Here is a 57,671-nt window from a genome sequence, read left to right on the forward strand (position 1 = left end):
GACGCATCGGACTTCACCGGTGGCGAGCCGGGCTTCAAACTGCGTCAGACCCTGCAGTTCGGCTCGAATGGCGGACAGTTTGCCAGCTCCAGCATTCTGGCGTGGCAGCCGACCGAAGATCTGGAACTGCTGGGGAACTACACCTACCGCAGCCAAGAGGCGCAGAAGGATGGGAACGGCGACAATGTTAGCGACGACGGCTACGAATTGCCTTCTTGGGCGGTCAAAGCGCGCTATCGCTTTGGTCAGGATCGCGCCCACGCCCTGATGTTCTCGATGGCGGAAACCACGTCCGAAGAGACAGACGTGCCCTACAACAGCTTTGCCAGTGCAACAGACAACTTCGGCAATGTGGACCGCAGCGTGTTTTCGGAAACCCGCACCCTGCGCTACACCTATGATGCGCCGGGCAACGACTGGCTAAACCTGACGGTTGAGCATTCGCGGGCCGAACAGCAGATTGAGTCCAGCTACGTGTCGGGCAGTTCAGTGCTCGAGGCGAACCCCTTCGTGTGGCCGAACTTGCAGCCGCTGGTGAATGCAGACCAGCACTACGTCACCGCCAAAACTACGGTGAAGAACCAGTCGCTGTTCCAGACTGGCGTGCTGAGCCACGATCTGCGCTACGGCTACGAGCACATCCAGAAAGACCGTCTGGATGCCTCTTCTGCGCCGGGGGGTAAGGATCTGCGCGATGCGTTCTTTGTGGTCGATGACATACAGTGGGGCGGCCTGACCCTGACGCCCGCGATCCGCTATGAAAAACAGGCGATCCGCAGCGATTACGGCGACTACGCAAACGAGGCGCTGATGGGCGGGCTGTCTGCGCGGTATGCCTTTGACAATGGGATGTCGGTGTTTGGCAGCGCGGCCTATTCCGAGAACCTGCCGATCCTTGATGATCTGACCAATGCCGATTACATGGGGCGCAGCGAAAAGGCGCACACCTTTGAACTCGGTGCGGCTTATGAGCGGAGCAGCCTGTTTTCTGGTGGGGATAGTGCGGCGATCAAGCTGACCCACTATCGGACCGAGGTGTGGGATCTGACCAGCTACTCGGGCGTCACCAACATCGCTCTGCAGGGCTACGAGTTGGAGGGCTCTTACAGCACGGACAGTGGGTTCTACACTGACGTGAACAGCACGTGGAGCTTTGGCCGTGACACCACTGACGGTGCCGAGAATGATTGGCAATACACGCCCGCAAACACGCTCAGCGTCGCTGTTGGCAAGCGTTGGGGGCAGGAGTTCGACCTAAGCTGGGAAGTGGTCGCAAACGCTGAGCGCGAATTTAACGACGTGACCACCGACCAAAGCGTCGTTCACAATCTGCGCGCTACCTACCGCCCGCAAAGCGGCGTAATGGAGGGCTTCGAAGTGCGTGTCGGGCTCGAAAATGCGGGGGATCTGGACTACACGCCTTACCTCGCGACGCGGTCTGCCCCCGGTCGCAATCTGAAGCTGACGCTGACCAAGACGTTCTAAGGTTGGCCCCATATCTGACCACGAAAGCCAGCATTACACATGCTGGCTTTTTGTTTCTGTATGAAACAAAGACAGTGTCTGAAAGGCAATAAATACGGGCAGATGACGCCATCTTTCGTTGACGGATGATCGCCCGCAGACCAATCTCATAGCCAAAGGATGCAAAGGGTTTCAACGAGGAGGGGCCCCTTGTAGCCAATTTTGGGATTGGAGGATTTTTAATGAATATTCAAGCCACGATCGGAAAAGACCAAGAGTCTGTGGCCGGAGTTATTTCTTACCTGACACGCATCGAATTCGGCGAGGGCGCTCTTGCGAAACTGCCCTCGCTCTTGAACGAGCTGGGGGTGACCAAGCCGCTCATCTGCACGGACAAGGGGCTGGTGGCCACCGGCTTGATCGCGCGCGCCACTGCAGAGCTGAAGCACCACGCGGTCTATGATGGTACGCCCGCCAACCCAACCGAAGAGGCCGTGTTGGATGCTTGGGACGTGTACCGAACCAATGGATGTGACGGGATCGTTGGAATTGGCGGCGGGTCCTCTTTGGACTTGGCCAAGGGCGTTCGTATCCTGACAGGCCATCCGCCGCCTTTGGGGCAATACGCAGCGATCAATGGTGGCGTCACCCGTATTCACGGTAAAATCCGACCGCTGATCGCCGTGCCCACAACCGCGGGCACAGGCTCCGAAGTGGGGCGAGGAGCTGTGATTATTACTGCAGATGGCCGGAAATTGGGGATTTTGTCGCCGTACAATCTGCCTTCCATCGCGCTGTGCGATCCAGAGCTGACCTACGGGCTGCCGCCGATGTTGACGGCCGCGACGGGCATGGACGCGATTTCGCACTGCCTCGAGACGTATATGGCACCTGCCTTCAACCCTCCGGCCGAGGCGATTGCCCTGCATGGTCTGGACTGCGGTTTGCGCTCGATCGAGGCGGCGACCACCAACGGGCTGGACCGTGAGGCGCGCCGTGACATGATGGTTTGTGCGCTGGAGGGGGCAATGGCCTTTCAAAAGGGGCTCGGGGCGGTGCATGCTCTGACCCACCCGCTCGGCGCCATCCGCGAACTGAACCTGCACCACGGCACGCTAAACGCAGTTCTGATGCCAGAAGTCTTGCGCTTTAATCGCCCCGCCATCGGGGACAAGTGGTACGAACTGACAAAACGGATGGGCGGCGATCCCGCTGAACAGTGCGCAGCGCTGAACCAGCGGCTCGGCATGCCGTCGGGACTATCTGAAATGGGCGTGACTCCGGCGATGATGGAAAAAGTCTCTCAGGATGCGCTCAAGGATCACTGTCACGCCACGAACCCGCGCAATGCAACCCAGCGCGATTATCTAGATATCCTAGAACGCTCTGCCTAAGCGCTAGGGGGACGCGTTACAGCGCCCCCGATTGACCTTGGTCGCCGTTCCGTCAAAGATGAAGAGACCCCTGCGCCAGTGATTTTGGCGCGACTGACATGACGGCGGAACAGGCGAATGGATGCTGGCAAGGTTGTTGTTTGGGTATTTGGTGCGACGATTGCTGGCCTAACGGCCTATAATTTCCGGTACGAGATCGGGGATCTTCTACATTTTGAACGGCGCGAGATTTCTGCAGAGATCACGTTAGACAATCGCTGTGAATTCCGCGACTCCGTGATGATCGTGCGCGACCAGGACACTGATGCCTTTGCCAAGTTCTACGGGGGTGTCGCGATCCTGAAGACCAAAGAACGCAATCGCGTGCGGCTTGAGTTCGACCCCAAATACGACGATGTCGAGTTCTTTGGAACAGAGTTTCCGGCTCAAGAAAAGATGACCTTGATTGCGGACTGCAAGAATGCCCGCAAATACATCTTCTTCTGACCGTTTAGCTAAAGAAGCGGCCTCTGGCGTCGATCACACATTTGATCAGGATGACGACATAGGCCGTATCCACTGCGATCAGCAGCAAGAAGGGTCGGGTGAACAATACACCAATCCCGACCACGACCGCGAACATGAACAGAACGATCAACGGCCGCGGGACGCGGAGCCCCTTGGGTGACAGGGTCTTGAGTGTCGAGATCATCAGCAGCGCCGAAAACGCTGTCCAAAGCGCCACAAGGATAGGCACCGCGTTGGTGTCGACGACTTCGCCAAGCCAGAGGAAGAGGGGCAGCAGAGCCAAGTACGCACCGCCGGGTGCGGGGACCCCGATGAAGTGGGTGCTGGTCTTTTCGTCGTCCAGCGCCTGCCCCTTCATCACATTAAAACGGGCCAATCGCAGGCAGGTCGCGGCTGCAAAGATCAGAACGAAAACCCAGCCTATCGTGCCAAGCTGGTTCAAGATGGATTGATACAGCAGGACACCGGGCGCAACGCCAAAACACAGGAAGTCAGAGAGAGAATCCAACTCGGCGCCCATCTTGGACGTCGCATTCAAGCGCCGCGCCAGCAGGCCATCCAGCCCGTCCATCAAGGACGCGAGCAAGATCAGGCCCACAGCCCCGATGTAGTTTTCGTCCATAGAAAACCGGATCGAGGTCAAGCCAAAGGCCATCCCTGCCAGCGTGACCATGTTCGGCAGCAGCAGCAGGAAGGGGACTTTTTCGGACTGAACCGGGGGGCGTGGGCTGTGATCTGTCATGGGATCAGGACTTTGCGTTCAAATCCGCGAGAACGGTCTCACCGGCGATCATAGTCTGGCCGATTTGCACCTTGGGCTCGACGCCGTCGGGCAGGTAGATGTCCAGACGCGATCCAAAGCGGATCAGGCCAAAACGCTCGCCGGTCGCCAGCGTCTGCCCCTCTTTGGACCAGCACAGGATGCGGCGCGCCACGAGGCCCGCGATCTGCACGACACCGTAGCGGCGACCGTCTTCGAGTGCGACTGTCAGGCCGTTCCGTTCGTTGTCCTCGGACGCTTTGTCGAGCGAAGCGTTCAGAAACTTGCCGGGACGGTACGCGACCTTTTCCAAGGTTCCTGCTGCGGGCAGACGGTTCACGTGGCAGTTGAACACCGACATAAAGACCGAAATGCGGGTCATCGGCTGGTCGCCCAAACCCAATTCAGCGGGCGGCACAGCGGGTTCTAGCAGCGAAATGATCCCGTCCGCGGGCGAAATCATCAGGCCAGGCTGCGATGGGGTGACGCGCACCGGATCGCGGAAAAAGTAGTAGACCCAAACGGTCAGACCGACGCCGATCCAGCCAAGCGGCTCCCAGATCAGAAAAAGGATCACCGTGATCGCGACGGCAATCGCCACGAATTTGCGCCCCTCGGGGTGCATCGGTTTGACAAAGGTCGAGAGCATGGAAACAGACATCGGGGCCTCTGGTGCTGCGGGTTTGCGGCGTCCTAGCCTAAATTCTAGCGGGATGTTAGTGGGTTTGAACAGAATGCGGCAGAACGAACGCTGGCGCAATCAGTTGCAAGGGGCGTTAATGCACAGAATCCCCGAACCCGCGGGATCGTGAACTGTGTTCATGGACCAAGCTTGGGGGAAATGGCACGAGATTCGGCCAACCCAAGTACGGATTGGCCGGAAATCGAGTTCTTTAGCCGCGACCGGCGAGCGTTTTCATCGCATAGTAAAACTTGTCGCCTGCCATGCGGCGCGCCTGAAGTTTGACTTTGGCCAGAAGCGCTGCCGATCCTTTGGAGCCGTTTGCGCTGCGCATCCGGATCGGGCTGCCGTCGTGGATCATGCTTTGCGTTGCCACGCACAAGACAGGACGCTGGGAGATTTTCTGAATCTCGGCTGCGTCGTACGCCTCGCTTTCGATGAAGAGGTCAGCGCCGGTTTCGACGTAGATTCGTGCCTTGAACGCAGGCGAGTTCGCTTTCTCTTCGTCGGTCTGGGTCATGATCAGCTTGCCGTAACGCACACCGTTGTCACGCATCCACGCCTCGGTTTCTGCGCGGTATTTTTCGTGGCGGCTTGTCACCAGCCACGCAATCTCGCCGGAGGTAGCATGTAGCTTCTCAGCGGTCTGCAAGAACTTGCGATAGGCTTTACCATCATCGTCCTCGTGCGCCTCGGGGTTGCAGCAGAGCACGCCGTCAATGTCGACGCAGGCGTTCTGAAGCACGGCGTGGTGCATCATGTTCCACTGGCACACCGGAGACAGTGAATTGGTTTCCAAAACCACATCCACATCGGGGTGTTTAGCGACCTGCGAGTAGACCGAGCAGAAGACGATATTGCCAGAGACCCCTTCTAGCGCGACCCGCGCCTTTTTGAAAGCGCGGCCCGAGCCAACAGTATCGTCAATCACCAGCACCGTCCGCTGCTCTGACATGGCTTTGTCCACGTCTGGCGCGTCTTTGGTCGCGCCATAGCCAAAAACTTTGCCTGACACGAGTCCGTCCAGATCGGTAAGGGGCAGGTTCAGCTGTGTCGCGAGCATTGTCGCAGGCAACATGCCTGAGCGGGGAATCCCGACAACCAGATCAATTTTGTCAGGCAGTTTGCGTCGGTTTGCTAAAATCGCAGCCGACATGTCCTGAACACTAATAAATTTCATAAAATCGCTCCTGAAAAACGCGAAGCAGACAAGAATAAGCCAGTCAACCTTAGGTGGTGCGTCGATCTATTGCAATTTCAAACTCGGGGACAAGGTGTTCAGTACAGCGTTTTACTCGCTTTGATGAGATCACATCGGAGCTGTAGCGCGAGGCCAGACGCGATGGCTCGTAAGGTATAACGCGTCTGGATCAAGATTAAGGCGCTGTGATATATACAGTTTCTTTTGGGAGATGTCAGCGTGCGCTCGCCACGAGCGTTGCTGCGATGTCCATTTCGGATTTGCCTGCTGCTGCTGCAATTGCGCTCAAAGTTTCATCTTCGGAGTTTACGGAGTATCCTGCGCTTTCCAATGCGGCGGTCAGATCTGCCGAGTCTTGGTGCAGAACAGATGCAACTTCAGCGACAGAGCCCTTCATCACCATTGCAGACAGGGTAAACGCGGCGGGGCGCCCGCCTCCGCCTTCGCCGCCGACGGGAACCATAAAGATTGCTGCTGCCACAATTGAGACGCCCATCGCGATGCCAAAGGCCGCGCGCTTGAAATAGGCGGTCATGGGGCGCCAGTTTTTCCACATGTGCAGCACAAAGGGTATGATCAAAACCATGCTCAGCCATTCATGCATCCCGTGAAAGCCGGACGGCCCGATGTGAAAGAACAGAGCAACCCCTGAAATCAGGGAAACAAGGAAGAGGCCGGTAATAAACGGCGTGGCATAGCGCATCAGTGTCGATTTCATAAAAACGATCCTTTTTGGGTGCGGGAATGGCTGGCTACCGCCAAAAATCAGGTTGTTTTGATGAAACGCGCAAAGCTGGACTTTCCGTCGCGTATCGCGCGGAAATGTCTGGCTTAACCTGCAGATAGCATTCAGGTTTATGGGCTTTCGGTGATTTGGAAGGACGTGCTGGCGCTGCGCCCTTTGGCGTCGATCACAGTCAGCCTGCTGAAGCCCGCACCAATTTGAGGCACTGTAATTTGCCGTGCACGCGGATTCACGTCTACCGGCGCGCCATTAGCGAGCCACGTAAACGGCGGAGCTCCGTCCTGAAGTTTGGCAAAGAGCCCTTCGGGAAGAGCGGTGAGCTTTGCGCCTTCGGGTGGGAAGACAAGCTTTGGGGCGTCGAAATCCGGCAGAACACTGCCGTTGCGCGGAACAAATTCGCGCAGGTTCGGGGGCAGTGCTGCACCCGACAGTCGCAGCGTGTCCGGCGGTGCAGGGGGCAAAGGCGTGGGCCGGTTCGTTGCGCGTTGGTAGGCCGAAAACAGCAATGGTGCCGCGAGATCACCGCCAAAAGCGCCGGGCACGGGGGTACCGTCTGGTCGTCCCATCCAAACTCCGACCACGAGTGCCCCGTCAAAGCCGATGGCCCACGCATCCCTGTGTCCGTAGCTCGTCCCTGTTTTATAAGCGAGCGTTCTGCGCGGCGCTCCGGCGGGCGGGGGCAAATCCGCCAGAATATCTGCCACCTGCCATGCCGCACGCGGTGCCATCAGCCTGTGAGCCGACGCCGGAACATCGGCTTGCCGCCAATGGAGGGGCATGGGCCGCCCCAACCGTGCGAGCCCGCCATACAAGGTTACCAGATCCTCGAGCGTCAGGCCGATGCCGCCGAGGGCGATCGCCAGTCCAGCCTGCCCTGACGGAAGTTTCGGATCGGTCCCCGCAGTGCGCAATGCAGACATCAGGCGGGCGGGGCCAATCGACTCGGTCAGGGCAACCGCAGGGATGTTCAGTGAGAGCTGCAGAGCCTTGCGGAGTGGCAGAGGCCCACGGAAAGCCCCGTCGAAATTCTGAGGGGCATACTGGCCGAAGCGCATGGGCCGATCGTCAAACATCGTTTCGGGATGGGCGATGCCTTGGTCGAAGGACAGCCCGAAAATCAAGGGCTTCAACGTCGATCCGGGGGATCGAACCGCCCGCGTCATATCCAGATAAGCTGCGCCGCCGATTGCCTCTTGGTATCCCGCAGAGCCAACAGAGCCCAAGACTGCGCCTGTGCGGTGATCGGCGACCATGATTGCCAAGGACACACCAGAATGTTGGTTTTTGACAGCCTCTTTGGCGAGTTGTTGGAGTTGCGCCTGCAGGTCAGCACGCAGCGTAGTACGGTGGATCGCAGCGTCCGGTCGTTCCAAGACGGCGCGGTCCGCGAGATGGGGCGCCAGCATAGGCATCGCCGCCCGCCGCTGCGGCAAAGGTGCCGCACGGGCGGAGGCGACCTGTTCGGGCCGCAGCCTTCCTTCAGCGAGCATCCGGTCGAGGACGCGGGATCGAGCCGCGAAGGCCGCATCGTAGTTCCGGTCGGGGCGCCGCGTCTCTGGTGACTGAGGCAGAGCAACGAGCAACGCCGCTTCGGATGGAGTCAGGCGTTTGGGCGGTTTCCCGAAATAAAGGCGCGTTGCGGCGGCGATCCCTTCGATGTTCCCTCCGTAAGGCGCGCGGGTCAGATACAGGTTTAGGATGTCATCCTTCGTCATCCTGCGTTCCAAGGCCCACGCCACACGCATTTGCCGGAGTTTGCCCTGCAAATGGCCTGTCCCGCTGTTCTCAATGAGCCTCGCGACCTGCATCGTTAGGGTAGAGCCACCAGAGACCACGTCGCGATGCCAGATGGCTTGGCCGAGTGCGCGCGCCATGGCCCACAGGTCGACCCCCTTGTGCTGATAGAAACGGCCATCCTCGTAAGCAACCAGCATCTTTAGAAAATCTGGGTCGACCCTGGCCACGCTGGCCTCAAGACGCCAACGCCCGTCATCCACGGTATAGGCGCGCAGCAATTGCCCGCTGTGATCCAGTACCTCTACAGAGGTTTGCTGCGCCAAGGGGGGCAAAACTGTGTCTGCAATCCATTGGTCAAAGCGGTCGCGCACCCCTGCGAGCAGGGTTAGCACGACGGCTAATCCCAGCAGCGCATATCTCATGGTGTGACAGTGATCCGGCCGGTTTCAGAGACTGCGCGATAGCGTGGACGGTACATGTCCTGCACGCTCGCAGCCGGGGCGTGATAGCCCCCTGGCGTGACGGCGCGCACGATATATGCCAGCCTAAATCGTTCGGGGCGTGTCCAGTCAACTGCCGCGACAAAGCGATCGCTGCGGAACTGTGTCATGCGTGTGTCAATTGGCTCGATCCAAGACAGGCTACTGACATCGCCGCTGCGGATCAGGCTGGGATTGTCGATCTCGAATCCAGCGGGCAACGGATCATCGACAATCAGGCGGGCCTCGTGGGGCTCGGTTGGTGTGACCTCTAACACGACTGCGTAACGATTACCGGATACAAAGCTGCCCGTTGTGACCTCGTTCCCGTCCAGATCAAAGATGTGCCGTGTGATTTGGTAGCCATAGCCCCCAGCAGGGAAGGGAACTTCTGGCACCCCGAAGGTGGTCAGCGTCAGGGGCGTGTCCGCGCCTGTGTTCGTGATCTCGACTGGATCGGTTTCTTCGTCGCCCTCTAATAATTGCACGAGGGGGCCACTGACGGGCGCACCATCAATCTGAAGCGCATTTGTTTCGGGGTCATCGACCAAAGCGTGGGCCGCGAGCAAGGTCCAAGCCGCCTCTTGGGTCGAGCGTGGGTCCGAGGCGCGGGTGACAGCCATGGTCAGCGCCTCTTTGTCGATGACGGTGCTGCCCGCCTCGGTCGCGAGCGCGAGGAGGGAAGCTGTATCCCGCAATGTGGTGCCATAGTCGCTACGCATGGCGGTGGTGACTGCGGCGGTGCCAATCATCTGGGCCGACTGCCGGAACATCTGGTCTGCGCGGGTTTGATCGCCGTAGGCGGCCAAAGCGGCACCCAGCTGCGCTGCCGCCAGCGGGGTGGCGAAATCCTCGGCCTTCACGTCCGCATAATAGCGCAAATCACCCATATTCGCGGCCCCTGCGCGGGCCAACACCATGAGGGCGTAGGCAATATCCTGACCGCCCTCGTCAAAGTCGGTAGCGTAGTTCACCTGATTACGTAGGTTATCCAAGGCGGAGCGCAGAGCGCGTTGTGGCACGTCGTGGCCCGCCATATCCGCGCGAGTCAGGAAGTCGGTCACGTAGGCATCCAGCCAGAAATCCCCGCTATCGGCATACCACAAGCCAAAGCCACCATTGCTGGACTGGCGCGTCAGAATCTCGGTGATCGCGTGGTTCACTTTGGCAGATAAATCCTCGGCCTCGGTCATCCCGAGGGCGTTCGCCACTTGATCGAAATAAAGCAGTGGCAGCGCGGCAGAGGTGATTTGTTCAGTGCACCCATAGGGATAGCGGTCGAGGGTGGCGAGCAGGCCTGGCGCGTCAAAGGTCGCCAGAGGACCAGCCGAAAGCACTGCGCGGCCCGTGCCCTTGCGAAGCCCTGCAAAGACGTCATCGCTAAAGGTGAAGGTGTCCCCAGCGGCCAGTTCAAACCGGCGCGTGGTCGCAACCTCTGGATCGTTCGCACGCACGGGCATCCGAAGCACACGTTCCAGCCGCACTCCATCCGGCGTGGTCAATGCAACCTTGACGTCGGGATCGCCGACGGCAGAGGCGCTCAGCGTGATGCTGATCGACTTACTGTCTCCTTCGTCCAGCAGGATGGTCGTAGGGTAATCCCCCAGCATAATACCTTCGGGGGCGGTGACCTCTAGTGCCATCTCGCCTGATGTGCCCTCGGTATGGGTCAACTCCAGCAGCATGGTGCTGGTGTCGTTCGGGGCCAAGAAGCGCGGCAGGCTCGCACTGACGACCACGGGATCGCTCAGCGTGACATCGGCTTGGGCGCTGCCCACGCCTTGGGCCCCCCACGCAATCGCCATGAAGCGCAGTTGTCCGTCAAATGCAGGGATGTCGAAGGTCACCTGCGCTTTGCCCGTCTCGTCCAATTCGACAATTCCTGTGAAAAAAGTCACAAGATCTTCGGTCGGGGGTGGGCTTTGCATCGACATCGCGCCAGCGGCGTCGCCGCCGCTACGGACCGTTCCGCTTGCGCCGTTCAGACTGTCGATCAAGCGGCCGTAGATATCACGGATTCCAACTCCAAGGCGGCGCTGGCCAAAGTAATGCGCTTCTGGTTTTGGCGCGTCGTATCGGGTCAGGTTCAGAATACCCACATCAACCGCAGCGATTGTCGCATAAAGCGGCTTGTCGCCCGCATTCTCGACTTGCAAATCAACGGTCAGAGGGGCTCTGGGGCGGGCGGTGGCGGGCACGCTCAGGGACACTTCGAGATCGCGATCTTCTGGATCGACTCCTGCATGGGCCAGCCCTAGCGCGCGAGTGGGCATCAAGCTTTGCTCTGAGTCCATCGGGCGGACGACGCTGGCGGTCACATAGGCCCCCGCCCCCCAGCCAGATGTCACGGGCAACGAAACAATATTTTCGCCCTTTTTTACTTTGACCGCCTTCATGTCGATCAGCCCTTCGCCAAGGACGGTAATCAATGCGGTGCCTGCGTAACGTGGCACGAGCCGTAGCTTCGCCGTATCGCCTGCGGCGTAGCGCTCTGCGTCCAAGGACAATTCGAGCGTGTCGGGCGTGCTGGCGGCATCAGCTGCGGCGTACCATCCGGCGTCGAAGGCAACCGAGGTCTCGAGATAGCCCGCGCCATCATTTCGAGAGACCACCAATTCGTATTCGCCCCATGTGACGGGGTTTGTAATCTCGACCGGCTCTAGCCCCAGTTCGACTGTCCCTGCGGCGATGCGGGTGCGTGTGGTGATCGGCTCCCAGTTCCAGTCACCATAGAGCTGGTACCACTGATACGTCGTCTCGATCCGGTTCAGGGTCCACGTGACCGGCATGGGCATAGGCTGCCCGCTGGGATTGAGCGCGATCACGTCAAAAGCCGCTTCGCTGCCCTCGGACAGGGTGCCTTCAAAGAGGGGCTTCACGCCGATCAAAGGCGTGGCAGGCGCCAGATCGCGTACGATCTCGCGCTCGACCGGTCGGCCTGACCCTTCGGTCATTTGCGCGGTGACCGTCAGTTTCAACGGGCGATCTGCGGCCTCAACCGACGGGAGCGTTATTGGCAAAGAGGCCATTCCCTCGGTGTCGGTGCTCGTTCCGTTTGGCAGGGCGGCATAGGCGGGTGGCAGGGGTTCGTCATGGCGGCCAAAGAAATAACCCGGATAGTCCTTCAGACCGTCGCGGGCAGTCACACGAAGCGTTCCGCTGATTGGCAAGCCGCTCGCTGGCGCGCCGAAGAGATACATTGCATCGACATCCAGATTGGCCATCTCACCCGCCCGCAAGAGCGGCGGCAGGCTAAGGCCGAAGTCGAAGCGTTCGGGTAGAAAATCCTCGACCAGAACCTTGGTGCTGGCCAAGGCTGGAGCATCTGGATCGCCAAAAATTTGCAGTTCCCATGTTCCGCGCGGTGCAGTTTGACTTATTGGCAGGTCAAAAACATGCCCGCCCGCTGCACCTACCCCTGACAGAGTCCGGCTGTATTCGACCCCGTCAGGACGGCGCAGAAGCGCGGTCAGCGGCAGGTTCCAGATCACTTTGGCTTCTTCGTCACGGGCTAGGGCGGTCGCGCGAATTCGGTCGCCCGCACGATAAGCACCACGATCGGTCGCTAGGAAAAGGTCAACTGGGCCCGCAGGTGGCCGCCCCGCGACCCCCCTGTCTGAAAGGTCGAACTCTGGATCGAGCAAAGACAAGAAAGCGATATCGCTATTGCTGCGCGCCATGACAAGCGCAGGTTCGGCGCCTGACGTGCCTCGGAGCAGACCACTGGCGAACCGCGCGTAGCCGTCCTCGTCCGTTTGAGCGGTGCCAAGAATGGCGTTTGACCGCGAGATGAGCGTTAACCTGACCCCGCGCCGCGCCGTGCCATCGGTCAGGCTACGGGTAAAGACATGCAGGCCGTCGACACCGCTCAGTGTTGTCAGTCCCATGTCGGACAGGACAAACCACTGGGTTGCGGCAGCTTCGGGATCGCCTTGGATACTGGCTTGCAGGGCGTAGATACCCGTGGGCTGACCCGCCAAAGCCGACTTCATTGGCAGGCGCGTGAGGACGCTCTGGTTCAGTTCCATCCCAACCTTTGCGCTGCCCTCCCAAATTTTAGCGCCGACGCCATTGGAGAGGCGGCGTTCTTCGTATCCGTTCAGCGGGCGCCCGAAAATCCGGTCCTGAATGGCGGGCATCAGATTGCGATCGCTCACGTGATAGAGTGTCAGGTCAATAGACTGGGTATTAACCGTTGTGATCGGAATGGCTGGATCTGCGCCGCGTGGCAGCACATAGGCACGACCGGTAAAGGCCAAAGACGGGCTGCGATCGCGTACGTACATTGTCAGATCAACATCGCGCTGCAGTGTTTCGCCGCTCGCGGCTGGCAGGCCTTCGCGCAGGGTGATCCGGTAGCGCGCGCCGTGGGTCACGCCTGTGACGCAAAGGCGATTGGCATCCGCTTCGGCGGCAAGGCCCTGCGTCGCGCTTCTGACAAAATTGGCGTAATCGACACCGCCCTCGACCAGTGGCTCGGAAAATTCGGCACAGATGCGTGGTTCGGCCAGGTCGCTCTCGACCGTGTTGCCCGTGATTCGGAATCCGTACCGGTTGATCGCATGTTCCAGTAGATCGGCGGCTTCTTCTCGCGGCTGCGCGTCTTGGGCCAGTCGCAGTGCAGGGATCATGCGGCGACCTTCATACATACCCTCGAGCGCAAGCGCCATTTGATACAGGGCGCTGGCGCGCGTGCCCGCGTCTGACGCATAGAGGTAGCCGTTGATCGCGGCGCTCAGCGCGTCACTGCGCAAGCTCGCACCGCGGCTGCGCTCTTTCTCTGCGGCGATGAGCGTGAGGCGCGCATACTCGGTCCAAAGGCCCGCGCGGTCCGTGAGGGCGATCGCGGAACCGATAAACGACATTGCAACGGCGATCTCTCCATTTTGCTCGCGCTGCGCGGCGGAGCGCGTGTAATCCTCGACCGTGAAGTTGCCAGGCGCGTAGCGCACTCCAATATCCAACGCGAGTTCCGTCGCGCGATTCAGCATCGTCTCGTCCAGAAAGGCTAGATCAGCGCGCGCCGTTTCAGCAGCAATTAATGTCGCGGCAGGGGTAACAATGACCTTGGCCGAAAGCGCCCCGTCATAGGGAGACTCTTGGGTCACTCCGGTTTTTGGAAAGCACGAACCCGTGCGTGTATTAAATGTCAAAGCGATACATTGTGGATTGGACAAACAGGCCCTTTGGCAGGAGTCGAAATCCGTATCGAAGACAGCCTGCAAATCACCGCCATAGTAATCGACATTTCGCGCGACGTTCAGGCGGCGCTCGGGCAACGCTTCGGCCAAGGCGGTCAGAGGGATCATCAATCCCAACAAGAGAAGAATTCCTCTGAGCATGTTCTTACCTTTCGCTCCCCACCTTTTGCACAATCGTCTCATACAGAGGTTTGTGAGGGCAAGTCATGAAGACTAGACGCAAAAAATCTACTTTATTTTATTGACGATTTCGAACTCGAGGCGACAAAGGTGCCGGATTGGTTTCTGACCGTTAGTACAGCTTATGCGTGTTTTAAAATTTCGCGGTGCTTCGAGAGTATGCAAGCAGAGACTGGCTGAAATTGGCGATCCGGTTCAAAGTTAGGTGCGCGGCGGAAGTCCGCGCTGCTTTGGTCCCAAAGGAATGCTTCCAGAGATGCCTTGTGCTCAGGCCCCGCGGTTAAGGTGGCTTAGAAGCACCAAGGCAGTCCATCCGGTCTACCTCCATGTGATCGCCATGGATGAGATATGCCTCAAATCGAACGCGTGCGAATCTTTGAGTTTGACTGACAGGACCGTTTCGCCACCGTGGACAAAACTCTCGTCTTCGCTGGGTTCAGTTTTTGATCAGGCCTTGGAGGTATTTTCCGTATTCGGTCTTTTTGTAGGTTTCGGCGTGCTGGCGCATGTGGTCGTCGGTGATCCAGCCCTGCAGGTAGGCGATTTCTTCGGGGCAGCCGGATTGCATGCCTTGGCGGACCGATAGGGTCCGGACAAAGTTGCCTGCATCAAGCAGAGAGCCATGGGTTCCAGTATCGAGCCACGCGTAACCCCGGCCCATCTTTTCGACCGTTAGAATTCCCTCTTTGAGATAGCTTTCAAGCAGCGTCACGATCTCCAACTCCCCACGGGCAGAGGGTGTGACTCGGCGGGCGCGGGCAGGGGCTTCGCCGTCGAGGAAGTAGAGTCCGGTGACCGCGTAGTTCGAGGGCGGAACCTCGGGCTTCTCGATGATTTCACGGGCAGTGCCATCGGCGTCGAAGTCGACCACGCCGTAGCGCTCGGGATCGGCGACGTGATACCCGAACACCGTGCCACCCTTTGATTGAGCGTCTGCGCTTTGCAAGACTTCCGGCAGCCCGTGGCCAAAGAAGATGTTATCCCCGAGGACCATCGCCGAGGGCGCGCCGTCCAGAAAATCCTCGGCGAGAATATACGCCTGAGCCAGTCCGTCGGGTGAGGGTTGCACGATGTATTCGAGGCTCAGTCCCCACTGGCTGCCGTCGCCAAGCAGGCGCTGGAACTGGGATTGGTCTGCGGGGGTGGTGATGATGCAGATTTCGCGAATGCCTGCGAGCATCAGGACTGACAGCGGATAATAGATCATCGGTTTGTCGTAGACCGGCATCAACTGTTTCGACACCGCGAGGGTCAGCGGATAGAGGCGCGTGCCGGAACCGCCGGCGAGGATAATGCCTTTGCGTTGGGTCATTCGATGACGTCCAATTCTTCTAAAACTGTGGTCAATGCGGCCCTCCAATCGGGGCGGCGCAGGGTGAAATTCCGCAGGCTCTCGCAGTCCATCCGCGAATTCAGAGGGCGTTTGGCAGGGGTCGGGAAATTAGAGGTTGGAATATCGTTGATCGTAACATTCCGGCCCGCCTGACGGAAAATCTCGCGGGCGAAGTCGGCCCAGGACACATCAGGGCTGCCGGAGAAGTGGTAGGTTCCGGTGCGTGTGGGGTCGACCACCAGCGCCTCGGCCATGGCCATGGCGGCATAGGCGATGTCGCGGGCGGGCGTCGGGCCGCCGATCTGGTCCGAGACCACGTTCAGCATGTCCCGCGTGTCCGATAGGCGCAGCATGGTTTTGACGAAGTTGTTCCCGTGCGAGGAAAACACCCAAGAGGTGCGCATGATCGCATGGGCGCAGCCACTGGCGCGGATGCCCTCTTCGCCGACCAGTTTGCTGCGGCCGTAAGCGTTTGCCGGAGCGGTAGCATCGTCCGGACCGCGCGGGTCTGTGCCGCTGCCGTCGAATACGTAGTCGGTCGAGATGTGGACCAGCGGGATGCGCAGCTCGTCACAGGTGCGGGCCATGGCGGCGGGGGCGTGGCCGTTGATGATCGTGGCCAGCTCTTCTTCGCTCTCGGCCTTGTCCACGGCGGTGTAGGCCGCTGCGTTGATCACCGCGCGGGGGCGATTGTAGAGGATCGCGTCGATGCAATTGGTCGGCGCGCTCAGGTCGCAGGCCGCACGGTCCAGAAACGTCGCGTCAGGGATCAGCCGCCCCAATTCGCGCGCCACTTGTCCCGATTGGCCGAAGACGAGGATCATGCCTTGACCCCCAAACGCTCGCCTACCCCATGGCGGTCTTGCAGTGCGCGCCACCAGCGTTCGTTGTCCAGATACCAGTCAACAGTTTGCGCCAGACCCTCTTCGACGGTGACGCTCGGGCGCCACCCCAGTTCTTCGCATATGCGCGAGGGGTCGATCGCATAGCGGGCGTCATGGCCCGGGCGGTCGGTGACAAAGGTGATCTGATCCGCGTAGCTGCCCGCCTCTTTGGGGCGCTTCTGATCGAGAATGGCGCAGAGGGTTTTGACCAGCTCCAGATTGGTGCGCTCGTTCTCGCCGCCGATGTTGTAGCTGCGGCCCACCGCGCCCTTTTCCACGACCAGCAGCAGCGCGTCCGCGTGATCCTCGACATAGAGCCAATCGCGGATGTTCGATCCATCGCCATAAATCGGCAGCGGTTTACCCGCCAGCGCATTCAGGATGATGACGGGGATCAGCTTCTCGGGGAAGTGATAGGGGCCGTAATTGTTCGAGCAGTTGGTTAACACCACCGGCAGGCCATAGGTCTCGTGCCAGGCGCGAACCAGATGATCACTGCTGGCCTTGGAGGCAGAATAGGGGCTGCGCGGATCGTAAGGCGTGTCTTCGGTGAACTGCACTCTGAGATCATTGGGGAGCGATCCAAAGACCTCATCGGTCGAGATGTGGTGGAAGCGGAAGCTTTCGGGTTTGCCTTGCGCGGTCCAGTAGGTGCGCGCGGCCTCGAGCATGTTGAAGGTGCCAGTGACGTTCGTCTCGATAAAGTCCGCCGGGCCGTCGATGGACCGGTCCACATGGCTCTCGGCCGCCAGATGCATCACCGCATCAGGCGTATGCTTGGCAAACACCGCATCCAGCGCGGCGCGGTCGCGGATATCCACCTGCTCGAAGGCATAATCGGGGCTGTCTGCCACCATCGCCACATTATCGAGGCAGGCAGCATAGGTCAGCGCGTCCACATTCACGACCTGATGGCCACGGGACATGGCCAAGCGCACCACGGCAGAGCCGATAAATCCTGCACCGCCTGTGACGAGAAGCTTCATGGGAATTCCTTGGTCTTAAAACGGGGTTTTGAACTCTGAGAGCGGCACGGCGACCGCGTCTTTCTCGGACAAGACAGGGTCAATGCCGACATCTGGCCAGTCGATCCCGCAGCTGTCCCAGCGCACGGCACCGTCACATTCGGGGGCATAGAAATCTGTGCATTTGTAGATGATCTCGCTGTCCGGCTCGAGGGTCATGAACCCGTGCAAAAACCCGGCGGGGATCATGAGTTGCTTGCCATTCTCGAAGCTCAGCTCGACCCCGAACCACTGCCCGTAGGTCGCACTGCCCGAGCGCACATCCACAGCCACATCAAAGATCCGCCCGCGCCCACAGCGCACCAGTTTGGCCTGCGCATGGGGCGGGCTTTGGAAATGCAGACCCCGCACGGTCCCGACCTGCGACGACAGCGAATGATTGTCCTGAACAAAGGTGTAGTCCAGACCCTGCTCGGCAAACGCACGCGAGCTCCAGCTCTCCGAGAAAAATCCGCGGTGGTCCCCAAATCGACGGGGAGTCACAAGGATCACGTCGGACAAAGGCGTCCGCTCAAAATCAGTCATAAAAAAGGCCTGTCTTCTCACTCAGGTCAGCTTGTCGAAAAAAGCTTCCACCTTTCAACAGCATAACTCAACAAAAATACTGACAGTTTTTAAATTCCGTTTACGCGACAGAAATGCTGTATTTTGAATGTAACTATCTAAAATATCATAATGAATCCGGCTTTTTCAAAGGCCGCGTGCTGATGCTTCGGATGGATGCGCTTGCACGGGGGTTTTGCATGAACGTCGGGTGCAGGGCTTTTTGTAAGTCTGATTAGAATAAAGTACTCCGGCCTAATTTTTGCCGTATTTTCGCCCTGAACGCGCCGAAACATTGAGGCGATCTACAAGGGATTGTTCCACACCGTTTCGGTGTTTTTGTGTAGGTTGGCCATGTTAGGCGGATTGGTTTCTGGAATTATTGCCGTGTATTCTTCTGCGCTGCTTCTGTGGTGCTTGGGAATTGCGTTCGGCACCACCGGTCTGATCGCGAGCGTCTTTGGCGGCGCGGTCTTTGTTATCGTGTCACTGCTGCCAAGGCGGCGCCATTCCTCCGCAGAATCAGAAACAGGCAGTTGCCCGCGCACACTGTGATGCGCAGGAGCGGAATTATGCCTTTCAGTTAGCCGCTCGCCGGAGGGCTTGGCGCTTGCGCCGGGCTCTCCGGTACTTTCTGGCAGGGTTCTGAAAACCCGCTCTTTTCCAATAGTAGTCGATGCTGATAGACCGTTCCCGATGCCCGTGAACATGAAAGACGGGTCTAGATTTGAAGACGGGATACAAGAGATGAAATTTGTTGTCGCTGGCATTGGGTATGTGGGCTTGTCGAACGCTGTTCTGTTGGCTCAGAACAACCCGGTCGTTGCGGTCGATATCTCGGAACAGCGAGTGGCAGATGTGAACGCCCGCAAAAGCCCGATCGTCGACGCAGAGCTCGAAGAATATCTGGCTAACAAAGACCTCGATCTCACGGCGACCACAGACCTGTCGGGCGCAGCAGCGGATGCGGATTTCGTCATCGTGGCGACGCCGACCAACTACGATCCCGTCAACAATTACTTCGATACAAGCAGTGTCGAGGCAGTGATCAAATCCGTTCTTGCCGTCAATGCCAAAGCCGCAATCATCATTAAATCAACGATTCCAGTGGGGTACACAGAGCGTCTTTCTGCGGAACTCGGCACGGATCAGGTCATCTTCAGCCCTGAATTCCTGCGCGAGGGCAAGGCGCTGTATGATAACCTACATCCCAGCCGGATCGTTGTGGGTGAGCAAAGCGAACGGGCAAAGAAATTCGCGGACGCTCTGCTCGAGGGCGCGATCAAGAAAGATGTCGATGTCTTGTTCACCGGCTCGACCGAAGCTGAAGCGATCAAGCTTTTCGCGAACACTTACCTCGCGATGCGCGTTGCGTATTTCAACGAGCTTGACAGCTATGCGATGGCGCTTGGCCTCGACAGCCGTCAAATCATTGAGGGCGTCGGCCTAGACCCTCGAATCGGCAGCCATTACAACAACCCAAGCTTTGGGTATGGCGGCTATTGCCTGCCCAAAGACACCAAGCAGTTGCTCGCAAATTATTCGGAAGTGCCGCAGAACATCATTCGCGCGATTGTGGATGCAAACCGGACCCGTAAGGATTTCCTATCTGATAGCATCGTCGCTAAAGGTCCCAAAATCGTGGGTATTTACCGATTGGTTATGAAGGCTGGATCAGACAACTTCCGCCAAAGTTCGATTCAGGGCATCATGAAGCGGGTGAAGGCTAAGGGGATTGAGGTTATTGTTTACGAGCCCGTGCTGGAGGAAGATACATTCTTCCACTCGCGCGTGGTCAATGATCTGGATGACTTTAAGGCCGAGGCAGACGTGATCGTGGCGAACCGTATTACGGACGATATTGCCGATGTTGCGGATAAGGTCTTTAGCCGCGATCTGTTCGGTTCTGACTAAGCTATCCTAAAACGGAACGAAGTTTGGCAAGCGGGTCAGGCTTCGTTCTACCAAATCCTGTAGTCTGGCATCAGCTTGCGCGATGACTTCGTGCGGATAGATCGGTGTCACATAGCGGACCAAGGCGCCATCGGTGCGGCCTTGGATGAGGCTATCGCTCAGGACAGACAGCTTTGCCTTAAAATCGTTGGTGAGCCGTTTGCCACGCTGTTCGAACCAGTAGTACACGAGTTGCTGCGCGGTCCCGTTCTGGATGATCGCGCGGTTTACTGAGAATGCCCCATACATTCCCGTAGTTTGTAGCGTATAGGGCGCAATCTCGTAGATTTCCCAACCTGACGAAGGCAAGCAAACCTCAGGGGAATGGATGCCTTGGCCTTCGGTCTGACGAGCATAGTAGGCCACGAACATGTTTGCTGCGCGACCGGTGTCCGAGTCAACGAAATGCGCGTTCAGATAGTCGTCTGCTGCGAGCACACGCTCAATTTCGGGCTCGAGCGTCGAGGTGCTCCCATGCCAAGGTCCGATCTCTCTTGGAAAGAGGACGAATGGCTCGCGGTGGATCGTTGTCGTCGCCGTGCTTGGCCAAAGGACCCAAGTCGCGGCCAGTCCGATCGTCACCGCCGTGTTCCCGTAGACCGCGCGCGATGCTGCAATCTGGGTGACGCGACTGACAATTGGCAGCAGTCCGTCGAAATCTAGATCAAGCGCATCAAGAAGGGGGCGGGGTGCACGTTCCGTCCTCTGCAAAAGCCACGCCATCGCGAAGAGGATGGCGATACAGGTCAGAAAGATGACCCAGCCTTCGAAAAAGTGCAAAAAGCCTTCGGCTTGCTCGATGCCATAGCTATTGACCAACAACCCGATGATCCCGATCCGCACGGAATTCATAGCGACCGTAAGCGGTGCAGCAGACAGCAAGAGTATGGCTTTGTGCCAGAGCGGCCCTTTGTACAGGATTGAAAAGAGGTATGAAAAGCTCAGAATTGGGAATAGATAACGCAGGCCAGAGCAGGCTTCGGCAACCTGCAGTTTGTAGACCCCAAGGTCGATGATGTTGCCCTCTAAGTAAACAGGGACACCAAACGCACGCACAATCCAAACGCCCATTTCAGAGCTAACGCCCTGCAAGAATGTCGTTAGGTTCCAGTATAGGAACTGCGGTAGGGGCAGCATAAAGATCAGATGAAACACGGGCAGCATGTGCAAACGCCCACGTCTCGCGCCAAAATAGGTCAAAACGATTCCCGCCATCCACAGGATGAACCCATAGGTGACGATATCGGGAATTCGGGTCACATTTCCAAGTAGGGCGACCAAGAGTGCAGCGAGGGTCACGCCGATCCCGAGTACACGGTCTTTTGGTGCAGGGTCAGCAGGAGGAAGCTCTCGCAGTTCGCGCAGGAACAGATAGAGCGAGATGATCGGGATCAGTGGCCCGTGGCTGTATTCAGGTCGGCTCCATGCGTCCAATAGATCCGCAAATCCAAGCCAGAAGATTGGCAGCGAACTGAGCGAGAGCAGGAGAATTCCCCAAAACCCGCCCGAAAAGCGGCTCTGCCCGCCGCGTATAGCGCGTGCTTCTGTCGATGAAAATGCCATCGTGCCTACCCGAAAAAAACTCATAAAAACGCAGTCACCCTAACAGAGTAGACTGACTGCGCCTAATGAAACCGGAACCAATGTTGCCCCATCAGGCAAGATTGTTCCTAATATTCGGTTAATGTAGGATCAGTGGCTAAACGTGAAATCGCGGCTGATCTGCATGTAGACCTTGTTTGAAATTGCGTCATCAAGGCCTTCTTGCATGTTGCGTCGCTGGCTGACGCCCGTTGTCAGAACCCAGTCGCGTGTCAACTGGTGGTCGTAATCCAGCGACAGATCGGCCTGCCACGAGGTTGGGTTGCTGCCGTTCAGATAATCAACCTCTCCATAGTTTCCGTTTAGCGACAGTTGTGACAAGCTGTTGATTTCGTGGGTCCACGCGGAGCCAAGGGTCGACACGACGCGGTCACCGCCAGTGTCCGTGGCACTGACGTCACGCATCAAGTTCATCCCGAAGGTGCCGCGCTTGAATTCACGACTGTAGGTCATCTTCCCGATCCAAGTGCTATCACCGGATTCATTTTGGCTCAGGCCGAATTCGCCTGCCAATGCAGCGCTCGGCATTTCGACGCTGCGCGTAAAAGTCAGGGCATCGCGCGCGCCCGTGGCCGCGATCTCACGATCGAGATCGATACCAATTGTGCCGCGGATCAGTTCCTTGTCGTAGCCGAGGTTGAAAGTCGCGCCCGCTTCCTCCTCTTCTAGGCCAGAGGCCGTGGTCGAGACCGTGGTGTACCCCGTGGCAAAGCTGAGCGCGCTCGTCGGATCGATGGCATAGTTGATGCCAGCTTCGCCGCTGCGGGTCTCGCGTTCGGTGTTTTGCAGGTTGTCGGCCTCGTGGTACTTGTACCGAAGCTGTGCGTTCATCGTAGTGACCGGAGAAAGCCGAAGTCGCGTGGCCAAGCTTCCGCCAGCGGTGCTGCTGTCGTAATAGGTCGGCGCGGTTGTGTCGTAGTAGCGCACATCCCCGCGCTCGGCAGAGATGTCGAGCTCAATCGGCATATCCTTGAGCATTTCCAGCGTGACCGACTGATTCAGGAGACGCCGCCGCCCGTCGTCCGGCGTGATCGTGACTTCGCCTGTTTCGGGGTCATAAATCGATGAGACCGAGGTGACGTCCTGCTCTTCGGCACGGCTAACGGCGCGCAGAGTACTGCCAGCGCCCTCGCGCTGGTAGAACAGACGCAAGCTCGGATCTGTGACATCTTGAACGGAGTCGTTCGGCTCTTCGGAGAAGGTCAGAGCGGCAGAGCCCTCGATGTCCAACTGTTCGATGCTGGTCCGGCGGCTGATGCCCGCGCTTAGGGTCGTGGCAAAGGTGTTGGTGTCGCCCTCGGACGGGCGGTCCATCGCGGCATTGCTTTCGCTGCTTAGTTCAGAGGAGATGCCAAATCGCGTCTCATTGCCCAACGAGCCGTCCTCTTGAGCGGACGCCGTATAGGCCAGAAGTGTAACTGTCGAAAACGAGAATACTTGATAGAGCCGCTGACTCGACCTCATCGCCTGAACTTTCCTATGCGCAGGTGATCGCACTGGATCGACCTACTATGCTGCCTCAAACGCCCTAATTTCCAGAGCTCCCGCTATTTTGCGGGTTTGAAACAACTTTATTCGAAAAGCCGCCGTTCGGGAACCACAATTACATCTCCTTCTTGGAGAGGTGTTGCGCCAGAGATACCCCGCCCCCGTTTGTAGTCGAAGATATACGTCGTCTCGAGGCCCGTTTTGGGATTAACGCGGCGCAGTTCGATACGGTTTGTCGCTGCAAAACGGGTAAAGCCGCCGGCGGTCGCGATAGCCTGCAGGATGGTAACGCCTTCTTTGGTGTCGATGTCCAAACGGCCAGGTGTGTTGATTTCCCCCATAGCGTAAACACCGTAGGTCCGGATGATCGGGACGGTTGGTGCGCGGGGTGGGGCTAGCGACGCGACACTGACAAAAACGTTAGGCGAGACATTAAAGTTTGGCGCTAATTGCGACACAATCGAAGATTGTACAGCGCCGATGGTTCGTCCTGCCGCACGGATCGTTCCCGCAAACGGAAAGGTTATGTTGCCGTCAGGTAGAACCAGAACCGGACGGCTCAGATTTGTATCTTCGAGGACTTCGATCTGGAGGGTGTCGCCGGCTTTGATCCGGTAGTTATCAGCAGTCGCGCCTGACCCGATGGCGGAGAACGCCAGTACAAAAGCCAAAAACGCGAGGCGCAGGACACTGCGCAGGGTCCGGAGAAATGCCATCTTTTTTCCTCGTTAAACACGGCGGGGGATGAGAAGAGCGCTGTGGCAGATCGCTGCAAAGTCGCCGTTTTACCTAAACAAAAGCCATTGCAAGTATACGTTATATCAGCTTTCGAATAAACAACTCAGACGCAAGTCTCGCCGCTTTTCTGCAAATCTGCGATGATATTTGCTTACTCGGTGACAATCTCTGACGGGGCGGCTGCCAAAGAGGCCAGCGCGGCTGTCACCTGTGCCTGTAGTTCTGGCATTTCGTCCTGATGATCCATCAGCAATTCGGAGGCATATACCAAGGTGGTTTGAGCGCTTTGTGCCTGACCCGCCGCGACATACGCCATGCCCAAATGGTATTGAACGGTTGGATCTCCGTTCAGCGCAGAAGCCGCCGGCTCCAGATGCTCCAGAGCTTGCGCGACTTCGCCCCGTTTCAGAGCGATCCAGCCATACGTGTCCTGATAGGGGGGGTAGGTCGAGCCCTGCAGTCGACGCGCGATTAGATAGGCGCGATTCAGGCTGTCCGTATCATCGCGTTCGGTGGAAAGAAGGCTTGCCAAGTTGTTTGCGATCATCTCTTGGCCGCTGTCTTGGGCGTATAGGTCTTCGTAAATGGCGATTGCCTGATCCGTCTCCCCGATCGCCTGCATATGGCTTGCGTGTATCCATTTCAGGCCCGCGTCTTGGGGCAGATGATCTAGCGCCTCTTCGATCACCGAAAGGGCAGTTTTCATCTTACCGGCGCGCTGGTGCAGATTGTACATGGCCATCCATGCGTCTCTGAGCGTTGGATCATCTGTGACCAACGAGCGAAAGAGCGCGATGGCCTCCGCGTCCTGATGGATGTGCCCCAATGTTGTTGCATAAAGGAAAGAGGCAACCGGATCCTCTGGCTGTGCGGTGTAAGCCGCCTTGGCGTAGTCCGCAGCTTCGGCCATCTGATTGTCTAGGATCATGCTCCGGATCACCATAGCGGCACCGGTCGTATCGTTGTCCAATTGGTTCTCGACAAACTGCATCAGCTCTTTGGTCTTGCGGCGCTGGATCAACTGCTGCCCTTCGAGCTGGTCTGCAAGGTGGGCTGCCGCGTCGCTCCGAAGTTGTCGCAGGCGGTGAATATCTTGCGTAACGCGGCCCCAATCCTCCATCGCGATGTGGATTTCCGTCAGCGTGCCAAGGAGTTGGAGATTGGCATTTTGACGGCGCAACGCTTCCAAGGTCAGATTTTCAGCGGCGGGCAATTGGCCTTGGGTCCGCAGCACCTCCACCATCTGTAGGGTTAAGGTGGGATCGTAACTTGCAGACTCAACCGCCCGCATGAGTACGTCTGACATCAGGTCTTGGCTGCCTTCGCGCTCGTATGCGCGCGCAAGGGTCGCCAGAACCAGCGCGTTATCGGGTTCTTGATCCAACGCTTTGCGAAGCGTGATTATCGCGTCGCCTGTCTTGTCCTCATCAATCAACCAATCGCCCTGCATGCGCAGCGCATCAACCTGTGCTGGGTCGTGGTTCAAGACTTGAGTCACAAGCTTTTGGGCCGCGCTATGCTGATCCGTTTCACTCAGGATAGCGGCAAGGGCGATGCGTGTGCGGTCGGTGGCTTCGCTTTCGGGGGCGTCTTTGAGCAGAGCTTTTAATTCCAAGGTCGCCTCGGCTGTCTCACCCAATTCATAGCGCAGAGCCGCACGAAGCGCCTGAAAACGCGCCCGATGCGCGGCGATGTCAAAGGCTTCAGGTTCCGCGGAAAGTGATAGGTTCAAGTCGGTCAAAGCGGCCTCTGGTCCGCGGGTTTCCTTGATGTACGCAATCAGTAATTCGCGTGCTTCCGGCTCGGTCCCCGTTTGCTCTCTTAGCCAGCGTTCTGCGTCGGCCAAGCGACCTTGGCGCGTATACCAATTCACGAGCTTCACACCTAGGCTGGGATCTTCGGGAAAGTTCTCCGCCATTTGGAGTAAGGCGTCTTCCATCCCTCTCAGATCCCCGAGTCGTTCGAGCGCCATGAGGCGCGCGCGATGGATCGGTAAGCTTTTTGAATGAAACTTTAGGGTCGCATTTGCTTGATCAAGCAATCTGGACCAGTGTCCCCCCTCGATCAGGCCTGCCATCACTGTTTGGGCGGCATAAAACTGGTCTGGGTGATCTTGAAGAATTTGATCGGCACGCGTGATCGCGCTCTGCTGTGTCTGCGCATCTTTCGCGCGGAGGGCAAGTTGGTAGTCGACAGCCGCGTCGATCGCTCGCGCTTCTGGGGTGTCGGGCAGCAGCGTGGACGCATTGGACGCGTACGGCTCGGCTTCTTCGTATGAGAAGCTTTCCATCAGCAGACGCGCAGTTACAAGTTGCGCTGCGCCATCCTCCGGCTGCTGCTCGACCAAGCGCATGTACTGCGCCAGACCCTCGGCCACTTCGCCTGCCGCGATTACAGTGTCCGCGTAGAGCCGCCTTGCTTCCAAATGAGTGTTGTTCAGCTTGAGTACATTGCGAAGCTCAATCAGCGCTCTTGGTGAATCGCCATCGGCCACTAGGGAAAGTGCGTTTTGGTAATGCTCTTCAGCGCGTTCCTCTGACGAGTCACAAGCGGTCAAAGTCAGGATGAGAGAAAGGGCAAGGAAAAGTCTGGTCACTGAAAAGCGTCCCTGAAGAATGTCTATTAGGGGTCAGACCCCGGTCCCTCTCAGCACGACGAAAATAGTACTGAAAAGAAGGCGAAGATCGGTGCGAAAGCTGAGTTTGTGCAGGTAGGCGTCGTCATACGCCGCCCGATCGATAAAGCTGGTGCTGTGCCTGTCGGACACTTGCCATGGACCAGTGAGCCCGGGGCGGGTCAGATAATACGCGCGACCGGGATAAAAGGCGGACTGTTCCACCATCATGGGGCGCGGACCGACAAGGCTCATTTCACCACGCAGGACATTTAGCAGTTGAGGCAACTCGTCGAGCGAGGTTTTGCGAAGAAACCGGCCAACCATCGTAATGCGAGGATCGTAGCGTAGTTTCTGATGGGTTTCCCACTCTTCGCGGGCATCCGGATTGCGCGCCAAATAGTCTTCGAGCCGCTTATCTGCGTCGTGCACCATGGTGCGGAACTTGAACATTCGAAAGATCCGCCCGTGCCGCCCGACCCGGCGTTGAGTGTAAATCGGATTGTATCCGTCAAAGGAGATGAGCGCGCTCAGTCCCAGCGCGATGGGAAGCAAGAAAGGCGCGGCCAGCAACAGGAGCATTCCTGTGAGCCAAATGTCGAAGGCGCGTTTGTAATATAGGGCATACGTTTGATCCGGCCTTAAGTAGGCTGGTGGAGGACTGCTCACGTAACCCAGAGGCTGGTTTTGGGAGGCCGAAAAACTGTCTGATAAGATCATGACACCCAACTCATTAAACACAAAACAGGACCAGCGACGATGCTCGTCCGATAGAAATCGATACGGAGCCGGCACAATTCGTGCCGAGAAACATGCAAATTTGGTTAACGATGAACCATAAATGTACTAAAATAATATTTGCGGGTATGGCCGCATTTAAATCCTCTGATTTTACGTCTGATTTTTCAAGAAATTTTCGGATGAACGCGTTTCTGTGTTGAGTTTTCGGGCTGCGTGAAGCCAAGATATTTAAATTAAATCAGATGTTTGTTGAATTTTTGGTGCGCTGTGGTCCAGCGAGTTTGGGTCCAACCAGTCAAGATAAATCGCGGCGTATTTAAATTTGGTTAATGGCGTGATTTCAGAGTGACTGTTTTCTTTGAGTTATCAATCAGAGACACTATGAAATTGATATTTATTTGCTCTGTTGCATTAATTGTAAGTTAAGCACAATATTGCTTCGTTATTCGTATGTGTTTCGCGGGTCGGTGTCGTGGTTGTTTTGTTTCTTCGCCATAGGGATTTGAATGCTGCGCCTGATCTGGCGCTGCCATTCCGCATTGGGTGGGACGGCTACGCTAGCAGCACTGCGACCGACTATCGCCTTCCGTATTTTCGGGCGAGGTGACGTGTTAGCTGATTTTTCTAAAAGGTTTTTGTGTATGTCTTCCGGTGCCATGTACGCTGCCCATTTCGGGTTGAAGCAGCGCCCGTTCACCCTGCTTCCTGATCCCGACTTCTTGTTCTGGTCCCCTGAGCATCGCCGTGCGTATTCGGTTCTCGAAATCGGAATTTTGTCACGCGCGCCGATTACGCTGGTCACGGGTGAAATTGGGTCGGGAAAGACCACTTTGCTGCGACAGTTGATGAACCGCATGGAAGAGGATCTGTCGGTTGGTCTCATTTCGAATTTTGCCGGTGCGCGGGAGGACCTGATGCGCTGGGTGCTGAATGCCTTTGGCCTTCAGGTGCCTGAAGATCATCCAGACGATGTGCATCGGTATCAGGTTTTTGTGGATTTTCTGGTGCAGGAGTATGCGAGCGGACGACGTGTCATTCTGATTATCGACGAAGCTCAGAACTTGTCCGTCGACGCGCTTGAGGAGTTGCGCATGTTGACCAACGTGAATTCAGGTCAGGATGAGGTGTTTCAGCTGATCCTCGTGGGTCAAGTCGAACTGCGTGATCGCATCCTGCGCCCCAAGCTCAAGCAGGTCGCGCAGCGGATTGCCGCGAGTTTCCACTTGGGGCCTATGCGCGGCGAGGAAGTGCAGGATTACGTGCGTCACCGGCTGCAGTCAGCTGGCGGATCTGGCGATGAATTTTCGGACGGCGCGATGGCACTGATCCACAAGAATACCGACGGAATTCCGCGGTTAGTCAATCAGTTATGCGATTTGTCCCTGATGTACGCTTGGACGGATGACGAAGAAGTTGTGTCGGCCGAGACGGTCGAGGCGGTGCTTCAGGACAAGGTGTTCTTTGGCGCGCAACTTTTGGGTGGGGCTCAGAAGGAGCAACAAGCTTGATGCACGAAGTGAAGTACGCCTTTGCGATCTTTCTTAGACGATTGCCATGGTTTTTGGTGGTGGCAGGGGGGATTTCCACCCTCGCTATTCTCACTGCGATCAGTTTGCCGCCGGCCTATGTGAGCCAAGTGCGACTCTTGGTCGAAAGTTCGCAAATCCCCGGAGATCTGGCCGAATCGACGGTTCAAACCTCGGCACAGGAGCAATTGCAGATTTTTGAGACGCGATTGCTGACACGGGCAAACTTGCTCGAGATATCGCGCAGGATTCAAGTGCCTGAAAATGTTGGTGAAATGTCGCCGGATCAGATCGTCGACGCCATGCGCGCGCGGACGAGTATTCGCATCTCAGGCGGGCGCCAAGAGGCGACGCTGATGCTCATCAGCTTTGAGGCAACTGATGCGCAGAAGGCAGCAGGTGTTCTGAACGAGTATTTGACGCTGATTTTGCGCGAAGAGGCGCAGTACCGCACAACGCGTGCGGGTCAGACCCAAGAGTTTTTCGACCAAGAGGTGAATAGACTAGGATCTGAACTGAGCGCTCAGAGTGCAAAAATCTTGAGCTTTAAGAACGAACACGCCGATGCCTTGCCGGAAAGTCTGGAGTATCGCCGAACGGTATTGCTGAACCAGCAAGAACGCCTACTGCAAATTCAGCACGAGATCACCAGTCTGAGTGAGCAGAAAGAACGGTTGGTACACGTCTTTAACTCAACGGGCCGGGTGGAGACGGGGGCGGCGCAAACGCCTGAAGAAATGCGTCTTAGAACGCTAGAAGCGGAGCTGAGCGGCCTTTCTTCGATATATTCCGATAACCATCCGCGTGTGCTGGCGCTGAAGGCTCAAGTCGCCCAAGCGCAAAAGTTGGTGAGCGCTGGCATCGATCAGGATGATGCGGCGGATCAGGATCCGGCGCGTGCCATGTTTAGCTTGCAGATGGAAGAAGCGGACACGCGCCTTGCCTTCTTGGAAGAGCAAAAGGCGCAGTTGGAGGCCCAGATGCAGACTTTGACCGAGAGCATCGCTGTCACCCCAGCGAATGCGATCGCGCTAGATGCATTGGAGCGCGATCACAGGAACATTCAAGAACAGTACAATCAAGCGGTCGATCGTTTGGCGCGTGCCTCGACCGGCGAGCGGATTGAGGCGCTGTCGCGCGGGCGTCGGATCACTGTGGTCGAACAGCCAACGGCTCCCTCAGCTCCGACCAAGCCGAATAGGCCGTTGATCGCGGGCGGTGGCACCTTCTTGGGCATCGCGGTCGGCCTCGGGCTGATCTTTGCGCTAGAGATGCTGAACCGGACGGTGCGTCGTCCGGCTGACCTCGTTCGGCGCTTAGGGGTCACACCCATTGCGACCATTCCCTATTTGCGCACACGCCGCCAGAGGATGATCCGGCGGCTGTCCTTTGGGGCTGCGGTTTTGGTTGGGGTCACGGTGATTCCGGCGATGATCTACTTACTGCACGTTCATTACCTTCCGCTCGACCTGATTGCGGCGCGGGTCATGGACAAACTGCATCTCAGAGGCTGAGGAGACGGCGATGGAACGACTACAGGCCGCCTTGCAGAAGGCGCGAGCACAGCGCGAAGGCGGAGCGGCAGAAGCGCCCCGCCGCAAAGCGCGCGGGAGTGTGATACCAACTCGCCGTCGCCGTTCTTCGATGATCGACGACGTTTGGCAGGCTCTGCCAGAGCTAGAGGTGAATACTGACGTATGGCAGCTCCACCGACTTTTCGCCTTCAAAGGCGGGGCGGACGCAGCTCCGTTTGACCTGCTTCGAACGAAGTTGCTGCGGCTTGTGCGTCAACATGGCTGGAAACGAGTAGCGATCATTTCCGCGAACGCGGACGCCGGAAAATCGACAACCGTCGCAAATCTGGCGCTGTCCTTTTCCCGTCAAAAAGACCTGCGGACTTTTGCTGTCGATTTCGATCTGCGGCGGCCTTCGATGGCGCGTCTGCTGGGCCAGCATCTGCAGACCAACATGGGGCAAGTGATCCGCGGGGAAGTGGCGTTCGAGCAGCATGTACGGCGGCTCGGCACGAACATGGGCTTTGCGATGAACGACCTGCCTGTCCATCAACCTGCGGAATTGTTGCAGAGCGCACGGACGGCGGAATTGATCGGTCAAATTGAGGAAAAATACTCTACCGATCTGATACTGTTCGACATGCCGCCGATGATGGTGGCAGACGACGCCCACGGTTTTCTGCGCTTGGTTGATGCGGCTCTGATCGTGATTGAGGCAGAAAAAACACCTCTTAAGCAGATAGATATCTTGGAGCGTCAGGTGGCAGATCTAACCAACGTGGCGGGGATCGTCTTGAATAAATGTAACTATTCCGACGAGTACACCGGCTCTTACCATGACTATTACTAGGCGACCCTTCGCCGCTGTAATCATTCCCCATTTCAATGATCATGAACGGTTGCAGCGGTGCCTTGGGGCACTTTGGCATGCTGGCGTCCCAGAGGATGTCGAGGTGGTGGTCGTGGACAACGGGTCGTCACCTGCCGTTGTGGTTTCAGGTGAATTTCCGGGGCTTCGATTGGTGTTAGAGCCGCTCAAAGGTGCCGCAAGCGCCCGCAATCGCGGAGTCGCAGAGACGACCGCACCGCGCCTGTGGTTCTTGGATGCTGATTGCGTTCCCGCGCTGGACTGGCTGGATCAAGCGCGTGTGGTGTGTGATCGTGCGAGTATTGTCGGAGGCGAGGTCGAGATTTTTGATGAAAGCATGGGCCGCAGAAGCGGCGCGCAGGGGTTCGAAGCGCTCTTTGCCTTTGATTGCCAGGCATATGTCGAACAGATGGGCTTCGCTGTGACAGCGAACTTGCTGACAACACGAGAACTTTTCGAGCGCGCGGGGCCGTTCATCGATGGCGTGCCAGAGGACAAAGAATGGTGCAATCGCGCCGTTCAGGCGGGCGCGAACATTGTCTACGAGCCGCGTTTGCGCGTGGGGCATCCTTCGCGGTCGGATTGGATGGCGTTGCGGCGGAAATGGCGGCGTTTGACGCAAGAAGCATGGTCAGATCAAAGGCGAAAGCCCTACGGAAAAATCCGATGGGCAGTGCGCTCCGCGTTGGTCATGATTTCAGGGATCGCGCATCTGCCCCGAGTTGTGAGCACTGACAAACTCTGTGTGTCTGAAAAAGTTCTTACGGCTCTAACGCTGCTTCGACTGCGTGCGGTGCGTGGGCTCTGGATGATTGGGCAAATCACTGGCGTGCGACCGTAGCGCGCGGCGCTTTTTCTGCCGCTTAAGAATTCTTCACAAACACTCTGCTGGATTTCCAATGCCCTCGGGGCAACAAAGAGGTGCGGCATGCAGATTTCAGTAGGCTCTAGCGTTTCAAATCACCGCCACGTTCAGGCCACCGTTCGGCCCGCCGTGTTATTGGCGATGGGGCAATCCAACATGGTGGACCGCTCAGGGGCAGATACAACAGCGGTTTGGCCAAGTCAGGTCCAGATTTTTGATCCTTCTTCAGAGGCCTTGGTGCCGCCGACCAAGAATCTGACTTGGTTGCCAAGCGTCCCCGGTGCAACCACGGATTTTGACAGGGGACCGGGCCATGCGGTGCGCGTCTTTGCAACACACTGGTGTCAGGCTCATCCGGATCGTCCGCTCTACATTTTGCCAGTTGCGCGAGGCGGTACGGGTTTCAAGGATGAGTGGTACGCGGATGGTACTGGGCCGCTCTACAACGAAACAACACGACTTTTGGATGCGCTCCTTGCTCAGGCCCCAAAAGCTGAAATCATCGCCGGCATCATGCAAAACGGAGAGCGTGACGCGGGCCAGAAGAATGCGTGTTATCAGTGGAATGCGGTGGAATTGATTGCACAGCTTAGGGAGCGCTATGGAGTAGAGTTGCCATTCGTTTGGGGCGAACCAGGGAATTTTAGCGGTACGTCCAGCTCTGATTTTGACCGAGTGCGCGCGCAGATCAGAGCGCTGCCCGACTGCGTGCCTGCCCTGTCGACAGCGCGAGCGCAGGACGGGGCGCAGTATGACAGTTTGACGGACATCGGCGATGGCATGCACTTTGACCGCGCGGGGCAAGAAGCGTTGGGTCAAATGTATTTTGAAGCGTTTTCAAAGCTGTCTGGTGCGGTGTCGCATCCTGCTGTCGCTTTGGTTTGGCAAAGTGCGGGCATCCCTGATTGGAACAGCTTTGACGTTGCCGCGTACGACATCCAGTCGGGTGACCAGCTTCTCTTTCTGACAGCGGCGCACCGATCAAGTGGCAATGCCTATCCCGACAGTGTTTCGCTGAACGGTCAAACGGCGCAGGTGCTCTATCGCGGTGTTCAAGAGGTCACGACCCGTGTCGCGCTCTCTGCGTCAGTGGTGACGATTTTCGAGACGCCAGAAACGCCTTTGGTTTCCTTACAATGCAGTTGGGAAAAGCAGCCGTTAGGCGGTGCAATTTCGATTTGGCGCATTCGGGGGCGTGAAATCGGACTGCCGCAGTCAGATATTGGTACGGGTTCTTTGACTCTGGAGGGTGCGAGCGGAGGAGTCGCGGCAGCTTTGGCATACGGTGTTGATACCGCAGGCGAATTGGGGTTTTCGGGAATGGATTACGTTTCGGTTGAAGGTGCGGGAAACGTCTACGCTACCTCTTTTGCGGCGGGTCTGGTGGCTGCCGGTGGCGCCGTGACAATCACACCACAGAGAATACCGAGCCATGGATGCGGGGTGATTGGCGTTCCAATCGCATCCTGACGTTTTAGCCTTTTTTTAACCAAGGCAACGCAGTCTTTGACCGGAGTTCCCAGTCGGAGGCTGCACCCTTGGCGATTTCCTATAGACCAGACATTGATGGGCTTCGAGCAGTCGCGGTGGTGCCTGTTGTTTTGGAACATGCCGGTCTGCCGGGTTTCGAGGGTGGATTCGTCGGTGTGGACGTTTTCTTTGTCATTTCAGGCTTTCTCATTACCGCGCTGCTCCGTGATGAGTTGCGCGAAGGGCGATTTTCCCTCGCAGAATTCTATCTTCGGCGCATCCGAAGGCTCTTGCCCGCGCTATTCACTGTACTGGTCGCGACGGTTTTGATGGGCTGGCTCTTGTTGCCACCCAACGGGCTAGAAGCCCTCGGGCAGTCTGTTCTTTCCGTCCTGATGCTGGGGTCCAACGTCTGGCTTTGGCAAAACACCGGCAACTATTTCGGCGCGGCTGCAGAGATCACCCCGCTTCTTCACACATGGTCGCTTGCGGTCGAAGAGCAGTTCTATCTTATCTTCCCCATTCTGCTTATTGGGCTGCTCCGTTTCTCAAACAGGACAGCCGCTTTTTTGCTTTTATTCCTGACCGGGGCCGGCTTTTTGGGGGCTTGGGAAGTCACTGGAAAGCATCCCACAGCGGCCTTCTACCTGATGCCCGCTAGGGCTTGGGAATTCGGCGTGGGCGCTCTGCTTGCCATAGCGCCGGCAATACTGGGACACCGGGTTGCCGCTATCGCGGTTGGTACTGGTTTGGCGATGATCTTTGGTGCGGTCATTGCTTTTGACGCAGGCACAGAGGTGCCCGGCTATCACGCACTCTTGCCGGTCTTTGGGGCTGCATTGGTGATTGCCGGCGGGGTACGTGAAAACAGCGTATCCAAGGTCCTGGGAAGCACCGCTTTTGTGGCGATCGGCCTGCTATCGTATAGCCTATATCTCTGGCACTGGCCGGTGCAAGTTGGGCTCCGGCTGCTCACAGGTATCTACTATCTTCCCATCGTGCTGGGGCTAGTGTCGATCGCTATCTCTTTTGCCCTAGCATACCTGACCCGCCGCTTGGTCGAAGAACCTATGCGGAGGCACCGCAGTTTGCCCGTGACAGCGGCAGTTCTGACCCCAATTTGCGTTTCGCTTCTGTGTCTTTCTGTGGCTGCATTCGGTAGTGGTGGCGCGCCCACTCGGATCCCTTCGGACGTGTTGGCGGTTTACGAAACTGCGACAGAAGCGCCCGCGCTGCACGCCGATTGCATGTCGCGCGGCCCGATGGACGCGCCATGCACTCTGAATTTTCCGCAGCGGGTGCCCCGGGTTTTGGTATGGGGCGACTCCCACGCGGGCGCTGCGCTGCCTGCATTCTCGGAGTGGGCAATCGTCACGGGGCGCCCGACCGTTGCAGCGACCAAAGCAGGGTGCCCACCCATCCTTGGCGTGAACAGGAGCGACCGTGCTTCGGAGCATGGGTGTGCTGCGAAAAACGCCGCGCTCATGGCTTGGCTGCGCCAGAACCGGTCTGTAGAAACCATCATCATGCATGCGAGATGGCCGCTGATGCTTACCGGTGGACGCGCGCCCGGAGAGGCGGGCGGAGAGTTCCGCCTCGCATCGTCTGATGGTCAGCGTATCGAGGCTGCATCGGCCCTCTCTGCCACTGTCTCGAACCTCCGTATGATGGGCAAGCGCGTTGTCCTAATCGGTTCTGTGCCCGAGCTTGGGCTGGATCTACCGCAAGCCTATCTGGCGCACAGCAGGACGCTAGGACGTTGGAGCGACGTAGACTTGCCCCATGATCCGATGCCTCGCTTGGCTTCAGCCGATGCCGCACTGGCAAGAATCGCAAGAAAGCACGGGGCTGAATTCATGAGCCTCCGCGCGCAGGATCAAACAGAACAAGACCTCACCAGCCTTCCATTACAGTATGCGGATGATGACCACCTGAGCCCAGAAGGTGCGCGGCAGCTTGTCTTGCCTGCTTTGATGAACGCTTTGCCAGCGACCCAGCCACAGTCGCCACCGATTGCGGTTCTGTCGTCCGTCCGCAAGGCAGAGAACGCTGCACAATTGTTTGGACCCCATTGATTTTAAGGCATAAGCTCAGCCCATTCTTTCTCATTTTCCGGCGGGTATTTTCCCGCGTCGGACGGGTGTCCAGTTCGATGTTTCAAAACTACCGACTGATCTGGGGCGTGCTGCAGGGCGCAGAACGAAAGCGTTTCCTAACCTTAATCGCTCTGTCGGTCCTGATGGCTGCCTTCGAAATGGGTGGCGTTGCCGCGATCTTCCCTTTTCTGGCGCTTGTTGGTGACCCGAGTTTGATCGCAGAGCGCGGCGAATTTGCCCGTTTGGCAGAGATGACTGGCATCGAGGACGCGAAACGTTTCACAGCTATGATCGGGTTGGGTGTTCTTTGCATTCTCTTGCTAGGCATGGGGTTTCGCGCCCTTGGGTCATATATTCAAACCAAATTTGCGATGATGCGCGGGCGCTCTATTGCGCGGCGCCTTCTCGCACGGCATTTGCACCGGCCATATGATTGGCATCTTGGCCGGACATCTGTGGATCTAAGCCAGTCTTTGTTGTCCGAAGTCGATCTGGTGGTGCAGCAGTCCATTCTGCCTGCCATCATGCTGCTGACAAACGTGGTCGTCGCGCTCTTGATCGCGGCAGTCTTGTTTGTCGCAAACCCAACTGTCGCCGCGACTGCCACCGCATTGCTCGCATTTGTTTACGGTTTGGTCATCCTTATTTTGCGCCGACCCCTGAAAAAAGCAGGTGCAAAAAGAGTAGAGCATAATCAGGCGCGCTTTCGACATGTGTCGGAGATCGGCGAAGGGATCAAAGAGCTCAAAGCGAGCGGGAGAGAAGAGGAAGCGCTGGAGGGATTTCGCGGCCCCGCCAAGGGTATGGCGGAGGCACACACCAGTGCTATCGTTCTAGGACAGCTGCCAAAATTCGCCTTGGAAGCGGTGATCTATGGAGGCTTCGTGACGCTCGTTTTGACGAGTTACGCCACTGGCAACGCAGCTTTAGCACAGCTCATGCCGCTCTTTGGGTTGTTCGGGGTTGCGAGCCTCAAGCTTTTCCCGGCCCTCCAACAGATTTTCGCTGACATTAGTCTACTCCGGTTTTCACACGATGCGCTTAAGCGCGTCCATCGCCAATTGAACGAGGACATGCCTTCGCGCACGCATCTGGCCGATCAACGGCTTCGACTAAAGCGTGACCTACGTGCAGAGGGCGTTGGCTATAGGTTCATTGGTGCAATACGGCCTGCAGTGTCCGACGTGTCAATTTCCATTCCCGCGGGGTCTTCTTTAGGCATCGTGGGTGGGACGGGCGCTGGAAAGAGCACATTGCTCGACATCTTGCTTGGGCTTTTGCCAACTCAAGGGCATGTCTTGGTTGACGGGGTTCCCTTGAGCGAAGGAAAGCTCGGTGCTTGGCAACAGAACATTGGTTATGTTCCTCAGACCATCTTCCTAAGCGATGATACCATCGCGGCGAACATTGCGTTTGGTGTGCCTGAACGGGACATTGACCCGAACCGTGTGCGACGCGTCGCTCAGCTTGCGCAAATTCACGAGCACATCGTGACAAAATTACCCAAAGGCTATGCTAGCCAAGTCGGCGAAGGGGGCGCGCTCCTGTCAGGTGGTCAACGGCAGCGGATCGGCCTGGCACGGGCGCTGTATCACGATCCTGACGTTCTGGTACTGGACGAGGCGACATCTGCTTTGGATGGGCCGACGGAACAGGCCGTGATGAACTCTATTCGCGGACTATCAGGCATGAAAACGGTGATCATGATCGCCCATAGGCTGCCGACAGTTCGTGCTTGCGATCAAATCATTATGTTGGACAAAGGACGTATTGTCGCTCGCGGCTCATATGATGAGCTGTTGGAGACGAACGCAGACTTCGGAAAGCTTGCATCGGCCTGATCTCAGAGTGCGCGGCGATAGCCAAACGCGTACAGAGTTTCGTCGCGTAGGGTTCGACCGCGGCGTATCAGCCGAGCTGTCGCCTTGGCCAAAGGGGACTTGTCCCGCAGCACATTATGCAGACTGCGTACGCTTTCGCGGTGATCTGGCGCCACATTCTGTAGCTCCCCTGTCCAAGACAGATCTGCTTCGTAGCCCGCGTCGACGAGCGCAGTTGCCATGTCCGGATGGCTTTGAAGTTGGGCGGCGATCCGTGGCAGATAGCGGCGCCATGTACCGACGCTGCTGTCGCAGACGGATCGCACCCCCTTCAGGGCGAGGTTTGCGCTGTCGGTGGTATGACACACTCGCTCAAATTCCGAAAAGCGGTGAAGCGGGTTGAGAAAAGAGAAAGCTTCAGCAATCCGCTCTTGCTCTGCATCCGGATCTCGAACGAGCGTTTCATAGCGGCACTCGTAAACCCTTGGATGGTTCCCAATCTTGTGACGCAGCGCTTGATTCCGACGCCAGACATCAAAGTCGCACCAATATTCTCCGGGCCGGCTTCCGTGTTCTGACACGATCACGTCCCGAGGATCCCGCTGCATGTAAATCACGTGCAGCTGTGGGTCCCAGCGCAGGACACGTGCGGCGTGGATTAAATCGGTCGGCTTTTTCGACGCATAGGGTCCGGTGATCGTGCGCGGCGCGCTGAAAAGGCTGACTTCGTGGTCTCCGACCTTCTGAATGTCGAAGCATGCAGAGATCAGTTCAAACAGCAGAGTGGTGCCGGATCGTGGGGACGATCCGACGATGTGCAATCTGGGAGATTTCATATTTCAGCTTTGACCATTCCAAAGACGACGTTGCGGAAGTGGCGGGCGCGATCCGATGCCCCTTGGGCGCGCAAGGCCGAGCGCAGGCTCCAGAATGCGGCGCGCGACAGGTTGAAACCAAAGAGTATCGCCCATGCTGCTGCCGCAGACCCAGCGCCGCCGTGTTTCCTGTGTAAGCGGATCGTTGCATCCGTCAGCATAAGATCACGGCGGTGGTTAAGCTTACGCGCCGATGCACTGCCGTAATGCACGATCTCTCCAACTGGCGCGAACTTGAGCTGCCATCCCGCATCGCGCATGCGACGGCACCAATCAGTTTCCTCGCCAAAGAAGAAGAAATCCTCATCCAGCGGGCCGACGCTTTGCAAAACCTCTCGGCGCACCATCAGATAGCATCCAGATATAACTTCAACATCTCGTTCAGTGTTCCGCTGCCAGCCGGTCATCTGGTAACGGCCGAAGAACTGTGGCTTTTTGAGTTTCCAAAGCCCAGAAGACATGAACACGAGATCCAAGAGACGCGGCCACATAGAACAGGTGCGCTGCATGGTTTTGTCAGGGTTCAGGACGCGGCAACCCATCGCGCCTACCTTGGGGTGGGTATCCAGATATTTGACCGATTGCAGTAGAACGTCAGACAGAACATAGGTGTCGGAATTCAGCAGCAGGACATGCCGCCCTGAACAGTGCTCAAACCCTTGGTTGTTCGCAGCAGCAAAACCGCGGTTGTCGGTGTTCTTGAGCTGGATAACTTGCGGGAATTCAGACTCGACCATAGCTGGGGAACCGTCGGTCGAGGCGTTGTCCACGACGATCACTTCCAGATCCAGACCGGCGGCGTTGTCATATACGGACCGCAAACAATCCCGCAGCAGATCGATGGTATTCCATTCGACGATCACGATCGACAAATCTGGTGTGTTCATGAGGTGGCTCTTTCCAGCTCGGGCAGAGGTCTAGAGTGAGCTTGCGCTATGATTTGTGTGTAAAAGGTTAACATCAGGTCAGCTTTGTCGTCCCAGCTGCCAAAAGACTGCAGGCGTGCGCGAGCTCCAGCGCCGAGCTGTTGGCGTAGGTCAGGGTTCATCGCAAGCTTGCGGACTGCATCCGCAATTCCCCGCGAAAATTGATCGGGGGTCGTGACTGGAACCTTGATCCCGCAGCTGTCATCAATCAGGAAATCGGGCCCGCCATTCGCGGCGGTAATAATCGGTAGACTGTGGGCCATCGCCTCGAAAAAGACGCCGCCCATGGGTTCACGAAAGCTGGGAAAGCAAAAAACGTCGGCGGCGGCATAATGCTGCTCGACCGCGCCTCTGGGGATGCGGCCCAAAAACTTGATCCGGTCCGCAACGCCAAGGCTTTTTGCCTCGGCGCGGCAGAGCGGCAAGTCCTCTCCGTCGCCTGCCGTCACCAAGCGCACGCCAGGCAAATCACGCAGATGCACTAGGGCGCGGATCGTGTCGCGCAGTGCCTTGGTGCGGATGACCCTGCCGGCGTGAAAAAGGGTGAGCTGGCCCACAGCGGATTGGCGGGTAATCTGGGGGGCAAAGCTGCCGTATCCACGCTCCGGCAACGCATGGAACCGCTGCAAGCCAACCTCGGCCAAGCGATCTTGGACATATGGTGCGACGCCTAAAACCAGAGCGGCTTTCTGATAGGTCCTGCGAAGGGCAGGGTCGTGCCTGAGCCGGAAGTCATCGAGATCGCGTAGCCGGTTCGCCAATCCACGCGAGGCATTCACCTCGGCCTCGAAGCCTGTGGGCGTTTTGAGACCGCCCCCCAAAGGGCCGATGACATAGGGGATGTCAAAATCCGCAAAAGCTGAGGCGTGGCGCATCCCTTGGGGCAGGATTTGATGGCCCACATCGAAGTGTTCGCCATTGGCAAGCGCCGCTTTGATCCAACGGCGGCACTGGCGCACGAAGAAAGGCAGGCCAGGTTTGGCCATCGCGTTGAACCGTTCGAATTTCTGGTAGAGCCAGCGGATTTCTGGCCATGTGATCACGCGCGCCGAGGGCAGCTGTTTTTCCAGTGGCACCGCGCCCTCGCGCGAGGATGCCAGAACCGTCACATCTGCTTTGCGCGACAAAGCCTCGACCCAGCGATAGGCCCATTCGGGCTCGCTTAGATCATTGCCGTCCAAGGACGGGGCAATCACCAGTACTTTGAGACGTCGCTCAGCTGCGTGCTGCGCTTCCACGTGATGCATCCCTTAATCAAAAATTACGAAATAAAAACAATGGGATTTCTATATAGAGCACAAGTTATCCGCGAATTTTTTGGAAAACAAGAAAATCAGAGGCGAAAGTTTGCGAGATTTCGTTGGGGTTGCAGAGTGACGCTGGATTGGGCCTTTCGATCAATTTATCACAAAAGAGCAGTATATATTTGGTTAACAGAGTTACATAAATTCAGGCTCACCGAGATATAGGTGAACATTTGTGTTATCGGCTTGCGTAATTGTAATGACCCAGCGTTTTCTGCTCAGTTTAGGCCGTTAATCTGAATGCCTCGGCAGGCGTGCGCATAGCAAGGGCCTGATGAGGGCGGCGGTTATTGTAAAAGCTGATCCAGTCGCCGATGACTCGCGTGGCGTGCTGGATGCTCTCGAAGCGATGTCGGTGTGTGCATTGTTCTTTGAGGGTGCGGATGACCCTTTCGACCATGCCATTCTGCTGCGGGCAATGCGGGGTGATGAACTCCTGTTTCAGGCCATAGCTGCGGACCAGTGCCGTGAAGTGTCTGCTTGTAAAAACCAAGCCGTTGTCTGAGCGAAGCAGGAATTCGTTCTGGACGCGGCCAAGGGCGCCAAACCTGCTGATCAAAGCATGTTCCAAAGCCGCGCTGGCGGTGGTCGCTTTTCCGGATCTGGAGATGTGCCAGCCCAGAAGCTCCCGCGTGTGGCAATCGATGACCAAGGCCAGCGAGGCCCAACCGTCTTTTCCTGTCCAAACGCGGGCTAGGTCCGTGGACCAGCGCTCGTTTGGAGCTGTGGCAACTGAGGGCACAGCCTGAATACGAGGGCGCATTCCGATGGCACGCTTGCGAACTTGCCATCCTTTTATGCGGAAAATCCGCTGCACGGTGTTCTTGTTGAACCCTAACAGCCAAGCCACGGTTCGATAACCGAAGGAAGGCTCTTCCTCGATCATGGCTTTGATCGGTTCTGCGAAACGCGGATCGATCTTGGCCGCTGACTTTGTGGGCCTGTAGTAAACTGTCCGCCTTGGAACGCCGAACCAGGCGCAGAGCTTGGTGATCGAGACCTTGATCCCGTCCGCCAGCAGGCCCTCATGGAGCGTCCGGATCAATTGCCGTCCTCCCGCTCCATGAGGGCCTGGAACTTTTTTCGAGCGCGCAACTCGAGCATGGCCTCGCCATAGGCTTCTTGTAGGTCTTTGAGCTGCTTCTCGTACCGCGCGTGGATGTCTTGCGGCGTCGCACGCAGGGAATTCTCCATCCCCTTCTTGGCGTCGTCGACCCAAGTTTCGATCTCGGACGGCGTCAGATCATAGGCCCGGCTGGCTTCCGCCACCGTGGTTTTGCCCTGAATGATCTCGATCACAAGGGCGGTCTTTCGCTTCGCTGTCCAGCGTTTGACGGTCTCGTCCATACTCTTACTCATGGCTACTTTCTTCCTTTATAGCATGAGCAGGAAATCACTGGGTCAGTACATAATCGCCATTTCGATTTGCCCGGTGATATGGGCGGCCTCGGAGATTTGGTCCCAGGTGATCGGGATGTCATCTTGTGGCGCGGCCCGCTCTAGATCGTCCTGATGAGGTGCAAAGCGAAAACTATCGCTCACTGGGGTTGGTGGCAAAAGCCGGCAGACGGTCGTGTCTGAACTAACCAGTTCCAGAGTTTCGGGGTTTGCGTTGGGGGGTTCTATATTGTCGAAAACCTGCCAGTCTGATTGACCTTTGTCGCCCCAAATGTCGGTCACGAGGTTCCCTGTAATCGTCACTTCGCTTGAAATGGGATCGACCCGAATGCGCGGAAGCGCACTGTCTTCTGCCTGAGAAGCGGGATTGAGCACGGTGTTCTCCGAAACAACAAGATCGCGCGCGCCACCCACGTATATTCCATTCAGGTGCTCAAGGAGCAGGGTGTTTCCAGAAATTTCGAGGCCCTCATAGAACATCTCCTCGCCAAAGCCTTGGGCCAGAGCTTCGTTTCCGATGAAAATGCCCTGGCTCGGGTCGCCATCTGCAGTCATTAGTGTGTTGTTCAGGATGCGGATGTCTGTGGTCGGCGTCACGTTTCCGTTCGTCCAAAACTGGATCATGTCCGCATGGTCGCCAGCCGTGGGGCTGCGGAGAAAATCGTGGATCGTGTTGCCCGCGATCGTAACGTTCTGCATCTTGGTGAAAGTCAGTCCGTCGATGCGCATTTCGCTGATGTCGTTTCCGGTGACACTGACATTCGTGCTGTTTCCGAAACTCGCGCCGATCATGAAACCGTGCAAGGCGCTGTCTGTGAGGGTGAAGCTGTCGTTGCCCCTGACCGAAAGGCCAATTCCAGTGCCAAACCCGTCTGCCTCGGGCGAGAGATCTGTCGCCATGTCTCCTTCGAATGTTACTTGGCTCAGCGTGATATTGCTGCAGTCAATAAACTCGAACGGTCTTTTGTAGGTGGGCTGTCCGACTCTGTAGTCGTAGTCGAAAACGACATCGGAGATGGTAAGATTGGAGACTCCCTTGGCCTCGAAATTATGAATGACTGCGGGGGCGCTCGGGTCTGCGGACGCGAGTGTGACGCCGTTCAGGTCTAAATCGATTCCGAGACCGTACCATATCGCGATATCATCGTATTCTCCGGCCTCTAGGTAGATGTGTTGTCCCGCTTTGGCGTGTGCCAACGCCGCATAAAGGTCCTCGGCCGAGGACACATAAAGGTCAGTCATATCCGGTCCTACCCGTCTTGCACCTGCCCCACGCAGGCAGGCTCATTGACCGGAGAAATCTGACCTGAAATGTGGCAGACAAGCGGCATCGGCGCGGGAAACGCGCTTCCTTTGATCCATAGTTGAAATGGTTTTTAAGAAGTGGCCGATTGGGGCTGCGCCATATGCCGAAAGCGCGCGCTATTGGTCACCAGGTGGGAATATGTCCCGCACTCTGCAATAGTACCCTGCTCTAGAAGCATGATCTGATCGCAGTCGCGTAAGGTTGTAAGGCGGTGCGCGATCATGATGACGGTCACTCCGTCCAACGCGTGAATGGCGTCGATAACCGCGCGCTCGGTAATGTTGTCGAGGGCAGAAGTCGCCTCGTCGAGGATCAGAACTTCTGGCGTATTATAAAGCGCGCGGGCGAGCCCGATCCGTTGTCGTTGCCCCCCGGAGAAACTGGACCCACGCTCACCTGCCTGCGTGTCATAGCCCGATGGCAGGGTGTCCATCACAAAATCATGGATTTGCGCAATCTTGGCCGCGCGGACAACTCTGTCCATGTCGATCTGCTCTGCACCAAAAGCGATGTTTGCCGCAATGCTCGTGTCACTCAGAAAGATGGATTGGGGTACGTACCCGACACAGCGCTGCCAAGCTGCGAGCGTCTTGCCGTTTATTGGGAAGCCATCCACTTTGACATCGCCTTGATCGGGATGCAGCAACCCCAGAAGGATGTCGTTCAGCGTGGTTTTGCCCGCTCCGGTCCCGCCAACAAATCCTACAGAACTGCCCGCTTGAATATCAAGGGACAGGTTCTGCAGCGCAGGCCCATCGGCATCTGGGTACTTAAAGGATACGTGATCAATCCGAATTCCTTTTTTCACCTCCAGCTTGCCGCCATCGTCCTGATTTGCTCGTGGTTTCAGCGTCCGTGCGGTCTGACAAAGGTCCTGTAAAGCGGCATTGGAGAACTTAATGTAGGCAAGGTTTCCGTAGATCTGCTGCAGGGCGGGGAACAATTTCATGCTGGCCACGCCGATCAACCCGAACAGCGGAACCAGTTGCGATAGATCCCGTTCCGAAAAGACAACCATCAACAGTACAATTCCGACAAAGCCGCCATAGATCGCCGCCTCGATCGCAAAGCGCGGCAGGCGCGTCAGGATCGCGGCGGTGCTTTGGCTTTGTGCCATTCCAAGGGCAGGTTTATCAAAGCGCGTGATGCTAAAATCCTCAAGGCCCATGACCTTGATTTCCTTTAGGCTTTGACCGATCTCGCTGACCGTTTGAAAGCGGGCGCGGTTGTGTTGAACTCGGGCGCGGCCCATTGCATCAAGCTGCCCGCGCAGACCCGCGTAAAGGCCCAGATAGAGTGCGGTCAGCAAACCCGCCGCGCCCAAAGCAACATAGGGATTGGCCAGAAACAGCGTCAGGCTGATCAGCGCGACGACAGTCACGTTTGATATGAGCAGAACGGCGGGTAAAAACGTGCGGCGAACAACCTGATCGATTTCAGAAAGTAGCGACTGGCCGAACTCTGCCGTGTTTCTCTGTAAGAACCAGACATAAGGCTGTGAGAGGATCAGTTCTAGCAAACGCAAGGACAGCCCGTAGGCGCGCATGATGCAGAACCGCGTCTGAGCGTAGGTGCCTGCCCCCCTAACGACCATCCCTGAAAGTAACAAGATGAGTACGGTCATCCCGAAGGTCAGGGTCACTTGCCGCGGATCCTCTGACCCGGTCAGGTTCGCGAAAGAGGAAATCAGGGGGTCGGTCTGAGCCAAAGAAGGATCGTTGATCAGCGACAAAAGCGGCATAATCAGGGTGACGCCCGCGACTTCGAACAGTGCCATACAGAGCGTCATTCCCAAGAGAAGCAGGAATTGCCTCCGCTCGGATTGGGTCAGAATTCCCCAGATATCTCGATAAATTTGTAGCACCGTAAACGCTTTCACAGTAATTTTGACCAAGGATCGCCGTATGCGAGCCATATTGAATTGTATTGTTTTAATTAGTTTTACCGCGGGGCAATCCTTTGCAGTACGGTGATTTTATCAGTGTCATCATCCCGGTCTACAATCGCGCGGCAACCTTGGCGCGCTCGGTTGGCAGCATCTGCCGGCAGACCTATCCCAATCTCGAAATTCTGGTCATCGACGACTGTTCGACCGACGATATCGAAGGTGCTGTTGCTGCGCTGAACGACCCGCGTGTCCGGCTGGTCAGACGTGCGCAGAACGGGGGCGCAGCGGCGGCGCGCAACACTGGTGTCGCTTCTGCTACTCACGATCTGATCGCGTTTATGGACAGCGACGACGTCAGTCTGCACGATCGGTTCGAGCAAGAGATGCGCCTGCTTTGCACGCTGCCAGAGGACTATATCGGGGTCTACAGCGCGGCGATCGCCCACACGGACACGACGGAACAAATGCGCAGCATGGCTGCTGCGCGGGTGCTGCCGCCGCCCCACCGCCGGATCCTGAGTGGTGATCTGTTTGCCGAAACGCTGCGCGGTAATTTCATCGACATGCCAACCATGCTGTTGAAAAAGGATGCAGTTCTGGCAGCGGGGCGCTTTGATGAGCGGCTCAGGAATAACGTGGATTGGGACTTTACCTTGCGGCTGACCCAGCAGGGCAAGTTTGGCTTTGTGCCACAGCCACTTTACGTCTTTAGCTATGTCCCGCGCGTGAGCCATGGAAACGACCACGTTAGTCACAACCCAAGGTACTCGGTGCTGAGCTATTCCTACATTACGGGCAAGTTGCGCCGTGCTGGGCACAAGGGCCCGGAAATGGCTGGTCACTACGCTGCGGCGGGCAGTTACCTGATGCGGATCGGGCGTCCGGCCTTGGCGCGTCGATACTTTGAGGCGGCGCGCTGCATCACGCCGCGCAACCCACGGCTGTGGGCTCACCTCGTGCTGAGCCGTCTGCCCGTTTTGCACGGCTGGGCGCGGGGCCGTGCCGCGCGGTTTAGCTGAAGACACGGTCATAGGCGGCCAACAACTGCGGCACAGAATGATCCCACGACAGGGCCTCGAACACCCGTTCGCGCCCGCGTCTGCCCATCTCGCGGGCCTGGTCGGGGTGATCCATGAGCCAAGCGATCTGGGCAGCGAAATCGGTGGCATCGTTTGCCTTGGCATACCGAGAGGCGGTCCCAGCCGAAACGCGACCTTCGGTCAGATCGAACTGAACAACGGGCTTCTCCAGCGTCATGTACTCCATGACCTTGTTCATGGTTGAGATGTCGTTCATCGCATTCTTCGGGTCTGGCGCGACCCCGATATCGCAGCTGTTGAGCGCCCGGAGCAAATCATCCCCGTAGAGCGCGCCGGTGAAAGTGAAGTGCTCTGTCAGCCGGCGCTGCTGCACATCGGTTTTGATGGTGTCCAGTTCGGGGCCGAAGCCCACGATGATGGCATGCACATCGGGGCGCTGCGCACGGTTCACAAGGTGATCAACGGCCTCAACAAGCAGGTCCATGCCTTCTTGCTGGCCGATCACGCCAACATATCCCAGCACGGTGCCGAAGCCTTGGCGCAGGGCAGGGTCGGCGGGCCGGATCTCGAATTTCTCGACCTTGGGAGCAGATCGGACGACGAAGACATCCTTGGCCTTCATCTTCCCACGCCTGATCGCAATTTGCCGGAAGCTCTCGTTGGTCGCGATTGAGGTCTTGGCGCACGCAAAAGTAAGCCGTTCCCACAGAAGCATCACATTGTACAAGAGACCCTTTTTGCCGAACTTAGCCTCGAAGAGTTCTGGGCAAACATCGTGATGATCGAAGAGGTAGCGCACCCCACGCGGGCGGTACGCTAGAGCCAGAAGCCAGACCAAATCGGGTGGATTGCAGCCATGGATCACGTCAAAGCCACGCTCTTTCCAGATCTTTCGCGCCAATCGGAACATATGCCAAAGCGCCAGAGTATACTCGACGGCATAGGCTTTGGCGCCGCTGTGCGCCTCTGGCGGGGCGGGGTAGCGGTAGATATGTACGTCGTCGATCACTTCGAACTCGGCATCCCAGCCACGACCCGTCGGGCAGATCACTGACACTTGGTACCCCGCGGCTGTCAGCGCCGTCGCTTCGAGCCAGACACGGCGGTCCAGCGGGACGGGTAGGTTTTCGACAACAATCAAGACACGACGGGACTTTGGCTCAAACGACGCGGGCGAAGAGGGCATGAAACGGAAAACTCGATAAATCAGATGTCTCGGACCGTGGTCCGAAGAGGGTCAAAATATTAACAGCACTTAAAAATTAACGATGTTTTACCACCGTGCGGTGAAAAAACCCGCTGGGAAGAATGGTTGACCAGAAATGTTGCGCATTTGCAAACAATCAGAGCAAGAGACCATGGATACTTTCAAAGACTACAGCGATAGCCTGACTTCGCCCATTCGTTCGGCACAGAGCGTTACACCCAATGACACAGGGGACCTGACAGTGTTGCCACGCGCCTTATACGTAGGGGCGGGAGGTGATCTGCATGTGACGATGGCTGGCGGGCAAGAAGTGACCTATGCCGCAGTCCCTGCAGGAACGCTGCTGCCCGTCCGTGCCGCGCGTGTTTGGGCGACAGGGACCGAAGCGAGCGCGATCCTAGCGATGTGGTAGTCAGGGGGCGTCTGGCCAGATGTACTCTGCCACCAGCGTGGTGCGAAAGCTGGAGTTGTCGTTGTCGGACACCAGCGTGATGTGCAGAGGGGCATCAGGGGCGGGTCTCCACAGCGCCATACCCTCCATGTTCCCCAAATCTCCCGGGCGGGTCTCTAGCATGACCTGCCCGTTTTCCCAGTCCGGTAGGCCATCGGCGGTTAAGGAAAATCGCCGGATGCGACTCGAAAAACCTGTGAATCCGATCGCGCGCTCCAAAACCCAAACCGAGCCGTCATCCGCCGTATCTGCCGCAGAGATCGCCCACCCGTCCGACATCGGAATCCAGCCGCCGCTGGTCAGTGTCGCATAGCCGCTTTCTAGGCGCCGGTCAGGATGGATGTGGACAACGGGGATTGAGCTGTCATCACGCGGCGCTGAACCGAATGCAAAGAGTTTAAGATGCTGCGGGCGCTCTTCTGGGAGGGCAATAAAACTGCCGTCAGGCATTCGTGCCAGCGCTTCGAAAAGACGGTTTCCCTGGGCACGGACAAACGCATCAGGGTTTACCAAATTCTCGCGTGTGACGTGATCTGCCCCTAGGCGCGCAACCTGACCATATCCCTCGAACGAGACATATATCGCCCCGTCAGGTCCATAGGCTAAATCCTCGGCGTCATTCGTCATCTGTGCCACATTGGCATCGGGATGACCTATGCGGAGATCATAATTGCGCACCAATTTGAGTTGTTCGAGCTGCCCATCGTCGGCTCGGTCAGCTTGTAGCTCCGTCAATGTGCCGCGGTCACTGACCATCCAGAACCCGTCGCCATTGTTGATCGGCAGGATTCCTGATTGCCCGCCTGTAATCGGCGCCTCTATGGGGATCCAGACACGGCCCGCCGGTTCCAGTAATGCGGTCCCTACAGGATTATAAGGCGTCAGGCCGCCCTCAATAATACGGGGTGCGGCGCATGATGCCAAAGGAATCAGTCCGAGCAGAAAAGCGACAAGAATTTTACGGCGGGTTAACAAAATAGCCCCAAAAACGCTGAAATTATGGGGCCACTCAAAGTCTGTTTTGTCCTGAGGGTCAAGCAAATGTGCCTGACATGTCGTAACGCCCGCGCGAGGATGCAAAAAGTGTCTTTGCTTTGTGCGGAATGGGGTATGGTGCCCGAGGTATTGTTTCTGTATTGTGGAGAATGCTTTGAATTCTTCTGCCCCTTTCTCCGGCCCTGCGCATAAAATTCGGTTGAGCAAAGGCCAAAGGTTCTGGCGTTTGCTGTCAGGCGTACTCGACCCCAGAGCATGGTTGCATCTGCTGCGGATCGTGAATCATTACAATCACACGCATGTGGCGCCGCGGCGGCAATTGAAACTGGGGGCAGGGTCGCAAATCAGTCCGACGACAAGCTTTGCCAATCCCGAGCGCATCACTGCGGGACGGGGGCTGCATTTGGGCGCAGAGAGCACGTTATGGGCGGGCCCTGCCTTTGGGGCGATCCATATCGGGAACGACGTCCTGATGGGGCCAGGCGTGTTGGTCACGGCAGCGAATTACCGATTTAATGATGGGCAGCCCGTAACCTCGCAAGCGATGGACGAAGCCGATGTGGTCATTGGCGATGACGTCTGGCTCGGCGCGCGCGTTATGGTCATGCCAGGCGTCACAATCGGGGATGGCGCGATCATTGCGGCGGGTGCGGTTGTGACCAAGGACATTCCCCCATTTGCCATCGCCGCCGGAGTACCAGCCAAAGTCGTCGGCGAAAGAAGGCTTGAGTCCGCTTAGGCCGCAGAAAGCTTGGCGACAAATCTCGGCTGATTTGTTAAGCTAAATCACAGATTATTAATGATTTTACCATTTTGATCCATGTTTATGGGTGTTTTGTTCGGGTTTTGTTGAGATGGGCTATCGCGCTGATATCGATGGCTTGCGCGCTATTGCAGTGCTGTCGGTGCTACTGTTCCACCTCGGGGTGTCATGGGTGCCGGGTGGTTTTGTTGGCGTCGACATTTTCTTTGTCATTTCGGGCTACTTGATCACCCGACTTCTGATGCGCGACCTTAAGGCGGGGCAGTTTAGCCTTGTTGGGTTTTACCGAAAACGTGCGCTTCGGATCCTGCCTGCGCTCTGCGTCGTCTTGGCCGTAACGACCCTCGTTGGCTCACGTGTCATGTTGCCGTCTGAAATGCGCGAGATGGGTCAGTCCATTATCGCGGCGCTGCTTTTCATCTCAAACCTCCATTTCTGGTCTCAAGTCGATTATTTCACGCCGGATGCCAAAGAGAACTCGTTGCTGCACACTTGGTCCTTGGGCATTGAAGAGCAGTTCTACATCATTTTGCCACTTATACTTTGGCTGATGTGGCTCTACGCACGACCATGGCTTTTACAACTGGTAGGGCTAAGCGTGGCGATCAGCCTTGGGCTATCGTTCTACGCAAGTGATCAGATGCCCCGCGCCAGCTTCTATCTTTTGCCAACGCGCTATTGGGAGTTGGGTGCGGGTGCACTACTGGCACTCTTTGCGCCGCGCTTGCCAAAAGGCGTGGCCGAAATCAGCGGTCTGGCAGGTTTTGCGCTACTCGCAGTCGCAATCTTTGGCTTGAGTGAAGACACAGTGTTCCCCGGCGCGGCGGCGCTTCTGCCAGTCGTCGGTGCGGTTTTCGTTATTGCGGGGCATGGGGGCTCGGTCTCTCGGGTTCTATCTTGGCCAGTACCAGTTTGGCTCGGACGGATCTCGTATTCTCTGTATCTCTGGCACTGGCCCGTGATCGTTCTGTGGAAGCTGCGTACCGATCCGGTTCTTGATTTGTCCGAAATGATCGCGCTGGGAGCGGTGTCCATTGCACTTGCTGTGGTCTCCTCGCGCTATGTCGAGCGGCCGTTCCGCTCTCTGCCGTCGAGTGCGACGAACGGGGCAATTCTTCGGCCCGCAGCGCTGGCCATAATCGCGGGGATTGGCGTCGGCTGGGGGTTGAGCGTGTCCCCGACAATGCTCCGAGGCTATGTGCCTCAGGTCGCTGAGTTGGACAGATACGACAGCTACTTCGATGCCCCGTCGTTCAAAGCAAGTTGGCGATACGATACGTGTCACCTTGACCCGCACAGTGGGGGATTTGAGGCTTATGACAAAGCCGCTTGTCTCAAAAAAGACGATCGTCCCGCGCTTCTGCTCTTCGGAGACAGCCACGCCGCGCATTTGTGGCAGGCTTTGGCGGCTGCGCGGCCCGATTTGAACGTCATGCAGGCGTCCTCAACCAATTGTCGCCCCCTGCCAGATCCCAATGCGACAGATTTTTGCACTGATCTGAGTAGGTTCATCTACTATGACTGGGTGCCCAACCACCGGCCCAAAATTGTTGCCCTCAGCGGTGTCTGGCGACCGTCAGAACTAAACTCTTTGGTAAAGGGAATTCACCATCTGCGCGCCAGTGGTGTTGAGCAGGTCGTCGTTCTGGGAGACACGGTGACATACACTGCTACGCTCCCGAAAATATTGGCCAGAGCCGCGATGTCGGGGGCCCCCATTCAGGCGCAGCAGGCTGTTCATCTTCAACCCGATTTGTGGTCGCGGGACAGGGCGCTGCATGAGCTGGTTGAGCAGGCTGGCGCCACCTATGTATCGCTCTTGGATGTCGCGTGTCCGATGGGAGAATGCCTTGCCGAGGTCGACGGCGTGCCGTTTCTGTTCGACTCAAACCATTACACTTCCGAAGGCGCAGCCTATGTCGCGCAGCGCATTGCGGGGCAGTTCTAGATGCGATGGCTTTTGCTCTTTGTAATGTGCTGCTTGCCCATAAGCCTCTGGGCGCAGGAGATTTTCGTGCAAGATCGTGCAGCCTTGTTCAAGGCGTTGAAGCAGGCAAAAGGCGGCGAGGTCTTGTTGCTGGCAGCGGGTGATTATGGCGAGCTTGATCTGTCGGCTGACGGGCCGGTGCCGCCAGTCTATGCAGAGCCCGTGATTTTGCGAGCTGCAGCCGCATCGCCGCCGATTTTTACGCGGTTGAAACTTACCGGCGCCCGCAATCTGGCATTTGAGGGCGTGCTGTTTGACTACATCTTTGCGCCTGGAGACGCGCCGGGTCAGACCCGGCCTTTTCATATCAAAGACTCGACAAATATCCGATTCACCGATGTGATTTTCGACGGCGATGTCGCGTCAGGGCGCGGCCCCGAGGATAACGGTTATGCGGCTGGCATAGGTATAAGCGCTCGGCACGTGACACGGTTCACGCTTCAGGGCAGCGAGATCCGGTCGTTCTACCGAGGTTTGGTTGTGGGTGAAGGGACGGATGTCTTGATTGCCGAGAACGACCTCCATGACCTGCGGTCAGACGGCATGAACTTTGTCAAAGCCACCGGTTTGCGGGTTGAGGGCAACGTCATACGTGATTTCCGCCGCAGTTTTGCGTCGCGCGACCATGCTGACATGATTCAGTTTTGGTCAATGAATGCTGATTATCCGACCACCGATGTTGTCATTCGGCGGAACTTTTTGACGGTCGGAATTGGCGATCATACGCAGTCGATCTTCATGCGGAATGAAGCGGTCGATATGCAGGGTGGCGATCTGTCGATGTACTACCGCGATATCTTAATCGAAGAAAATCTCATCCTGAATAACCATTTTCATGGAATCACTGTGGGGGAGACCGATGGCCTGACCATCCGACGGAATACCTTGATTCGTGTGCCTCGTCGCTCTGAGCCGGGGATTCGGGGCACTTTTGCCAATATGCCTGGAATTCAAGTCGCCGACTCGTCTCGGAATGTGATTGTCACAGCCAACGTTGCGTCACGCGTTCCAAAGGTTCAGGCCGGCTGGAAACAGGTGGGAAACGCAATTGTACAAGACCTCGAGGCGTTTGAGGGCGGCTACTATCCCCGCGTTTTTGCAAACCCATTCGCTGGAAAACCCTATCGACCTGAGAATTTTAAGCCTGTCTCCGGGGCGCTGTTGGATCGCTCAGAGCTGGGTGCACCGTTGTCTATATTTCGCTGGGGGGAATAACTGGACGCGATGGTAAGTCTAAATCCTGAAACCACGCGCTCTTTTGCACCCGCAATCCACGAGACCGGAACGGGCGCGATATGGCTGATGCGACTGTACCTGATTGCTTTGTTTCTGCCGGTCGACTTTCAACTCGGGCCGTTGGCGATGAATGCACTGAGGTTTTACCTCTTGTTGGTGGCGGGACCGCTCTTCGTCCGGTTGGTGATCGGGCATTTTGGACGCGTGATCGTGACCGACGTTTTGTTCGTGATGCACTTATGCTGGGTGAGCCTGTCGCTGGCGGTCAATAATCCGGCCTCCCTTGTTTCCGCGACGGGGTCCGCATCCGTTGAGTTTCTAGGCGGTTATTTGATCGCGCGCGCGTCCATCCGAGACCAGAAGAGCTTTGGCGCATTCTGTCGGTTCTTTGCTGCCATTGTTGTCCTCAGCCTTGTGCCTGCTCTTATCGAGGCGCTCACGGGGCGTGCCTTGGTGCCAGAACTGATTGACCGGCTTCCGTTTTTTACTGCCTCGCTCCCTTTTGAGATGGACCAGAGGATGGGGCTGCACCGTGTGCTGGTCGTGTTCCCACACCCCATTCTATACGGGCTCGTTTGCTCGACCGCGATCTCGTTAGTGTGGGTTGGTCTCAAGCAGGATATCGCGCCGACCCACCGGCTCCGAAATGCAGGGCTTGTGTCTTTTGCCACGTTTCTGTCGCTATCCAGCGGAGCGCTGCTGGCAGCCGCGTTGCAGTTTATGTTGATAGGATGGCAATGGGTTTTCCGTACCGTCCGTGCCCGCTGGCTGATTTTCCTTGGGTTGCTGGTATTGGCTTACATCGTGGTGGACATCGCCTCTAGTCGTTCTCCGATGCGCGTTTTTTTGACTTATGCAACCTTCTCAGCGCATTCGGCTTACACACGGCTCTACATCTTTGATTGGGGTATGGTGAACGTGTGGACGAGCCCGCTGTTCGGGATTGGACTGAATGACTGGGTCCGTCCAGCTTATATGGGAGCAAGTGTCGATAATTTTTGGCTTTTAACGACGATGCGCTGGGGGATCCCCGGGTTCATGACCTTGGCTGCCGGCGTGCTGTACTTGGTACTGCGCGTGGCTTTCCGACCGCTACCAGAGGGATCGTCGCTGGCGGATAAACGGCGTGCTTGGGTGTTCACGATTTGCGGGCTGTGCGTGACCTTGACCACAGTCCATGTGTGGGCAGGGAGCTATTCCTACATCGCGTTTTTGTTCGGTGCCGGGGCTTGGTTTCTTAGGGCATCGCCGGAAAAAGAGAATGAACCTGTGGAGGGGAGTGCGCAGGAGTATCGGCAAGGGTCCATTTACCGTCGAGAGATCGCGCCAACACCCTACACCCGGAGCGCTGTTCAGCACAGGCGCGACCAGATCTGATTAACTCTGCAAGAACATGATTTGCCCGTCGTTAATTTCGACGGCCGTGAGCGGTCGGCCGGTGTAGGCGCCTGTGTCGATCGAAATGCGCCCATTCTTGATCCGCGGCTCTTTGACGATGGTATGCCCGTGAACGATCCATTGTCCGTCAGGGCGTCGCACTTTGCGAAAATCACTGTGCCCCCAAATCAGGTTATCGTCCTTTTGATCCGAGAGGGGCGCAATGGGATCTGCACCCGCGTGGACAACGCCAACATTGCTTTCTTCCCAGAAGGTTGGCAGCCCCTGAAGCCAGGCAAGCAGATCCGAGCCCAGCGCCTCGGATAACTGTTCAGCGATCGCTGTCAGGCTATTTAACTGCCCGCCCCAAGTAACGTTAAACGACTCGAGTGTGTTAAGGCCACCTGCCTGAATCCAGCGAAGACCTGCCGACTCAGGCTTTGCGAGAAAGTCGAGCATCATTTGCTCGTGGTTCCCCTTGAGGCAGGTCAGGCGGGACCCTGCCACACGTTGGAGCGCGATGAGGCGTTGAAGCACGGCAGAGGAGTCCGCCCCGCGATCAATCATGTCGCCCACCGTGATGATACGCGCATCATACCCTTCGGCCTGCCAAATTTTCTCGAGCAAAGTCTCCAGTTGATCGTGGCATCCGTGAATGTCGCCAATGACGAACAGCGGTTCTGAGAGCTGCGGGCTCGATAGTTTGGAGTTTGCAGGTTCGACCTCGCGGCCGAAAAGGCGATTGAAGGAAAACATTTAAAACCGAGGATACGATGATCTGAGATTAAACTTTATAGTAAAGAAGCCGACTAGGGAAGGAATTGCGATGAGAGTTGATGAAGTATTATTGCTGGAGAGAATTTTCGAAACGCTAGGGTTATTAAAAATATCAAAAAGGTAAAAATTTGATACGATGAGCGATTGAGTAAATGAAAGGATGAGCATTGCATTAATCGACGTTGCGCAAACTTTGGGGGCGTTATGGGTAAAATAGAGTCACTCGGCACAATTTTGCCTTTTTCGCTTTAAACGCTGGTGGCGAGAGAGTATGTCTATACACGATTAATGAAATGTCTTCTTGGACATGTAAATTTAGAATTTTTATCGGCTTACATTTCTCTACTGCCTTTTTGTAAGTGAAAATTTAAGTATTCCGAGGTGTCTTTTGCGATACTCAACCGGTTCAAAGTTCCTGCGCGTTGCGGGCTTTTCGATCGCTTCGTTCTCTCTGTTGGTCTCTGGCGCTATGGCTGACTCGTACCGCTTGGTGGCGGGGGACACGCTAGAGTTCATGTACTCGGGTTTGGGTGAGCCGGCCGAGGTCAAGATTGATATCAATGGCCAGATGCGCGTCGTGAACGTTGGCGGTGTGACGGTTGCTGGTCTGACGCTCGATGAGGCTGAAGAAAAGCTCGAGGCGGACATCATCAACTCTGGCATGTTCATTGAGCCGATTGTGAGCCTGCAGTTGACAGAGTATGCGCCTGTTGTCGTGGCGGGGGATGTGGCGCGACCAGGTCGTTTCGAGTTTACTCCAGGCATGACGGTCGCATCGGCGCTGGCGTTGTCGGGCGGCAGTGAACTGGCGGGGATTTCGCGATACGAACTCCAAACCACGCGTAGTGACTTAGAGGCACGGCTTAAAACTGCTAACTTGGAAATTGCGACTACAGTGGCGGACATTGCGCGATATCAAGCCGTGCTGGATGGCAAGGATGTCGTTGAATTGAGCCCTGAGCTTCAGGCCCTCATTCCTGCGAAAGACGCCGTCGATCTGAGCGAAATTATGAGTAAATCAAACCTGATCCTGCAAGCAGAGGCCGCGCAGGAAAAAGAGTTGATGTCCGTTTGGGCCGAAGAGATCGCCTCGATTGAGAAGCAGATTCAGCTTTTTGGTGAACGCATTCAGGTCCAGCAAGACATTGTTGCCAGCGCTGCTGATGATTTGGCCAAGGCACGGGATCTGCAGGCGCGGGGCCTGCAGACCAACGTTGGCTTGGCTGCCGCCGAGCAGCGGGACGCCGACGCGCGGTCGCGCGAGATCGAGTTGGAGTCGGCGCGCGTCCTTGCGACCCAATCGGTGGCTGATGCCAAAGCCGAGCGTAGCCAGTACCAGAGCACTCGCCGGACCGAAGCGTTGACCTTCCTCAAGGAGGATCAGGTTCGCGTGGATTCTCTGTCCTTGCAGTACTCGAATATCCTCGAGCAGTTGGCGTTGCTAACCAGCGGTAGTATCAGCGCGCTGCTCAATTCTGACACTGTTAACCTGACGTATGTGCTGCAGGGACCGCGTGCGGACCGTGTTGCCCCTGAGGATATCAGCGACGCGACTACACTGCTGCCTGGCGATACGCTCGTTGTGTACCTAGAGGGGATGGATCTCTCTCCGGTCGTAGCGACGGCAGAATAAGGACAAGGACGTGAGTGGTAACGAGTTTGGCCGTGTAGCGATTATTCACTACTGGCTTGTGGGAATGCGCGGCGGCGAAAAGGTCATAGAGGCCCTCTGCCGTATGTTTCCACAAGCCGACATTTTTACGCACGTGGCCGATCCCGCAAAGTTGAGTGCTACGCTAACGAAGCACAAGATTATTGAGACGCGGGTCGGCCGTTTGCCGATGGCTACCAAGATGTACCAGAAATATCTGCCTCTGATGCCTCGGGCGTTGGAAGAGTTGGACTTAACTGGGTACGACCTTGTTATCTCTTCCGAATCTGGCCCCGCGAAGGGCGTGATCGCGCCGCCGGATACGCCTCATTTGTGCTATTGTCATTCGCCCATGAGATATCTGTGGGACCAGTATCATGTGTACCGAAATGGAGCAGGGTTTATCACACGGATGGCGATGCCTTTGCTTGCGCATTCATTGCGGCAATGGGACGTAACGAGTGCCGCGCGTGTTGATGGTTTCGCTGCCAATTCGGGACACGTGGCAAACCGGATTAAAAAGTACTGGCGCCGTGACGCCGATGTTGTTGCGCCCCCCGTCGCGGTGGACGATTTCAAGCCTGTTGCATCGTCCGAGCTTGGGGATTTTTATCTTTGGGTCGGAGAATTGGCGCCTTACAAGCGGCCCGATCTTGCGGTTGAAGCCTTCAAGGAATTGGACAAGCCGTTCGTCGTCATTGGTGGTCCAGACGAGACGGTGAAAAAGCTGCAAGCTATCGCCGGTCCTAAAACCAAGTTCCTAGGCAAAGCCCCCTTCGATGTTTTGAAAGACCATATGGCGCGGTGCAAAGCGCTCATCTTTCCGGGAGAAGAGGATTTTGGAATCGTACCGGTTGAGGCAATGGCCTCTGGTCGGCCCGTAATTGCTTACGGGCGCGGCGGCATTTTGGACTCTGTGGTGGAAAACGAGACTGGTCTGTTCTTTAAAAATCAGACCGTTGAGGAGTTGGTGGACGCGGTTGAACGGTTCGAGAATGCCGGTCTTGATGCCGTTGATCCTCAGATTTGTGTCAACCGCGCCCGTCTGTTTGACGAAAA

Annotated in this window: 44 protein-coding genes (2 of these 44 cut by a window edge); 19 read left to right on the forward strand and 25 right to left on the reverse strand. The window is 57.0% G+C overall.

Annotated elements, in window-relative coordinates:
• The 3 genes from N4A58_RS12510 to N4A58_RS12520 form a co-directional block, all read left to right on the forward strand.
• Positions 1-1,485 carry the 3' portion of a TonB-dependent receptor plug domain-containing protein gene (locus N4A58_RS12510; RefSeq protein ID WP_293710066.1) on the forward strand. 489 nt of this gene lie to the left of the window's left edge, so only the last 1,485 of its 1,974 coding nucleotides appear in the window; its start codon lies off the left edge, out of view; it ends in the stop codon at positions 1,483-1,485.
• 221 nt (positions 1,486-1,706) lie between these two features.
• Complete coding sequence (locus N4A58_RS12515; protein WP_293710068.1) at positions 1,707-2,858, forward strand: iron-containing alcohol dehydrogenase; 1,152 nt, start codon at positions 1,707-1,709, stop codon at positions 2,856-2,858.
• Between the two features lie 117 nt (positions 2,859-2,975).
• The gene (locus tag N4A58_RS12520; protein ID WP_293710070.1) at positions 2,976-3,344 is read left to right on the forward strand and encodes a hypothetical protein; all 369 of its coding nucleotides are present in this window, start codon (positions 2,976-2,978) and stop codon (positions 3,342-3,344) included.
• Between the two features lie 4 nt (positions 3,345-3,348).
• Here the strand turns inward: N4A58_RS12520 and pssA are convergent, their stop codons facing one another.
• The 10 genes from pssA to rfbC all read right to left on the reverse strand — a co-directional run bounded on the left by pssA (position 3,349) and on the right by rfbC (position 18,117).
• The gene (gene pssA, locus N4A58_RS12525; protein WP_072702648.1) at positions 3,349-4,107 is read right to left on the reverse strand and encodes a CDP-diacylglycerol--serine O-phosphatidyltransferase; all 759 of its coding nucleotides are present in this window, start codon (positions 4,105-4,107) and stop codon (positions 3,349-3,351) included.
• Positions 4,108-4,111: 4 nt separating this feature from the next.
• The gene (locus N4A58_RS12530; protein WP_293710072.1) at positions 4,112-4,786 is read right to left on the reverse strand and encodes a phosphatidylserine decarboxylase; all 675 of its coding nucleotides are present in this window, start codon (positions 4,784-4,786) and stop codon (positions 4,112-4,114) included.
• A 232-nt stretch (positions 4,787-5,018) separates the two neighbouring features.
• Positions 5,019-5,987: a phosphoribosyltransferase gene (locus tag N4A58_RS12535; RefSeq protein WP_293710074.1), complete on the reverse strand. Its 969-nt coding sequence runs from the start codon at positions 5,985-5,987 to the stop codon at positions 5,019-5,021.
• A 235-nt stretch (positions 5,988-6,222) separates the two neighbouring features.
• A complete protein-coding gene (locus tag N4A58_RS12540; RefSeq protein ID WP_092464556.1) occupies positions 6,223-6,726 on the reverse strand; it encodes a DUF4405 domain-containing protein in 504 nt (167 codons plus the stop codon).
• Positions 6,727-6,863: 137 nt separating this feature from the next.
• Entirely contained in the window at positions 6,864-8,912 is a 2,049-nt protein-coding gene (gene pbpC / locus N4A58_RS12545; protein ID WP_293710077.1) for a penicillin-binding protein 1C, read from the reverse strand.
• A complete protein-coding gene (locus N4A58_RS12550) occupies positions 8,909-14,311 on the reverse strand; it encodes an alpha-2-macroglobulin family protein (protein ID WP_293710079.1) in 5,403 nt (1,800 codons plus the stop codon). The genes pbpC and N4A58_RS12550 overlap by 4 nt, the downstream gene beginning before the upstream one ends.
• 475 nt (positions 14,312-14,786) lie before the next feature.
• The gene (gene rfbA / locus N4A58_RS12555) at positions 14,787-15,662 is read right to left on the reverse strand and encodes a glucose-1-phosphate thymidylyltransferase RfbA (protein WP_293710081.1); all 876 of its coding nucleotides are present in this window, start codon (positions 15,660-15,662) and stop codon (positions 14,787-14,789) included.
• A complete protein-coding gene (gene rfbD / locus N4A58_RS12560) occupies positions 15,659-16,507 on the reverse strand; it encodes a dTDP-4-dehydrorhamnose reductase (RefSeq protein WP_293710083.1) in 849 nt (282 codons plus the stop codon). The genes rfbA and rfbD overlap by 4 nt, the downstream gene beginning before the upstream one ends.
• Positions 16,504-17,553, reverse strand: a complete 1,050-nt coding sequence (gene rfbB / locus N4A58_RS12565; protein WP_293710085.1) for a dTDP-glucose 4,6-dehydratase — start codon at positions 17,551-17,553, stop codon at positions 16,504-16,506. Before rfbB ends, rfbD begins: the two co-directional genes overlap by 4 nt.
• A 15-nt stretch (positions 17,554-17,568) precedes the next feature.
• Positions 17,569-18,117, reverse strand: coding sequence for a dTDP-4-dehydrorhamnose 3,5-epimerase (gene rfbC, locus N4A58_RS12570; RefSeq protein WP_293710087.1), 549 nt, complete (start codon positions 18,115-18,117; stop codon positions 17,569-17,571).
• Positions 18,118-18,882: 765 nt separating this feature from the next.
• Here rfbC and N4A58_RS12575 point away from each other — a divergent pair.
• Positions 18,883-20,049 carry a nucleotide sugar dehydrogenase gene (locus tag N4A58_RS12575; protein WP_293710089.1) on the forward strand — a complete coding sequence of 389 codons (1,167 nt, stop codon included), beginning with the start codon at positions 18,883-18,885 and terminating at the stop codon, positions 20,047-20,049.
• Positions 20,050-20,055: 6 nt separating this feature from the next.
• Here the strand turns inward: N4A58_RS12575 and xrtD are convergent, their stop codons facing one another.
• The 5 genes from xrtD to N4A58_RS12600 all read right to left on the reverse strand — a co-directional run bounded on the left by xrtD (position 20,056) and on the right by N4A58_RS12600 (position 27,250).
• Positions 20,056-21,651, reverse strand: a complete 1,596-nt coding sequence (gene xrtD, locus N4A58_RS12580) for a VPLPA-CTERM-specific exosortase XrtD (protein WP_293710091.1) — start codon at positions 21,649-21,651, stop codon at positions 20,056-20,058.
• 129 nt (positions 21,652-21,780) lie between these two features.
• Positions 21,781-23,154 carry a hypothetical protein gene (locus N4A58_RS12585; protein ID WP_293710093.1) on the reverse strand — a complete coding sequence of 458 codons (1,374 nt, stop codon included), beginning with the start codon at positions 23,152-23,154 and terminating at the stop codon, positions 21,781-21,783.
• Positions 23,155-23,261: 107 nt separating this feature from the next.
• Positions 23,262-23,894 (reverse strand): polysaccharide biosynthesis/export family protein, encoded by a 633-nt coding sequence (locus N4A58_RS12590; protein WP_293710095.1) that lies wholly within the window; start codon positions 23,892-23,894, stop codon positions 23,262-23,264.
• A 173-nt stretch (positions 23,895-24,067) separates the two neighbouring features.
• Entirely contained in the window at positions 24,068-26,512 is a 2,445-nt protein-coding gene (locus N4A58_RS12595; protein WP_293710097.1) for a tetratricopeptide repeat protein, read from the reverse strand.
• A gap of 33 nt (positions 26,513-26,545) precedes the next feature.
• Positions 26,546-27,250 carry a sugar transferase gene (locus tag N4A58_RS12600; RefSeq protein WP_293710099.1) on the reverse strand — a complete coding sequence of 235 codons (705 nt, stop codon included), beginning with the start codon at positions 27,248-27,250 and terminating at the stop codon, positions 26,546-26,548.
• A 527-nt stretch (positions 27,251-27,777) separates the two neighbouring features.
• Here N4A58_RS12600 and N4A58_RS12605 point away from each other — a divergent pair.
• From N4A58_RS12605 to N4A58_RS12635, 7 genes are all read left to right on the forward strand, one after another.
• On the forward strand, positions 27,778-28,779 hold the full coding sequence (locus N4A58_RS12605; protein ID WP_293710101.1) for an AAA family ATPase: 1,002 nt from the start codon (positions 27,778-27,780) through the stop codon (positions 28,777-28,779).
• Positions 28,779-30,311 carry a lipopolysaccharide biosynthesis protein gene (locus tag N4A58_RS12610; protein WP_293710103.1) on the forward strand — a complete coding sequence of 511 codons (1,533 nt, stop codon included), beginning with the start codon at positions 28,779-28,781 and terminating at the stop codon, positions 30,309-30,311. Before N4A58_RS12605 ends, N4A58_RS12610 begins: the two co-directional genes overlap by 1 nt.
• A gap of 10 nt (positions 30,312-30,321) precedes the next feature.
• Positions 30,322-31,161, forward strand: coding sequence for a CpsD/CapB family tyrosine-protein kinase (locus N4A58_RS12615; RefSeq protein ID WP_293710105.1), 840 nt, complete (start codon positions 30,322-30,324; stop codon positions 31,159-31,161).
• Positions 31,148-32,020 carry a glycosyltransferase gene (locus tag N4A58_RS12620; protein ID WP_293710107.1) on the forward strand — a complete coding sequence of 291 codons (873 nt, stop codon included), beginning with the start codon at positions 31,148-31,150 and terminating at the stop codon, positions 32,018-32,020. The genes N4A58_RS12615 and N4A58_RS12620 overlap by 14 nt, the downstream gene beginning before the upstream one ends.
• An 87-nt stretch (positions 32,021-32,107) precedes the next feature.
• Positions 32,108-33,514: a sialate O-acetylesterase gene (locus tag N4A58_RS12625; protein WP_293710109.1), complete on the forward strand. Its 1,407-nt coding sequence runs from the start codon at positions 32,108-32,110 to the stop codon at positions 33,512-33,514.
• A 68-nt stretch (positions 33,515-33,582) separates the two neighbouring features.
• Positions 33,583-35,589, forward strand: a complete 2,007-nt coding sequence (locus N4A58_RS12630) for an acyltransferase family protein (RefSeq protein WP_293710111.1) — start codon at positions 33,583-33,585, stop codon at positions 35,587-35,589.
• Between the two features lie 233 nt (positions 35,590-35,822).
• Positions 35,823-37,451, forward strand: a complete 1,629-nt coding sequence (locus N4A58_RS12635; RefSeq protein ID WP_293710113.1) for an ABC transporter ATP-binding protein — start codon at positions 35,823-35,825, stop codon at positions 37,449-37,451.
• 2 nt (positions 37,452-37,453) lie between these two features.
• Here N4A58_RS12635 and N4A58_RS12640 read toward each other — a convergent pair whose 3' ends face one another.
• The 7 genes from N4A58_RS12640 to N4A58_RS12670 form a co-directional block, all read right to left on the reverse strand.
• Complete coding sequence (locus N4A58_RS12640) at positions 37,454-38,266, reverse strand: hypothetical protein (RefSeq protein WP_293710115.1); 813 nt, start codon at positions 38,264-38,266, stop codon at positions 37,454-37,456.
• The gene (locus N4A58_RS12645) at positions 38,263-39,192 is read right to left on the reverse strand and encodes a glycosyltransferase family 2 protein (protein ID WP_293710117.1); all 930 of its coding nucleotides are present in this window, start codon (positions 39,190-39,192) and stop codon (positions 38,263-38,265) included. The genes N4A58_RS12640 and N4A58_RS12645 overlap by 4 nt, the downstream gene beginning before the upstream one ends.
• Positions 39,189-40,469, reverse strand: coding sequence for a glycosyltransferase (locus tag N4A58_RS12650; RefSeq protein WP_293710119.1), 1,281 nt, complete (start codon positions 40,467-40,469; stop codon positions 39,189-39,191). The genes N4A58_RS12645 and N4A58_RS12650 overlap by 4 nt, the downstream gene beginning before the upstream one ends.
• Positions 40,470-40,758: 289 nt before the next feature.
• The gene (locus tag N4A58_RS12655) at positions 40,759-41,580 is read right to left on the reverse strand and encodes an IS3 family transposase (RefSeq protein WP_293710121.1); all 822 of its coding nucleotides are present in this window, start codon (positions 41,578-41,580) and stop codon (positions 40,759-40,761) included.
• The gene (locus N4A58_RS12660) at positions 41,577-41,894 is read right to left on the reverse strand and encodes a DUF1153 domain-containing protein (protein WP_072704661.1); all 318 of its coding nucleotides are present in this window, start codon (positions 41,892-41,894) and stop codon (positions 41,577-41,579) included. Before N4A58_RS12660 ends, N4A58_RS12655 begins: the two co-directional genes overlap by 4 nt.
• 42 nt (positions 41,895-41,936) lie before the next feature.
• On the reverse strand, positions 41,937-43,175 hold the full coding sequence (locus tag N4A58_RS12665) for a right-handed parallel beta-helix repeat-containing protein (RefSeq protein ID WP_293710124.1): 1,239 nt from the start codon (positions 43,173-43,175) through the stop codon (positions 41,937-41,939).
• Between the two features lie 134 nt (positions 43,176-43,309).
• Positions 43,310-45,016: an ABC transporter ATP-binding protein gene (locus N4A58_RS12670; RefSeq protein ID WP_293710126.1), complete on the reverse strand. Its 1,707-nt coding sequence runs from the start codon at positions 45,014-45,016 to the stop codon at positions 43,310-43,312.
• Positions 45,017-45,198: 182 nt separating this feature from the next.
• Here N4A58_RS12670 and N4A58_RS12675 point away from each other — a divergent pair, with 182 nt between their 5' ends.
• A complete protein-coding gene (locus N4A58_RS12675; RefSeq protein WP_293710128.1) occupies positions 45,199-46,146 on the forward strand; it encodes a glycosyltransferase in 948 nt (315 codons plus the stop codon).
• Here N4A58_RS12675 and N4A58_RS12680 read toward each other — a convergent pair.
• On the reverse strand, positions 46,139-47,353 hold the full coding sequence (locus N4A58_RS12680) for a glycosyltransferase family 4 protein (RefSeq protein WP_293710130.1): 1,215 nt from the start codon (positions 47,351-47,353) through the stop codon (positions 46,139-46,141). The two genes, N4A58_RS12675 and N4A58_RS12680, sit on opposite strands and share 8 nt — an antisense overlap.
• A 172-nt stretch (positions 47,354-47,525) precedes the next feature.
• On the opposite strand from N4A58_RS12680, the gene N4A58_RS12685 reads away from it, so the two are divergent.
• Positions 47,526-47,786 carry a hypothetical protein gene (locus tag N4A58_RS12685; protein ID WP_293710132.1) on the forward strand — a complete coding sequence of 87 codons (261 nt, stop codon included), beginning with the start codon at positions 47,526-47,528 and terminating at the stop codon, positions 47,784-47,786.
• On the opposite strand, the gene N4A58_RS12690 is transcribed toward N4A58_RS12685, so the two are convergent.
• A complete protein-coding gene (locus N4A58_RS12690) occupies positions 47,787-49,028 on the reverse strand; it encodes an esterase-like activity of phytase family protein (protein WP_293710134.1) in 1,242 nt (413 codons plus the stop codon).
• Positions 49,029-49,047: 19 nt separating this feature from the next.
• Here N4A58_RS12690 and N4A58_RS12695 point away from each other — a divergent pair, with 19 nt between their 5' ends.
• The 4 genes from N4A58_RS12695 (at position 49,048) to N4A58_RS12710 (ending at position 54,184) form a co-directional block, all read left to right on the forward strand.
• The gene (locus N4A58_RS12695) at positions 49,048-49,560 is read left to right on the forward strand and encodes a DapH/DapD/GlmU-related protein (protein ID WP_293710136.1); all 513 of its coding nucleotides are present in this window, start codon (positions 49,048-49,050) and stop codon (positions 49,558-49,560) included.
• A gap of 115 nt (positions 49,561-49,675) precedes the next feature.
• Positions 49,676-51,532: an acyltransferase family protein gene (locus N4A58_RS12700; protein WP_293710138.1), complete on the forward strand. Its 1,857-nt coding sequence runs from the start codon at positions 49,676-49,678 to the stop codon at positions 51,530-51,532.
• Positions 51,533-51,598: 66 nt separating this feature from the next.
• Entirely contained in the window at positions 51,599-52,786 is a 1,188-nt protein-coding gene (locus N4A58_RS12705; protein WP_293710140.1) for a right-handed parallel beta-helix repeat-containing protein, read from the forward strand.
• 87 nt (positions 52,787-52,873) lie between these two features.
• Positions 52,874-54,184 carry an O-antigen ligase family protein gene (locus tag N4A58_RS12710; RefSeq protein ID WP_293710142.1) on the forward strand — a complete coding sequence of 437 codons (1,311 nt, stop codon included), beginning with the start codon at positions 52,874-52,876 and terminating at the stop codon, positions 54,182-54,184.
• On the opposite strand, the gene N4A58_RS12715 is transcribed toward N4A58_RS12710, so the two are convergent.
• Complete coding sequence (locus N4A58_RS12715) at positions 54,185-54,940, reverse strand: metallophosphoesterase (RefSeq protein ID WP_293710144.1); 756 nt, start codon at positions 54,938-54,940, stop codon at positions 54,185-54,187. It lies immediately after the preceding gene.
• 409 nt (positions 54,941-55,349) lie between these two features.
• Between N4A58_RS12715 and N4A58_RS12720 the strand changes: the two genes are divergently transcribed.
• Together N4A58_RS12720 and N4A58_RS12725 are read left to right on the forward strand one after the other, a co-directional pair.
• A complete protein-coding gene (locus tag N4A58_RS12720) occupies positions 55,350-56,594 on the forward strand; it encodes a polysaccharide biosynthesis/export family protein (protein WP_293710146.1) in 1,245 nt (414 codons plus the stop codon).
• 64 nt (positions 56,595-56,658) lie between these two features.
• Positions 56,659-57,671: the 5' portion of a glycosyltransferase gene (locus N4A58_RS12725; protein WP_293710148.1), read on the forward strand. The gene runs 46 nt beyond the window's last position; only the first 1,013 of its 1,059 coding nucleotides appear in the window; it begins with the start codon at positions 56,659-56,661; its stop codon lies beyond the right edge, outside the window.

It is taken from the genome of Donghicola sp., assembly GCF_025210255.1.
Lineage (GTDB): Bacteria > Pseudomonadota > Alphaproteobacteria > Rhodobacterales > Rhodobacteraceae > Donghicola > Donghicola eburneus.

Coding starts and splice junctions, on each gene's coding strand:
- N4A58_RS12515 (WP_293710068.1), top strand. CDS start 1,707: ATGAATATTCAAGCCACGATCGGAAAAGACCAAGAGTCTGTGGCCGGA.
- N4A58_RS12520 (WP_293710070.1), top strand. CDS start 2,976: ATGGATGCTGGCAAGGTTGTTGTTTGGGTATTTGGTGCGACGATTGCT.
- pssA (WP_072702648.1), bottom strand. CDS start 4,107: ATGACAGATCACAGCCCACGCCCCCCGGTTCAGTCCGAAAAAGTCCCC.
- N4A58_RS12530 (WP_293710072.1), bottom strand. CDS start 4,786: ATGTCTGTTTCCATGCTCTCGACCTTTGTCAAACCGATGCACCCCGAG.
- N4A58_RS12535 (WP_293710074.1), bottom strand. CDS start 5,987: ATGAAATTTATTAGTGTTCAGGACATGTCGGCTGCGATTTTAGCAAAC.
- N4A58_RS12540 (WP_092464556.1), bottom strand. CDS start 6,726: ATGAAATCGACACTGATGCGCTATGCCACGCCGTTTATTACCGGCCTC.
- pbpC (WP_293710077.1), bottom strand. CDS start 8,912: ATGAGATATGCGCTGCTGGGATTAGCCGTCGTGCTAACCCTGCTCGCA.
- N4A58_RS12550 (WP_293710079.1), bottom strand. CDS start 14,311: ATGCTCAGAGGAATTCTTCTCTTGTTGGGATTGATGATCCCTCTGACC.
- rfbA (WP_293710081.1), bottom strand. CDS start 15,662: ATGACCCAACGCAAAGGCATTATCCTCGCCGGCGGTTCCGGCACGCGC.
- rfbD (WP_293710083.1), bottom strand. CDS start 16,507: ATGATCCTCGTCTTCGGCCAATCGGGACAAGTGGCGCGCGAATTGGGG.
- rfbB (WP_293710085.1), bottom strand. CDS start 17,553: ATGAAGCTTCTCGTCACAGGCGGTGCAGGATTTATCGGCTCTGCCGTG.
- rfbC (WP_293710087.1), bottom strand. CDS start 18,117: ATGACTGATTTTGAGCGGACGCCTTTGTCCGACGTGATCCTTGTGACT.
- N4A58_RS12575 (WP_293710089.1), top strand. CDS start 18,883: ATGAAATTTGTTGTCGCTGGCATTGGGTATGTGGGCTTGTCGAACGCT.
- xrtD (WP_293710091.1), bottom strand. CDS start 21,651: ATGGCATTTTCATCGACAGAAGCACGCGCTATACGCGGCGGGCAGAGC.
- N4A58_RS12585 (WP_293710093.1), bottom strand. CDS start 23,154: ATGAGGTCGAGTCAGCGGCTCTATCAAGTATTCTCGTTTTCGACAGTT.
- N4A58_RS12590 (WP_293710095.1), bottom strand. CDS start 23,894: ATGGCATTTCTCCGGACCCTGCGCAGTGTCCTGCGCCTCGCGTTTTTG.
- N4A58_RS12600 (WP_293710099.1), bottom strand. CDS start 27,250: ATGATCTTATCAGACAGTTTTTCGGCCTCCCAAAACCAGCCTCTGGGT.
- N4A58_RS12605 (WP_293710101.1), top strand. CDS start 27,778: ATGCTGCGCCTGATCTGGCGCTGCCATTCCGCATTGGGTGGGACGGCT.
- N4A58_RS12610 (WP_293710103.1), top strand. CDS start 28,779: ATGCACGAAGTGAAGTACGCCTTTGCGATCTTTCTTAGACGATTGCCA.
- N4A58_RS12615 (WP_293710105.1), top strand. CDS start 30,322: ATGGAACGACTACAGGCCGCCTTGCAGAAGGCGCGAGCACAGCGCGAA.
- N4A58_RS12620 (WP_293710107.1), top strand. CDS start 31,148: ATGACTATTACTAGGCGACCCTTCGCCGCTGTAATCATTCCCCATTTC.
- N4A58_RS12625 (WP_293710109.1), top strand. CDS start 32,108: ATGCAGATTTCAGTAGGCTCTAGCGTTTCAAATCACCGCCACGTTCAG.
- N4A58_RS12640 (WP_293710115.1), bottom strand. CDS start 38,266: ATGAAATCTCCCAGATTGCACATCGTCGGATCGTCCCCACGATCCGGC.
- N4A58_RS12645 (WP_293710117.1), bottom strand. CDS start 39,192: ATGAACACACCAGATTTGTCGATCGTGATCGTCGAATGGAATACCATC.
- N4A58_RS12660 (WP_072704661.1), bottom strand. CDS start 41,894: ATGAGTAAGAGTATGGACGAGACCGTCAAACGCTGGACAGCGAAGCGA.
- N4A58_RS12665 (WP_293710124.1), bottom strand. CDS start 43,175: ATGACTGACCTTTATGTGTCCTCGGCCGAGGACCTTTATGCGGCGTTG.
- N4A58_RS12670 (WP_293710126.1), bottom strand. CDS start 45,016: ATGGCACTGTTCGAAGTCGCGGGCGTCACCCTGATTATGCCGCTTTTG.
- N4A58_RS12680 (WP_293710130.1), bottom strand. CDS start 47,353: ATGCCCTCTTCGCCCGCGTCGTTTGAGCCAAAGTCCCGTCGTGTCTTG.
- N4A58_RS12685 (WP_293710132.1), top strand. CDS start 47,526: ATGGATACTTTCAAAGACTACAGCGATAGCCTGACTTCGCCCATTCGT.
- N4A58_RS12700 (WP_293710138.1), top strand. CDS start 49,676: ATGGGCTATCGCGCTGATATCGATGGCTTGCGCGCTATTGCAGTGCTG.
- N4A58_RS12710 (WP_293710142.1), top strand. CDS start 52,874: ATGCGACTGTACCTGATTGCTTTGTTTCTGCCGGTCGACTTTCAACTC.
- N4A58_RS12715 (WP_293710144.1), bottom strand. CDS start 54,940: ATGTTTTCCTTCAATCGCCTTTTCGGCCGCGAGGTCGAACCTGCAAAC.